Here is a 55,491-nt window from a genome sequence, read left to right as displayed (position 1 = left end):
GGCTGGGGTTGGTGGGTCGGGGGAAGTTCGGCACCTCGCCGCGGCTGATTCGACGGACCGTGGGTGGCTACACCGGGGGCTGCGGGGTCGGAGCAGGCTTCGTCGGGGTGTCTGGAACCTCGACTGGACCGGGTCGTTGCCGCAGCACGCGACTGTGCGTCTATGCAGGTACCCCGTACGGGTAGGCTGGTCGAGTCGGGCTCTGGGGCGGGGGGTGCTGTGGGAGTGGTTGGTGGTAGCCGGCGTGGGGCCTCACTGGGGCGGTTGTTGTTTTTGTTGCTGCTCCTGCTCGGCACCGCCGGAATGCATACCGTTGGCCATCCGCAACAGGCCGCGCCGGCTTCGATGTCGATGGGTGATGCGGGTGGTCATGACCGGCACCTCGGCGGTCCGGAGCGGCCCGCGTCCGGGCACGACGGGCATTCCGGGCCGAGTCCCGCGTCGGTTTGTGTCGCGGTCCTGCTGGGTGGCCTCGCGCTGGGGCTGATCGCCCTTGTCCGGGGTCGCGTGGACGCGCTTCGCGGGGGAAGGCGCGGCGGGGTCGGCGGTGGCCTGTGGGGGCTGTTGCGGGCCGTGCTGCCGGCGCCTCGGCCGCCCGACCCGGCGCAACTCTCGGTGCTGCGCAGATAGGCCGACTCGGTTGCGGGCCGCGGCCCGTGACGCCACGTCAGCCCGACCGGTCCGCGCGAGTACGCGCCGGCCGGACCGCAGTCACGACCGGGAGTCGAAACCCATGCAATCGCATTCCGACGGGCGCCTTCGGCGCGCCCGCAACCTGGCCATGCTCGCGCTCGCGGGCACCCTCCTGCTCGCCGCGTGCGGCGGGGACGGCAAGGACGACCGGGGCGGCAGCGCCCCCACCACGCCCGCCGCAGCGCCGGGTTCGCCGGGCGGCGCGGGAGCCTCGGCGAGCTTCTCCGAGGCCGACGTGATGTTCGCGCAGATGATGATTCCGCACCACGAGCAGGCCGTGGAGATGGCCGGGCAGGCTCCGGGCAAGGCGGCCGATCCCGAGGTGAAGCGGCTCGCCGCGGCGATCGAGGCGGCGCAGGCTCCCGAGATCGCCATGCTCAAGGGCTGGTTGACCGGGTGGGGCAGGCCGCTCGCGGCGCCGACGGGGCATGACATGGGCGGGATGATGTCGGCCGCCGAGATGGCGGCGTTCGGAAAGTCGTCGGGCGTCGAGTTCGATCGGCGATTCCTGGAGTTGATGATCGTGCACCACGAGGGCGCGATCGCGATGGCCCGGGACGAGCTCGCCAAGGGCACCGACCCGCAGGCCCGCAAGCTGGCCGAGGCGATCCGTACGTCGCAGGCGGAGGAGGTCACGCGGATGAAGCGCATGCTCGCGAGCACGAGCGGCGGCACCGGCACCCCGCCGGCCGGGACCGGCGCGCCCGCGCACCACTGACCGACCGGGTCGGGGCGGCCGCGACCGCCCCGACCCGCTCTCGGATCAGTCCCTGGCCGCCATCATCGGCACCAGGGCGTTGTCGACCAGGGATTCGATCTCGGCCCTGGACATCGGCACGCCGGTGAGGGTGAACCGCTGGCACAACACCGAGGGGCCGGTGAGCACGCATTCGGGGGCCAGCGCGCCCGTGCGGGCCTCGCCGCGGGCGATCGCGTCGGTGATCAGCTCCGCCAGGAGGGCCTGCCACGGCCCGATCACCCGGTGCTCCCACATCTCGGCGAACTCGTGGTGTCGGTTCATCTCGGCGCTGAGCACCCGCATGCCCAGACCGAGCGGGCCGAGCATGCCCTGCGCGACGGTTTCCAGGTAGACGATCAGGTCGGCGCGCAAGCCGCCGGGCAGCGTCAGCGATTGCGGATCCGGCAGCGCGGCGGAGAGCGCGTCGGCGACCATGCTCATCTTGTCCGGCCAGCGGCGATACAGCGCCGACTTGCCGGTCCCGGCTCGGGTCGCGACGCCTTCGAAGGTCAGCGCGCCGTAGCCGCGCTCGCCGAGTTCGGCGAGCACCGCCTCGGTGATCGCTCGCTCCAGCGTGATGCCACGCTTTCGGGGGCGCTGTCGGTAGTCGGTGACCAGCAGGGCTGTCTCGACGTGCCCCGCGCGTACTCCTGTGCTCACTCTCGCCTCCGCTCGCCATGGTACAGAAAACGTTTGCGTTCTCTAAGGCAAAACCTCTAGATTCGCGTAGAGAACGCTCACGTCCACTAGTAATGCGAGGCAATCCATGACGACGGCACCTTCCGAGGTCGCCGGCTCGACCGGATCCCCGTCCGTCGACGCGCCCCACGCGCGTCGCGGACTGGCCCTGGCCCTGCTGGCAGGGGCCCAATTGATGATCGTGCTCGACGCGACCATCGTGAACATCGCCCTGCCCGACATGGGCAAGGCGCTCGACATCAGCGAGACATCGCTCTCGTGGGTGATGAACGCCTACATGCTGACCTTCGGCGGCCTGTTGCTGCTCGGTGGTCGGCTCGGTGACCTCTTCGGCCGACGCCGCCTGCTGGCGCTCGGCCTGATCGTGTTCACCGTCGCGAGCCTGCTCGGCGGGTTCGCCACGAGCGAGGCGCTGTTGCTCGCCGCACGGGCCCTGCAGGGCGTCGGCGGCGCGATGGTGGCCCCCGCGGTCCTGTCGTTGGTGACCACCACCTTCGAGGAAGGACCGGAACGCAACAAGGCGTTCGGCGTCTACGCGGCGGTGTCGGGCATGGGTTCGGCGGTCGGGCTCCTCATGGGTGGCCTCCTGGTCGAGTACCTGTCCTGGCGCTGGGTGATGTTCGTCAACGTGCCGATCGGCATAGCACTCGTGGCGGCGCTGCCACTGGCGATTCCCGACGACGCCCAGACCGGCGAGAAGGCGATCTGGCGCGGCCGGTTGGACATCCCCGGTGCGCTGACCTCCACTCTCGGTGTGACCGCCTTGGTCTACGGCGTCATCCGCGCCGCGGACAAGAGTTGGACCGACGGGCTGACGGTGGGTTCGCTGATCGTGTCGGCGGTGCTGCTCGCGGCCTTCATCGCGATCGAGCTTCGGGTCGAGCGGCCGCTGATGCCGATGCGGCTGTTCCGCAACCGCAACCGCTCGGCGAGCTACGTGGTGATGGCGCTCGCCGCGGGCGGCATGATGGGCGCGTTCTTCTTCATCACGCTCTACATGCAGATCGTCGCGGGCTACTCGCCGATCAAGGCCGGCCTGGCCTACCTCCCGCTGTGCGCGGGCGTGATGGTCTCGGCCCAGTTCACCAGCGTGATGCTGCCCAAGATCGGGCCGCGGGTGTTGCTGACGGTGGGTCCGATCCTGGCCGGCCTGGGGCTGTTCTACCTGTCCCTGCTCGAGGTCGACTCGAACTACGTCGTGGGCCTGCTGCCCGCGATGGTCGTGTTCGGTCTGGGCATGGGCCTGATCTTCGTCGCGATCATGGCCACCGCGGTGGCCGGAATCGCCCCGGAGGACGCGGGCATCGGCTCCGCGATGCTCAACGTCACCCAGCAGGTGGGCGGAGCGGTGGCGATCGCGGTGCTGACCACGATCTACACGAATGCCCGGGACGACGAGTTCAAGCACCAGTTCGGCAAGCTCGGCGAGAAGGCGCTCAACAACGAAGCGGTTCGGAACCTTGCCCTCACCGAGGGCTACACGGCCGGTTTCCTGACCGCCTCGATCCTGCTCGGCATCGCCGCCGTGGTCGCCGTGGCGGTGTTGCGGGTCGGCAAGTCCGACCTGCCGACCGAAGCTCCCGCCGGCCTGCACTAGGCCGACTTGCAGACATACTGACAAACCGTCAGTACCGCGATGCCCGGGCCCGGTTCGCATCGAACCGAGTCCGGGTGTTCGTGTCCGTGGGCATGATGCGTCCGATTCGGGCCGATCGGAGCAGGAATTTCCGCTTCCGTGGCCACTCTTCGTGATCGGCGTCCGGGGGAATCCCCTGTGTTTCGGCCGAAGCGGGACGCGGCGTGGGCGGCAGCCCGGGCAGGCGGGTACCCTGCGACAGGCAGCGGGTGCTCCACCCCGGGGCACCTCTATCGCGACGACGGGACGACCGGCGCCGTGGCACTCCTCCCGCCTGTTCCTGTCGAAACGGCCGCTCGGCGGGGATGATGGGCGGTGGGGCGACTTCGGGGGGATTGTGACGGAACACGGATGGCCGGGTGAGCCACCGGCCAAGGGGGATCCGGAACGGATCGGCCCCTATGTGGTGCTCGGCCGACTCGGTGCCGGTGGCATGGGCCGCATCTATTTGGGGCGTTCGCCCTTCGGGCGACTCGTCGCGATCAAGACGATCCGCTCGGAACTGGGCGGCGACCCGGGCTTTCGCGCGCGCTTCGCCCAGGAGGTGGCCGCGGCCCGCCGGGTCAGCGGCGTGTTCACCGCCGCCGTGGTCAACGCCGATCCGGACGCCGCGGTGCCGTGGCTGGCCACCGCGTACGTGCCCGCGCCCTCGCTCGAATCGCTGGTCCGCGCGTGCGGCCCGCTGCCGCCGCGCGCGGTGCGCTGGATGGCCGCGGGCATCGCCGAGGCGCTGGAGTCCGTACACGCCGCCGGGCTGGTGCACCGCGACCTGAAGCCGTCCAACGTGCTGGTGGCCAGTGACGGGCCCAAGGTGATCGACTTCGGCATCTCGCGCGCCGCCGACTTCGGTTCGCTCACCATGACCGGCGTCGCGGTCGGGACACCGGCGTACATGTCGCCGGAACAGGCGCAGGGTGTCCGGGACATCACGCCGGCGAGCGACATGTTCTCGCTCGGCGCGACGCTGGTCTACGCCGCTACCGGGCATTCGCCCTACCCCGACCGCAAGCCCGCCGAGGCGCTGTTGCGCCTGGTCACCGGCTCCCCCGACCTGGACGGGCTGCCGCCGGAGCTGACCGGTCTGGTCAACCTGTGTATGCAGCGCGCCGCGGAACACCGGCCGAGCCCGACCCAGTTGCTCAACCAGCTCGCGCCGCTCCTGGACGACAGCGACGCGGACAGCCAGTTGCCGGACAACGCGTCGGCGATGGTGCAGCGGTTCGAGAGCCAGTACCGCCCGACGATGGGCCCGCGTACGCCGCCGGTGCGCGAAGTGGTCGAGCCGGAGCTTCCCCAGCTGCCGGAGAACGTCCGCCCGGATCCGAACAACATGGGCAAGCTGCCCAACCAGGTGCGCGAGGAGCCGCGTCCGGCGCCGCGCCCCGAGACGCACCGGCCCGCGCCGCCACCGCCGCAGCGCCCGCCGACCAATCCGACTCGCAAGCCGCCGCCCCGACCGCCGGTGCCGCCGACGAACACGCCGGTGACCGGGCAGCCGGGTGGCCCGCGTCCGGTCGCGGGGCGACAGGTGTCCACGTCGTCCCCGTCGCCGGCACTGCCGACCGAACGGGTGGCCAGGCCGCCCGCGGCGATACCCAACTCTCCGGTCACATGGCCGGAGAGCGGGCCCGACGTGCCGCGCCAGCACCCCACTCCGCCGCGCACCCCCACCGGCGGTCTGGAGACGTCGCCGGTGTGGCGGTTCACCGCGACCGGGGAGATCCTCACCCCGCCGGTGCGCGCGGGTTCCGGTCGGACCGCGCGCGTGCACGTGCACAGCAACGACAACGGGCTGCACACCCTGCACCTGGCCACCCGCGAGTGGCGGTTCGACTCGTCGGGCTGGTCGCACCCGCCCGCCGTGGACGGCGAGCTGATGTACCTCAGCAGCCAGGACAACCATGTCTACGCACTGGAGCTGACCTCGCGTCAGTGGCGCTGGAGCTTCCCCACCGGCGGCGAGGTGGTGGCCGCTCCCGTGGTCGCCGACGGCACCGTGTACTTCGGCTCCAGCGACAACGCGCTGTACGCCGTGGACGCGGCCACCGGCCGATGTCGCTGGCGCTTCCCCACCGGCGGCTGGGCCACCTCGCCCACCGTCGTGGACGGCACGGTCTACTTCGGCTCCAGCGACCGCTGCGTGTACGCGCTGGACGCCGCGACCGGCTGGTGCCGGTGGCGCTTCGCCACCGGCGGCTGGGTGTCCTCGCCGACCGTGGCGAACGGCATCGTGCACGTCGGCAGCACCGACCAGTACCTCTACCTGCTCAACGCCACCGACGGCGCGATGCGCGGGTGGTTCGGTGCGGGCGGTCCGGTGGCCCAGCCCGCCACGGCCGGCAACCTGTCCTTCTTCGGCAGCGGTGACGGCGGGCTGTACGCGGTCGACGTCAACACCACGCGCTGCGTGTGGCGGTTCGGCGCCGAAGGGTGGGTCACCTCACCGGTGGTCGGCGACGACATCGTGTACGCGGGCAGCAGCAACGGCTCGGTGATAGCGGTCGGCCTGGGCGGCGAGCCCCGCTGGCGCTTCACCACCGGAGGCCGGGTGACCTCGCCGGTCGTGGCCGACGGGCTGCTCTTCGTGGGCAGTGCCGACCGGCATCTGTACGTACTCGACGCGGCCACCGGAAAGGGCCCCTCGGTGGCGACGCCCGCCGGCTGATCACGACGCGACCTCGATCGACGCTCGTCCCGTGGGACGAGTCCGCTCCATAGGTCACGTCGAGGTCACAAAACTACCGATCAATCGGGAGTTCGCGTACAGTCTCCCGCACCGGGGTCGATCGAGAGCGCTGCACCGCCCACGAGCGACTCCGGCGCGCTTCGGCACGACCACGCCGGGCCGGCCCGCACACTCGGGGCCGGCCCGGCGGCTCGTTCCGCCGCACGGAAGTCGCCCCGGACAAACAAAACGATCTCGGAGTCGAGGGACTCGAACCGTGGTTCGAGGTGTTCGACTCCGAGATCGTTTTCGCGTGTGCTCTGCGGTCAGCGGGCACCGATGGGGGTGTAGTCGCGCAGCGCGACGCCGGTGTACACCTGGCGCGGGCGGCCGATCTTCGCCTTCGGGTCGGCGATCATCTCCTGCCAGTGCGCTATCCAGCCCGGCAGCCGACCGATCGCGAACAACACCGTGAACATCTCGGTGGGGAAGCCCATCGCCCGGTAGATGAGGCCGGTGTAGAAGTCCACGTTCGGGTAGAGCTTGCGCTCGACGAAGTAGTCGTCCGCGAGGGCGCGCTCCTCCAACTGCATCGCGAGGTCCAGCAGTTCGTCCTTCTTGCCCATCCGGGACAGGACGTCGTCGGCGGCCTTCTTGATGATCGTCGCGCGCGGGTCGCGGCTCTTGTACACCCGGTGGCCGAAGCCCATCAGGCGCACGCCGTCTTCCTTGTTCTTCACCTTGTTCACGAACGAGTCGATGTCGCCACCGTCGTTCTTGATCTGCTCCAGCATCTCCAGCACCTGCTGGTTGGCGCCGCCGTGCAGCGGGCCCCACAGCGCGTTGATGCCGGCCGAGATGGACGCGAACATGTTCGCCTGGCTGGAGCCGACCAGTCGCACCGTCGAGGTCGAGCAGTTCTGCTCGTGGTCACCGTGCAGGATGAGCAGCTTGTCGAGCGCGTCCACCACGACCGGGTCGGCCTTGTACGACTCGGCCGGGACCGCGAAGGTCATCCGCAGGAAGTTCTCGACGTAGCCGAGCGAGTTGTCCGGGTAGAGCATCGGCTGCCCGACCGACTTCTTGAACGCGTAGGCCGCGATCGTCGGCAGCTTCGCCAGGAGCCTTATCGCCGACAGCCGAACCTGCTCCTCGTCGAACGGGTTGTGGCTGTCCTGGTAGAACGTGGACAGCGCGGACACCACGGACGACAACATCGCCATCGGGTGCGCATCGCGCGGGAAGCCGTCGTAGAACCGCTTGACGTCCTCGTGCAGCAGGGTGTGCTGGGTGATCTCGTCGCGGAAGTTGTCCAGGGCGCTCGCGGACGGCAGTTCGCCGTAGATCAGCAGATACGCCGTCTCCAGGAACGTGCCCTGCTCGGCGATCTGCTCGATCGGGTAACCGCGGTAGCGGAGGATGCCCTCCTCGCCGTCGATGAAGGTGATCGCCGATTTACACGCGGCGGTGTTGACGAACCCTCCGTCGTAGGTCACCAGCCCCGTCTTGGCGCGAAGTGTCGAGATGTCCACGGCGGTGTCGCCGATGGTGCCCTCGACCAGCGGGAGAGTGTGCTCGTTTCCTTGGTGGCGCAGTACTACCGAGTCCTCGCTCATGGGGGTCCCCTACTTCTCGGCTCAGGCTCCGGCAGCCACCCGGATCGTGTCCGTGCGGTTCCGGTCTTTGTGACATGTGTGCATCAGTACGAATAGCAGGCGCGCGAGGCGACCTCGCAGCCACCTCCCACTCGAGCGACAAACCGTGAGCCGCGTCACCTGACCCAGGGTGGCGGGTCCAGACGCCCGGAGTCATCGTCGCAACAGTGCACGCGTTTGGGCTTCCCGCTACGAGTGTCACCCATGCGGCGCCATGATGAGGGCACACGATCGGGTAGCCGGGGGGACGTTGCGTGACCGATGTCAGGAGACGGGGCCCGGCCCCCCTGGACGCGTACGATCCCCGCCGGATCGGGCCCTACCGGGTGCTCTCCCGACTCGGCCAGGGCGGGATGGCCCGGGTCTTCCTCGGCCTGTCCCCCGCGGGACGCCTGGTCGCGATCAAGACCATCCTGGCCGAGCTGGACCACGACGTGGACTTCCGCCGCCGGTTCGCCCGCGAGGTGCACGCGGCCCGACTGGTCAGCGGGGTGTTCACGGCCGCCGTGGTGGCCGCCGACCCGGAGGCCGCGCGGCCGTGGCTGGCCACCGCGTACGTGCCCGCGCCGTCGCTGCGCGAGGTGGTCGACGAGTGCGGGCCGCTGCCGCCGGACGCGGTGCGCTGGCTGGCCGCCGGCGTGGCCGAGGCGCTCGGCGCGATCCACGGCGCCGGCCTGGTGCACCGTGACCTGGCCCCCGGCAACATCCTGGTCACCCTGGACGGCCCCAAGGTGATCGACTTCGGACTCGCGCTGGCCGAGGACCAGGACACCGTCAATCTGGTCGGCACGATCGCGTACATGGCCCCCGAACAGATCGAGGGCGAGTCCGGCACCGTGCGCTCCGACGTGTACGCGATGGGCGCCACGCTGCTGTTCGCCGGCACCGGCCACGCACCGTACGAGGGCAGCGCGATGCGGGTGATGAGCGCCGTGCGCAACCGCGACCCGGACCTGACCGGGCTGCCGGACGCGCTGCTGCCGCTGGTCGAGTCCTGCCTGCGCCGCCGCGCCGATCGACGCCCGACGCCGGATCGGGTGGTCGCCGACTTCGCCGACCTGCTGACCGGCCGCCGGCGACCGCACGAGGCGGCCACATGGCTGCCGCGCCCGGTGCTCGAACTGCTCCACGAGCACGAGCGGCGGATCGGACGCGGATCGCGGGGGCGCGCCGTCGAGTCGGCCCCGCGCCCCACGCCCGATCCGGAGCCCGCCCGGGCTCCCTCCGCCGAACGCCCGCGCCCGGCCCGACCGGCTGCCCGGCCCACCGAACCCACCGTGGACCGGCCCGCGCCCGCCCCGACCAAGCGCTACACGGAGGATCCGTACGCCCGCACGCCGATGCTCGACCGGATCCGCTACGAGGTGGGCGACACGGGGGCGGCCACCGTACTGGCCTCGTCACTGTCCGAACCGGACCTGCGCCGCTGGCACGCCGTGCTGGCGCCGGTGGTCGGCCCCGCGCTGGGCGCCGGGTACTACGGGCCGCGCCGGTCCGCGGTCCGCTTCGGGACGCTGGGCGGGCGACCGACCCTGATCCGGCGCACCGCCTCGCACGCGCTGGTCCTGATCGCCCCGCCCCGGGCCGAGGTCGGATCGGCCGCGCTCATGGGGCCTCGGCACGCGCTCGCTCTGGGCGCGGCCCCGACCGAGTGGCCCGATCCGGGCCACCCGGGCGGCCGGCCCATGCCCCCGCTCGACCCGGCGGTGCTGCACGCCGAGCAGGCCCGCCGCGGGGTCGGGCTGCGCCTGCGCGCCGGTCGGCATCCCGACGTGCTGACGGACGTCGTCTCGGCGGTGCTCACCCGGCCGGAGGAGACGTTCGCGCTGTCCGAGGCGGACGGGGTGCCCGACCCGGACGCGGTGTTGTGGGGCCTGTGCGACCTGCTCGGCCCGCTGCTCCCGTACCCCCTGTCGCTCTCCACGCTGAGCGCGCCGGAGCCCGCGGACGAGCCCCGGCTGGTGGTCCACCGCCAGTGGCCGGCCGACGAACCGCGGGGCGGCTGGCGGCACCGGATCGTCCCGGGCGAGGAGCTGTATTCGATGGGCGACGTGCACCGTGCCGCCGCCGAGGCCCTGGTGCGCTGCTACACCGGTCCGCACTGGGCCGCCGCAGCGGCCGCCCTGACGCCGCCGGCCCCCTTCCGCTCCGCCGCGCCCGGCGCCCGCTCGCAAGCCGTCCTGCGGGCCCTGGGGAGTCGTTAGCACGGCTCGACGACGCGCCGGCCCGCTCACCCGGCTGTTCCGACTACTCCGGCGGTCGGAGCAGTCCGGCGGTGAGGCCCTCCAGCAGACCCCGGCCCAGGTCCTCGCCGAGCGCCGCCGCGCCGCGCAGGTCGGTCACGAACGCGCGCAGCGCCCGGAAGGTCTCGCCGTACGCGCGCTGCCGAGCGGGCGGCAGCAGCGGGATCTCGATCCGGCGCACGTCGACCCGGACGATGCTGGACCCGTAGCCGGCCCGCTTGGCGTGCGCCGGGTCGGTCAGGAACCCGGCCAGGAACCACGGGTCCAGGGTGGCCGGGTCGGGGCGCAGCAGGTGCAGGTTGGGCCCGAGCACCGCGTCCTGCTCGGCGGCTCCGGCCACCCGGACCGCGCCCGCCCAGCCGCTCTCGCCGCTGCCGAGCAGGGTCGGCACGATCACGTCGCCGGCCCGGATCCGCGGATGTTGCGCCTCGTCCGCCTCGGCCGCGGACAGGCGCGCGCTCGGCGGGACGGCGGCGGCGAGGTCGGTGGTGGTGAGCATCGGCACGGTCGGCCCGGTCGGGCTCTCCTGGCCGGCGCGGCCGGAGCGCGAGGCGCTGCGGTACAGGGTGACCGCGCCGGTGCGGGCCAGGTCGGCGAGTGCGACCGCGCGCCAGGTCGGCGCGCCCGCGTCGGCGGCGGGTACGGCCGGCACCAGTGCGGGGAGCCGGGTGAGCAGGGCGAGCAGACGTTCCCGGGCGTCGTGCACCCGCTCGGCCACGTTCAGGTCGGTGCGTTCGGGCAGGTTGTGCGAGGGGGTCAAGTCGACGTTGTCGTCGAGCAGTTCGATCAGCGGCACGGCGCGGTGTCGACCGGGCACCTCGGTCAGACCGCCCGGGTCGGTGCCGAACTCGCGCCAGGCGTCCACGGTGGCCCGCGCCTCGGCCGGGTCCTCAAGCGCGGCGAACAGCACGTGTGAGGGCATCAGCGCACCCGAGGGCCGTTCCAGGATCCACAGATGCAGGGCGACCCCGAACGGCGGCGCGGCGCCCGCGGGCAGCGCGATCACCGCACGCAGCGCACCCCGGCGCAGCAGTTCGGCCCGGATCCGGCGCCCCGAGCCCCGGGCCGCCACGGCCGGCGGCATCAGCAGCACCACCCGCCCACCGGCGTCGGTGTGGGCGAGCGCGTGCTGGACCCAGGCGAGTTCGGACTCGGTGCGCGCCGGCAGGCCGTATTCCCAACGCGGGTCGTAGGCCAGTTCGTCGTGGCCCCAATTGCGGTCGTTGAACGGTGGGTTGCCCACGACGGTGTCGAACAGTTCGCCGGGCCACGCGTCCGCGCGCAGCGCGTCGCCCTCGGCGATGGCGATGTCGGTGCCCGGTGCCGCGTCCGGGTGCAGCGCGATGCGGGCCCGGACCAGCCGGGCCAGGGCCGGCGCCTCGGTCTGCCCGCGCAGCGTGTGCGCGGACCGCACGAAGCCGAGCAGCAGGTCGCCGTGCGTGGTCGCGGGGTTCAGCACCGAGGTCGCGGATTCGCGCCCCACGCCCGCGAGTTCGGCGATCAGCGCGACGGTGGCCGCGGGGGTGACGCCGCCCGGGCCGGCGGCCGATTCGGCGAATCGGGAATAGAGGTCGGCGAACACCGCGGGCGCTCCGCGGGTGTCGGCCAGGTCGGTCGCGGCGCGCAGCAGCGCGGCGTGCGGACCCTCCGGCGCGGGCGAGCCGGCCAACAGGTGGTCGCCGAGGTCGGCGAGCCGTTCGGGGACGTCGCCCGAGGCGGCGATCATGCGCCACAGGTGCTCCTCGGGGGCGACCTCGGCGATCTTGCCCTGGGCGCGCAACCAGCTCTCCACCTGGGACAGCGCGAAGGTGGGGCTCGCGTCGCTGCCACCCACGGGCCGCGGGAAGTCGTCGAAGCGCCGACGCCAGTTGCTCACGGCGGCGCGTCCGACACCCGCGATGCGGGCGATCTCGGCAGCGGTGACCTGGGGGCTGGTAGGCACCGTCTCCTCCTGATGGCAGGGGTTGTGAACCTTCGCGAGTTAACCACAGGAAGGCGACTTGCCGCGTGAGCGGATTCGCTGTTGACAGCGTTCACAGGCACTGCTTGTATTGACCTCGGCAGCACGGAGCATCGCCGGAAACACCCGCACCGCACTGTCGTCCCACGATCGGCCGTTCGGGCCGACCGACCCGATCGGCGCCGTTCCGGCTCCGACCCCGCAGTGCCACCGAAGGGAATCCCTCATGTCCGCGCTCGCTCCCCGGCCGACCGTCCGTCCGCAGTCCGCTTCGACCGCGACCTCGCGGGGACGGCGCCGCGGCCTGATCACCACCGTGGCCGTCGCCGCGACGATCGCCCTGGCCGGCTCGCTCGCCGCCTGCGGACCGGAGAAGAAGGACGAGGGCAAGGCGGCCAGTGCCACGGTCGAGTCGCCCAAGACCACCGGCGCGGCCGACGTGAGCGCCGCACCCAAGGCCGAATCGCCCAAGGCGAACGACAAGGGGGACGCCAAGGGCGGCGCCGACAAGGCGGCCCAGGACCTGCTGGCCTACCTCAAGACCACCAAGCACGGCGGCCTGGTGTCCGAGGTCCGGATCGCGAAGCAGTACGAGCGCTACGAGGTCACCGTCAACACGACGCTGCCCGCGGAGGTCTCCATCACCGAGGACATCAAGGGTGCGAACGCCCGGATGGACAAGGGACAGAAGCTCGCGGTCGAGGCCATGCAGTGGGTGCAGGACTCCTCGACTCTGACCATCTCCTCGGTATCGGTGCTCGACAAGGAGAAGGGCACCGCCGGCATCGAGAACGGCGCGGAAAAGGACACCGACAAGGCCGGCTCACAGAAGTACGCCGCCGACCTGCTCGCCAAGCTGAAGACCACGACCTACGGCTCGTTGGTCACCAAGGTGCGCATCGCCAAGACCTACACCGGCTACGACATCGCGGTGCTCACCACGCTGCCGGCCGAGGTCTCGCTCTCCGAGAACCCGACCGCCGAGTCCGCCCGGATGGACAAGGGCGGCAAGCTCGCCAACGAGGCGAAGCAGTGGGCCGAGAGCAACACCGCCCGCAAGGTCTCCTCCGTCGAGATCCTCGACGTCGAGAAGGGCACCGCGGGGATCGAGAACCTCGGCTGACCAACGCCGGGCCCCGAAGGGACGACGAAGAACTTTCAGACGAAGAACTTTCATCCGGGGGGATGAGGGGTGGGGACGCGGGGGCGGGGCGCCATTCGGTGCCTCGCCCCCGCGGCGTGCCGGGTGCGGCGTGCGGTGCGCCCTGCCGCGCTACCGCCAGGGCAGGTCGGCGAGCGCCGGCGCCGCGTCGTCGCGCAGGACCGTGCCCTCGATCAGGCCGTACGGCCGGTCCGTCACCTGGTAGACCTCGCCCGCGTTGTGCCCGCCGAACGGACTCGGGTCGACCGGTACGTGGTGCCTGTTCGGCAGTTCCAATCGCACCTCGACCAGACCCTCCCGCTCGGTCAACACCGCCTCCCCCATCGCATACAGGGTCTGTTGCAGGGACAGGCTGTGCGTCTCGGCGAACGTGCGCAGCAACGTGTCGCGGGTCCCGTCGAACGACGCGTCCCAGTCGATCGACGCGCCGTCCTCGTCGCGCCGATGCCGCCAGCACGCGTACACGCTCGTGGCCAGGACGCGGTCCCGGGTCGGCGCCAGCGTGGTGTATCGGTCCGTCAGGAAGCCGTGGAATTCCGACCCGGTGGACTTGAGCACGGAGACGTCCGCCAGGCCCGAGCAGACCTCGGTACCCGCCGGCCCGTGCAGGACACCCGCGTACCGGGAGCCGGCGGCCCGGGTCCACGCGTGCGGATGCGGTCCGCGGGCGCCGGGGATCCGGATCCAGGGATACTCCAGGACGCGCACGCGCGCGGTGTCGATCGGGTCGTACGCGTCGACGAAGTGCCGGGCCAGACGCAGCCCGAACGCCTCGATCGCAGGCAGCGGTTCGTCCTGCGCGAAGGCGTACACCACGCTGCGCATCGTGTCGGTCGGGATCACATGGGCGTTGTCGCCGCGCAGATGGGTGTCGGCGAGGTCGCCGGACAGCGACACGGACACGTTGAGATCGCACAGTTCGTGCTCGGTCGCGGTGATCCGGGTGACCCGGACCAGCCGTACCTCGGCCTTGCCATATCGATTCGGCCCCAGAACGATCGCCATCGGTTGAGCTCCCTCGCCGTGCGGGGTGATGTTGCCGGGTGTCACCGCGTGTTGCGGTGAAGCTAGCCGGGCACGCGGAGCGTGGTCAAAGGCGCGAATCGGGACATGTCCCGGCGATCCGAGGATGCCGCGGCGCCGGCGGCGGAAGATCGACAGAAGGGATACGGGACGTCGACAGGCTCGTCCCGGTCCTCGGTGGGGTCCCGGCTCGAAGGGTAGGCTGCGGCACAGTCCGCGGGGAGGCGAGACAGACAGGGCCGGTGGTATGCCCTGCGGCCGCTCCCTGCCTTGGCACGGCACGTACATGGAGGGGGCGGCAGTCATGGATCCGCTGAAGCCGGGCGATCCCGGGGTTGTCGGGCGGTATCGACTGTCGGCCCGACTGGGGCAGGGTGGCCTGGGGGCGGTGTTCCTCGGGCGCGCGCCGGGCGGTGAGCACGTCACGGTCAAACTCGTGCGGCCGGATCTGGCGTCCGACACGACGTTCGTCGAGCGCTTCCGCAAGGACGTCACGACCGCGCAGGAGGTCGGCGGTACCCACGTCGCGCACGTGCTGGACGCGGACCCGGACGGCACGCCGCCGTGGCTGGTCGTCGAGCACGTTGCCGGCCCGTCCCTGGAGACGGCGGTCGCGGCGCACGGACCGCTTCCGGAACACACGTTGCGGGCGCTCGGCGCGGGGTTGGCCGAGGGGCTCGCGGCGATCCACGAGGCCGGCCTGACGCACCGTGACCTCAAGCCCGCGAACGTGCTGCTCGCGGCGGACGGGCCGCGCGTCGCGGACTACGCGCTGGCCCGGGCGCTCGGTTCGGCCGGGATGACCCGCACGGGCGTCGTGGACGTACCCGGGCTGCCCGCGCCGGAGCAGGTCACCGGCGGCTCCATAGGCCCGGCGATCGACGTGTTCGCACTGGGCGGGGTGCTGTGCCATGCGGCCGGCGTGGCGCCGTTCGGTGCGGGGTCGGTCGCCGAGATCGCGCAGAAGGTCGTGCGCGAGATGCCGGACCTGACGGAACTCCCGGACTGGCTACGCGAGATCGTCGCCGACTGCCTGAAGAAGCGTCCCACGGCGCGGCCTTCGGCGGCCGACCTGGTGGCACGGTTCGCTGCCGCGGATCCGGGCGTGGACTGGCTTCCGGACGACGTGGCCGCACTCTCCGCACGCTCCGCGTCCGCGGGTGTCGACACGGGCTCGGATTCGGGCTCGGATTCGGCTTCCGGTGCCGCCGAGCGGGCGGGCTCGGGCGACGGGGACGAGGCGGAGGACCCGGAGACGGCCGAGGTGCCCGCACCGGCCGCGCCGGCGACCACGGAGCCGGCCGATGCGGACTCGACGCCGGTGGCGACACCGGCGAAGCGAACCGCCGAGGGCCGGGATGCCGAGGCCGAAGACGATGCGACTCCCGTGGCCACGCCCGCCGTGCGCGCGGGCGGGAAGGGCGCCAAGAAGCCGGCGGCGAAGGCCGACGCGGACCGGGACGACAACGTCACGGGCGATGAAGGCGACGCGACCCCGGTGGCCACGCCCGCCGCACGGGCGCCCGGGAAGGGCGCGGGCAAGGCGACCTCGAAAGGCCGCACCGGCAAGGCCGGCGCCGAGGACGACGCGAAGTCGGCCACGCCCGCCGCCGCCGCGAGTGCGGACGAGGCCGACGACGCGACCCCGGTCGCCACACCCGCCGTACGCACGGGCGGGAAGAGCACCAAAAAGCCGGCCGCGACTCCCGGCGCACCGGCCGACGACGACGCGACCCCCGTGGCGACACCGGCCGTACGGACAGGCAAGAAGAGCACCGGGAAACCTGCCGCGACCTCCGACACCCCGGCCGACGACGCAACTCCCGCGGCGAAACCGGCGGTCGGTACGGACGACGATGGCCGCGGTGTGAAGTCGGCTCCCGGGGCGGGCAGGGTCGACCCCGACGCGGACGCGACGACTCCCGTGGCGACGCCCGCCGTTCCGATCGGCAAGGACGACGACGCGCCGGCCGCCGACAAGCCCGCGGCCAAGGAGCCCTACGACGGCGGCGCGCCGGTCCGGGTACCGGCCATCCGGCGCGGCACCGCCGCCGAGACCGTCAAGGTCGCCCGGGACCCGGACTCCCCCGCGCCCGGCGGCACCGACGACGAGACCGTCAAGGTCGCGCACGGGCCGGGCGTGCCCGCGCGCGGACGCACCGACGACGAGACCGTCAAGGTCGCCCACGGGTCCGCGGCGCCGGCGCCGCCGCGCCTGAACGCGTGGGACGAGATGCTTCCCGCCGCCCCGCCGATTCCGGCCGGTGCGCCCGTCGCCGCCGCGCCTCAGGCGTCGCCGCTCCCGACCGGTACGCCGTTCCCGCCGGCTCCCGGGCCGGCAACCGACCCACGGCCGGCCAACCCGGTGATCTGGCACGCGGTGATCGCGCTCCTGGGGGTGACCGCCGTCGGAATAGGGCTGTTCCGACTCACCGACTCCGCGTGGCGCGAGGCGCAGAACGTCGTCCTGGGCGTCATCCTGCCCGGCATCTCGGTGTTGGCGGGCCTGGCCGGCCTGGCCGCCCTGGTGTCGGCCGTACTCGCCGTACGCGGCAAGGCGGCGGCCGGCTCACCACCCTCCCCCGGCACGGCCCCCGCCGCCGAACACACCCCGGCCGGGGCGGACCAGGCGCGATAGCCGCCGACCACACGCACCCGGTCTCACCCAGGGCCCGCCGGCCGTCCGGCGGGCCCGACCGCTTCGCGTCGACTGCCGCAACGCGGGCCGACGCCTCGGTGGATGTGGACGCCCCGTAGCCGAGGCCACCCCGGTCGGTGCGATCGCCGACACCCGCCCGGTACGTGCACGCCCCGCCGAGGCGCCCGCCTCGGCGAACACGCCTCCGGCGTGCCCGGGGCTCCCGCTCGCCCGACGCGGGCGCGGCGTCCGTCGCGGCCGGGCTCCACGACGAGGGAAGCCCCGCGAACTTCCCTGCGCTTTGCATTACTTGACTCGATTCCGGTTGGCCTCGCCGGGCACCGAACGTAGGTTTGGCAGCGTCGTTCGGTCACTACGGGGGTAGTTCGTGCGGCGGCCCGATCGGGCTCTTCCGCGCACGAGCGCACCTCGGCGGGTTGCGTCCGCCTCCTCCCGGAGCGTCGAACGCGCGCGACGGCCTACGGGGAGGCGATCGGCGATGAGCAAGACGCACAAGGGTCCGAAGGGCGGCGATTCGGGCAACGGACACGACGCGCCCGGCGCATCGAAGCCGGGCGACGCGCCGGCGGCCGTGCCCAAGGCGCCCAAGCGGCCCGGTACCACCGACACCTCGGGCAAGCCCGGCGGTACACCGCCCACGGACGGCGGCGCACCCGGTGGCAAGCCCGTCGGCCCGCCACCCACCGGCACCAACGGGTTCAAGCACGTCCCGGAGCACGTCGAGTCCGGCGCCCGAGGCATCGACGCCTCCGCCGCCCGGATCGAGGCCGCGCACACCAAGTTGACCGGCGTGCTCCAGGCCAAGGGCTCGTTCTGGAACAAGGACAGCCTCGGGCAGACCTTCGGCAAGGTCTTCGAGCCGTTGTCCACCGGCCACTCCCGCGCCGGCGGCGCGCTCCAGCAGGCCGTGGCCAAGACCGCCGGCAATGTGCGCACGAGCGCCAAACGCACGACCGCGACCGAGGAGGAGAACCTCAAGCGGTTCGGGAAGCGGATCGGCGGCCCGGACCCGAGGAAACCCGGCGGCGGCGACAGCCCGACCGGCGCGGGTGACGGCAAGAACCCGGGCGGGTCCGGTCAGGGTCGGCCCGGGCAAGGTCGCACACCCGTGTACTTCGTCGACGAGGACGGCCGGGTCCATCAACTGGTCGACGGCAAACTCGTCCCGGTCCGACCCGGCGGCAATTCCGGTATCGACCGGGTACTGAATCCGGACGGCACGATAAAGGTCAACATCAAGACCGACAAGGACGGAAATCCCGAGGTCACTCCGCGCGGCAAACCGAAACGTGTGCCGGTGCCCGGCGGCAAGGGCCGCTACGACAAGTACGCGAAGGAAGAACAGAACAACACCGGAAATCCCACTCCGCGCACCCCCGTGCAATCACAGCCCCTGCAACAGCCCACGGACCTGTCCCAAGCCGTCGAGGACGTGCGCCGGGCACAGAGCGACTACGGCGGCAACAACTACGCCTCGCTGCATTACCAGGATCCCTCCGGACGCAGCGGCGATTTCATCCTGGTGGGCAGCAGCGGCAACAACGGCGGGCACTCCGAGCGGGCGATCGGCCTGCCGATGGTGCACAACGGCATGCAGAACGACGTGACCCGGCTCTATACCGAGCGGGCACCGTGCCAGCCCTTCCCCAAGACCGGTGGCGCCGGGTGTGACATCTGGGTGGACATGCACCTCAACGGCAGCGGCCGAAACGCTCCGTTGGAGGTGAGCCACGTCGCCGACTTCGATTCGCGCCGGCTCGACGGCGCGGACCGCAACGGCCCCTTCAACCTGTACATGCACGACCTGCAGCAGCAGCACGCCGCGGGCAACACCGGCCCGCTGGCCGGTGTATACACGTACCAATATCCGTAGGGATCCGCAGACTCGAAGCCGCCGGAACGGCGGCAGGCGGTTCGAAAGGCCGGGCAGGCGGCCGGTAGGCCCGGGAGAGGGCCGAAGGCGCCGGACACAGCTGGAGTGATTCATGATCTTCGACATCGACCGCCGCGGCCTGCTGGAGGTCTTCCCCGAGGACCGGGTGGTGCGCGCCTCGCGTGCCGAGCTCGCCGAGGTCCCGGGACGGGTCGAGGACCTGGACTTCCTGTGCGACGTGGGGATCCCGCAGGGGCTGTTCCAGATGGCCCCGGCCCTGGCCGGCGAACCGGGCGCGCGGGCGTCGCGCCTGCTGGACCTCGGCGACCCGGACGACGGGGTCGATCTGCCCGAACTCGACGGCGTCGGTCCGGTGCTCGTGCTCGGCGGAATCCAACAGTGGTACATCTTCCTCCAGCTGAAGACCGGCCGGATCCATGCCTTCGCGGACGGCGGATCGGAGTACTGCGAGATCAACGGCGACCTCTCCTCGTTGTGCACGATGCTGTGTCTCCTGTGGACGCGGACCCCGCGCACGCGACCCGGGAGCACGGGCCCGGGCAACGAGGAGTACCGGCGCGTCGCGGACTCGATTCGGGCCCGGATCGAGCCGCTGGATCCGATTCCCTTCCGCGGCGAAAGCCTGTGGATTCCCTATTTCGGTTCGTACATCGACGGCCTGTATCCGCTGCGCTGATCGCGCGGACATCGAGCCGTACCTCGGGCCCGCCGTCGAAAGAGAGATACTCGAATCACCATGGACTCCGACCTCTCCGCCGCCCTCCGTCAACGCTTCGGCCGGGACGGACTGCGCTTTTCGAGTTCGCCGCAACTCGCCGGTGTGCCGATGCCCGTGCAGGTCGGCGCGTACTTCATCGGCGCGGACGACGAACATCCCGTCACGCTCGGGGCGTTCGCCGACGCGGTCGGGGAGTCGCTGCCCGATCCCGCGGTGCGTGAGCGGGTCCGGCTCGGCACCGATCAGGGCGCGGAGATCTACGTCGCCGCCGACGGCTCGGTCCGGGCCCTGTTCCTGGGCGTCGATCTGCCGGAGATGCCCGTCGCGAGCAGCGTGGAGGCGTTCGCCGCCGGGCTGCTGACGCTCGATCAGGCGTTGCCCCGGATCGCCGCGGTGGACGAGCCGGTCGAGGGCTTCCCGCTCTTTCGCGACTTGCGCGAGGAACTGCTCGCGCTCGACCCGGCCGCGTTCGCCGAGCGGGAGGCGTGGTGGCCTCGGGTGCTGGACGATGTGCGGCTCCCACTGAACATCGCCGGCTCGGCCGCGTTCGAGGTCCTGGACGCGGACGGGAACAGGCAGATCGTGACCGAGGTGTCCCGGCCGGGACTGCCGCACCCCGAGGAACTGCTGTGGTACCGCCTGTCGGCCGGGGGTGTGCCGGCCGGGGACGTCCTGCGGGTGTACTGCGAGCTGGAGCCGTGCCTGATGCCCGGCCACTACTGTGCGCTGTGGATGGGCCGACTGTTTCCCGACGCCGAGTTCACCCACAGCTTCGGCTACGGGGAGAGCGCGCAGTCGCGGGAGGACGGCGTCCGGGCCCTGATGACACACGTCGCGGAGCAGGCCGACAATCGCTGACCGGTCAGCGGCACCACGAATCGGGGGACGGAAACCGTGGTCGACAACGACGGGCATCGACTGCCGCACATGGGCGCCGGCCGGCACCTGGCCGCCCGCGCGCTGCTGGGCTGGCTGGACGACGAGCGGTCACCCCGCCTGTGCCTGGTCGGCGGCTCGTCGGGTTCGGGCAAGTCGCACCTGCTGGCCTGGTTGTACGCCGCCACCGCCACGGACGACACCCCGCCCGCCCGCCGACTGCACGCGTTCGTGCCGGCCGCCGGCCTCACCGTGCCCGGCGTCGTCGCGGAACTGGCCGCCCACCTGGGCGTCGCCGCCCGCACGCCCCGACAACTGATCGCCGCGGTGGCGCTCGACCCCCGACGCACGGTGATCGCGGTCGCCGACCCGGACCACGCCGGCCTGCCCGGCCTGCCCGGCGAAGGCGCCCGGATCGTCGCCGAGTTACTCGACCCACTGCTCCGACTTCCGCACGTACGACTCCTGATGGAGTGCGCCGGGCCGGACACCCGGGCAGCGTTCGGCGGCGTCGCCGCGCCCGCCGCACTGAACCTGGACGAACCCCGCTGGACCCATCCCGGCCGATTCGAGCGCTGGTACGCCGAACTCGCGACCGGTTCATCCCTCACGTCGCCGTTCGGCGCCGACGCCGCCTTTCCGCATCCCGGACTGGCCCGACTGGCCGCCCGCGTGGACGGGGCGCTGTCGCCCGCCCCGCCGAACGACAACACTCCCGGCGGCCTGCCGGAGCGGGCGGCAGGGATCCACCAGACCTGGTGGGCGACCCTGCCCGAGGACGTGCGCTCGGCCGTGGCCGCGTTGTTCGGGCTCGACCTGCCGCTCTCGGCCCACCAGTGGGAACGGGCACTGACCGCGCTGTACCCGGCGGCCGACCCCGGGACCGCCGCCGCGACGATCGAACACGCGACACGCGTGTTCCCCGCGGTGTTCGAGGGGGGCGATACGTGGGCGCTGCCGGCCGGGCCGCTCGCCGAGTTCGTGCTCGGGCAACGCCCGGAGAGCGCCGGCCCCGACCGCCCGGGCCGGGTACACACCGCGCTGCGGCACGCGGCGGACGCCGGCATCACCGACCTCGCGGGACTGTACGACGCGGGCGAGGAGCGCATCTCGGCGATCCTGGCGCACAGCGTGCGGATCGGCGACGCCGCGGCGCTGGCCGCCGACCCGGTCGTACAGGCGCTGGCCCGGCCGCAGACGGTGGCCGGTGCCCTGGTGGCCACGGGGCAGTGGGCGCAGCCCGCCCAGGCCGCGTTTCGCGGCGCGTTCGGCACGCTGCTCGGGCAACCCGCGCCGGCGGCCCGCGCGGCGCTGCTCGCGGTGCACCGGCTCGGCCGCGACGACGCGGCCGCGCGCATGCTCACCGAGCGCTCCACGTCGCCGGGCTGGCGGGCCGAGTGGGCCCGCTGGGGCGAGGGCGACACACACCGCCCGGACCGCTGGCCGGGGCCGGCGGCGGCGGCGACCGCGGGCCGCGGCGGCCTGGCCGGTCGGGTGCTGCTGGTCGACGACACCGGCGTGATCCGTACCGTCGCCGGCGCCGACGGCACGATCACCGGCCGCGTAGTCGCCGGCTCCGGGCCGCTCCCGCTGCGCGCCCTCGCGAGCACCTACGGCGGCCGGGTCACCACGCTGAACCGGTGGGGCGGCGTGGACGTCCTCGACGCCGCCTACCACGGCCCGCGCGGCGCCTTGGAGGCCGCCTTCCAGCGGCTGGTCAACACATGCGGGGCCGAGTTGACCGTGCTGTGCGCACACCCGCTGCCGGCGGTCGGCGACGTCGACGGCGGCGTCTGGTGCCACGGTTCGCCGCCGGGCGTGCCGGGCGGTGAGCCACCCCCGCGCGGGGTGTTGTCCGCGCCGCTGCACACCGGCCCGGTCACCGCACTCGCGGCGGTGCGCACCGGCGCGGACGGCGAGCCGCCGCTGCTGCTCAGCGGCGGCCGGGACGGCCGGGTGCGGATGTGGAGCCCGGGCGCGGACCCGGCCACGGACCCGCTCGACGCGCGGGCGACCGCGGTGACCGCGCTCGCCTGCGAACGGACCACCGAGGGCCTGCTGATCGCGGCGGCCTGGGCGGACGGTCTGGTCCGGCTGCGCCGACCGGGCGACGACACGGCCGTCGATCTGAACCTGGGCGCGCCGGTGACCGGGATCGCCGTGGCGGTGCAGGGATACATCGTGCTGGGCATGGCCGACGGGGTGCTCGGGCTGCGCCTGGAACGCCCGCCACGGTGACGGCATTTCGCCCGGCGCTGGATCCGGCGCGCGGATGCCGCGTAGGGATGTACCGGATCCGGAACAGGCGTAACGTCGAGACGGCGCGCCCTCCGGTTCGGGCGTGCGCGACGACGACGGGGGTCGATTGTGGGCATCACCATACCGGGCTATCTGGACACGGCGTTGGACGTCATCGGGGTGGACTGGCCCAACCTCGACGAGGACGAGTTCAAGGAACTGGCCCAGGCTTACCGCGAGTTCGCCGACGAGATCGACGAGGCCAGAGCCGACGGGAAGAACGGCGCGGCCTGGATCCTGTCCGGCACCAGCGGGATGGCCGCCGAGGCGTTCGAGGCACACTTCGGCAAGCTGAACAACGAGCACCTGCACGACCTGGCCGAGGGCGCCCGAATGCTGGCCAAGGCGTTGGACGCGGCGGCGGTGGTGATCGAGGTCGCCAAGGGCAGAGCGATCGCCCAACTGATCATCCTGGCCGAGGCGATCGCCGCGGCGGCGACAGCCGCCACCTTCACCCTCGGCCTGTCCGCGATCGCCGGTCTCGCCGAGGTGGGCATCGTGCGCACCGCGGTCAAACGCATCTTCAAGGAACTGGAAGAGGAGCTCATGGCGCGCGTCGTCGAGATCGCCACCGCGCCCGCCGTGGCCGCGCTCGAGGGCACGGCCAACGAACTGCTGTCCCAACTCGTGGAGAACGAACTCGGCGCCCGCGACGGCTACGACGTCGACGCCGCGATCGACGCCGGCAAGCAGAGCGGACAGGACGCGATGCCGACGGTGTCCGATATCACCACGGCGTTGAACCCGGTGGCCTGACCGGGCGGCGGGGCTTCACACGCCGGTACGCCCGCCTTGACTTCGTGCCGCCGCGTCGGGATCCTGCCGGCGGGCGGCACGGTCACCCGGTGCCGTCCGCCGCCGGACGCGGCGCCAGGACTACCGGGAGGAACCGCGAATGAGCCGCGACACCGGCGGGGCGTACCAGCGGGCCCATCGGCGCAGCCTGGAGGATCCGGACGGCTTCTGGCTGGAGGCGGCCGCCGCGATCGACTGGGTGACAGCGCCCACCCGGGCGCTGGACGCGAGTGCCGCGCCGCTGTACCGCTGGTTCCCCGACGGCACGCTGAACACCTGTTTCAACGCACTGGACCGGCACGTCGCGGGCGGGCGCGGCGCGCAGGCCGCGATCGTGTACGACTCACCGGTGACCGGGACGCGGCGCACCCTGACTTACGCCGAACTGCTGAATCTGACCGCCCGCTTCGCGGGCGTGCTGCGCGGGCTCGGGGTGGGCCGCGGCGATCGGGTGGTGCTCTATCTGCCGATGGTGCCCGAGGCCGTGGTGGCGATGCTGGCCTGCGCCCGGCTCGGCGCGGTGCACTCGGTCGTCTTCGGCGGCTTCGCCGCGCACGAATTGGCGGTGCGGATCGACGACGCCCGCCCCAAGGTCGTGGTGGCCGCGTCCTGCGGAATCGAGCCGACCCGGACGATCGCCTACAAACCGCTCGTGGACGCGGCCCTGGCCCAGGCGAGCCATCGGCCCGAGCGCGTCGTGGTGCTGCAACGGCCGCAACTGGTCGCCGAATTGACCGAGCGGGACCTGGACTGGGACACCGCGATGGCCACGGCCGAGCCCACCGAGTGCGTGACCGTCGCGGCGACCGACCCGCTGTACATCCTCTACACCTCCGGCACCACCGGGCCGCCCAAGGGCATCGTGCGCGACAACGGCGGTCACGCGGTCGCGCTGCGCTGGTCGATGGAGAACGTGTACGGCGTGCGCCCCGGCGAGGTGAGCTGGACCGCTTCCGACGTCGGCTGGGTGGTCGGCCACTCGTACATCGTCTACGCGCCGCTGTTCACCGGCTGCACGTCCGTGCTGTACGAGGGCAAACCGGTGGGCACGCCGGACGCGGGCGCGTTCTGGCGGGTGGCCGCCGAGCACCGGACGACCATGCTGTTCACCGCGCCGACCGCGTTCCGGGCGATCAGGAAGGAGGACCCGGACGGCGAACTGCGCGCCGGACACGATCTCTCCGCGCTGCGCACGCTGTTCCTGGCGGGCGAACGGCTCGATCCGCAGACCTACCGGTGGGCCGGTGACCTGCTCGGCATCCCCGTGGTGGACAACTGGTGGCAGACCGAGACCGGCTGGCCGATCGTGGCCGACCCGATGGGCTTGGAACCGCACCCGACCAAACCCGGTTCGCCGACCCTTCCGGTGCCCGGCTACGACGTGCGGATCCTGGACCCGCAGGGCGCGGAGGTGCCGCCCGGTGTGGACGGCGCGGTGGTGCTCAAACTGCCCATGCCGCCCGGCACGCTGACCACGCTGTGGGGCGACGACGAGCGCTACATCGCGTCCTACCTGAGCGCCTACCCCGGCTACTACCTCAGCGGCGACGGTGGGCGCAAGGACGAGGACGGCTACGTGTACGTGATGGGCCGCACCGACGACGTGATCAACGTCGCCGGCCACCGGCTGTCCACCGGTTCGATGGAGGAGGTCCTGGCCGCCCACCCGGACGTGGCCGAGTGCGCGGTGATCGGGGTGGCCGACGAACTCAAGGGTCAGGTGCCGCGCGGTCTGGTCGTGCTCAAGGCCGGCGTGCACCGGGAACCGGCCGAGGTGTCCGCCGAGTTGGTGCTCCGGGTCCGGGACACCATCGGCGCGGTCGCGGGGTTGCGTCGGGTGGACGTGGTGCCCGCGCTGCCCAAGACCCGGTCGGGCAAGATCCTGCGCCGCACGATGCGCGACATCGCGGACGGCGGGCACCCCGAACCGCCGTCCACCATCGAGGATCCGAGTGTGCTGGACAGCCTGCGGCCGACCCTGACCGGCGAACGGACGAACGACTGAGCGGGCGAACGGCGGCGAACCGGTCGGCCGGCGGCCGGTGATCGCTCAGCCGACGTAGTGCGCGCGCGGCGGCGACTGCGGACCCAGCGGCCCGGCCAACCACGTGTCGTACAGCCGCTGCCACGAGCCGTCCCGCTTCATCCGCTCCAGCAGCCCGTTGGCGAATCGCACGAAGTCCTGGTGCGCCAACGGGAAAGCCATCCCGTGCGGTTCGTCACTGAAGGCCGGTCCGACCACGTCGGTGTCGGAGTCCTGCGCCTGAAGTCCCCGAAGCAGCGCGGAAGTGGTCGAGACCGCGTCCACCTCGCCCTGCTGCAACCCGACCAGGCAGTCCGTCCAGTTCTCCACCGCGTACGGCAACACTCCCGCCGGGTTGTCGCGCAGGAACACGATCGAGGTGGTGGCCCGGACCGTGCACACCCGCTTCCCACGCAGATCCGCGAGACTGCGCACGCCCGAGTCGGTCCGGACCAGGACCCGCTGGCCGTCGGTGTAGTAGTCGCTGCTGAAGGCCACTTGCAGCTTGCGGTCACACGTGATGGTCATCGTGTCGACCACCACGTCCACGGCGCCGGCCCGCAGCACATCGGGCCGCTGGGCCTGGGTGATCACCTTGTACCGGATGCGCGCGGGGTCGTCGGCGCCGCCGAAGACGGCCCGGGCCAGGGCCTTGGCCATCTCGATGTCGAAGCCCTTGATCAGGCCGCTGTGCCGATCCGACTCGGCGAAGAACCGGGTGTTTTGGTCCACGCCGACGATCAGGTAGCCGCGCTTGTGAATGGCGTCCATCGTGGACCCGACGGGCATCTGCCCGGGAGGGGGCAGGGTGGTGGGCGGGGTGAGGCTCTCGCGCGGATCGCAGGGCGCGGCGACGGACGGCTTGGGGTAGTCCTCCGGCGTGGCCGGGTGGGCGCCGGAGATCACCGGGTCGGCGACGGGAGACGCCGCTTCGCCCGGCCGGCGGCTCGACCCGCCGGAGCACGCGACCAGGGTCGCGGCCAGCACGACCGCCGAGGCGGTGGTCGCGATTCGACGGGATCTCCGGTGCATGCCGCCCCCTCGGTGCCGGTGCGCGCATCGACGAAGTGGTCGCCGCGGGGATCGCCGGACCCGTCCGACATTCGCCCGACATCCGCCCGTTTGATGGTCCGCGCTGACGAAGTCCTCCGAGTATCGGCCGACTCCGGCTGAAATCCGGGGGGATTGCACAAAGAATGGGGGCTTCCCTCAACCGTGTCGATCAGGACGGAAGCACGTGACGAGCTATGGCATCACGGGCCACATCAATATCTCGGCCGGCACCGTGCCGCTGGTCGACCGGGCCATCCGAGACCTGCTGGCGGGGGCCGCGCCGGAGGAGCTCGTTGGCTACAGCTGCCTCGCGGCCGGCGCGGACGCGATCTTCGCCCGAGCCGTGCTGGACCTGGGTGGTCGGCTGGTGGCGCTGCTGCCCTCGGCCGACTACGGCGACGCCAAGGTCGGCCCGCACTACCGCGCGAGTTTCGACCAACTGGTCGCGGCTGCCGCCGAGGTCCGGGTGATGCCTTTCCGCCGAGCGTCCGCCGATGCCTACGCGGCGGCGAACGAGGCGCTGTTGGCGGCGGTCGACGTGGTGTTCGCGGTCTGGGACGGGCAGCCCGGCCGCGCGCGTGGCGGTACCGCCGAGGTGGTCGGGAAGGCGCGCTCGGCAGGCAAGCGGGTGCACGTGGTGTGGCCCACGGGAGCCGCCCGCGGTTGAGTCGGAGGTCGAACCGATGGCCGGCGGTGGACTCGGGGACGTCGCCGGAGACCGAGCGGCACCAGGACACCTGGGACGGTTCGGTCTCCGGGCCGACCGGCATGGCCCCGGTCCACGCCTGCTCGGCGGCGGTGCGTCTACCAGGCGCCGCCCGCGATCTGTCGGGTGGCGAGGTTGATCCGGTTCCAGACGTTGACGGTGGCGATGGACAGCAGGAGGGCGCCGAGTTGCTGCTCGTCGTAGTGCTTGGCGGCCTCGTCGTAGATCGCGTCCGGGATCGGGTCGCTGGTGTCGGCGACCCGGGTGACCGCCTCGGTCAGCGCGAGGGCCGCACGCTCGGCATCGTCGAAGTACGGGGCGTCGCGCCAGCCGGCGACGGTGTCGATGCGCTCGTCCGACTCGCCGGCCTTGCGCAGGTCGCGGGCGTGCATGTGGACACACACGCTGCAGCCGTTGATCTGGCTCGCCCGCAGGTTGGCCAGTTCGAGGGTGACCTTCGGGACGCCCGCCTGGGCGGTGGTGGTGCCGAGGGCGATCAGCGCCTTCATCGCGCCCGGAACGACCATCGCGGGGTTGCCCATACGTGCTTCCATGACTGTGCTCCTTGTGAGGTGGTCTCCACCGGCGGGCCGGTCTCCCGGCCTGCGGCTGCGGGCCCTCGTTCCCGGGCCTACACAGCACTGACGGAACGCGCCGCGAATGTGTGACGCCTGCTCGGAAAGTCTTTCTTCGGTGCCGTCGCCGCGGTCGGCGCCGACGCGTGCGCGCCGATGTCGCCGGGTGACTGGACGCCGCCGGTGCACGGGTGAGAGCGTCGGCTGCCGGGAGCGCCCGAGGAGCCGGCGTCCGCCGCGAATCCCGGCTCCCGATCGCGTTCCCGGCAGGCCCGGCGGCGCACGCCGAAACGGAGGCACGCGATGACCGCGCCCGGTTCGTCGGAATGGCCGTCCGAAACCGTTCTGGAGCCGCTACGGCGCCACCTCAGGTATCCGTCGAGCGAGTTCTGGATCGGCCCCGGGTGGTACCAACTCGCCCTGCGCTGCCATGAGGTGCTGGTGGCCGAGTTCCCCGACTACGTACTCTTCGCCGTCAAACAGAAGTGGGCGGCCCTGGTCGTCCAGGCCGATCCCCGGCCGTCGACGCCCAACGGCGCCGACTGGACCAAGGAGGAGGCCGGCCGGCTCCGCGCCGTGACAGCGGAGTTCGATCGCCTTTCCCGTGCCGTTTGCGAGAGTTGCGGCCGCCCCGGCACGCTGCGCGGCACCCGACACCTGCGCCTGACGCTGTGCGACGACTGTGAGACGGCGGTGCCGCCCGGGGGTCTTTGGCGGGCCGCGCCCTGACGCACCGGCGCCGGCGTCCGCGCCCCGTTCACGCCCCTCCCCCCGCTCCCTTCCGTTCGCACCCCGCCCGTTCGCGTCGCTACAGGCGGTCGTACCAGCCGGGATGGCTGTTGTGCAGGGCGGCCAGGGCCAGGAGTACGCGGCCGTCCACGTGGCCCGGTGGAAGTTCGTACGAGTCTGTGGTGCCGACGCTGCCCAGGTATTCGAACACGCGCCTGCCGTCGTGGCGCCAGATCGTGCGCAGAGGCAACCTCGGGGCCTTGCCGCCGAGTACGGCGACGGCCATCATCAGGCCCCACAGCGGCGACAGCGCCCACCACGCGATCCAGCCGAAGGTGGTGCCCTTGGCCGCGTGCAGTGTGGGGCCCTCGGCCGGGCGAATCGTCCAGGACGTGCGGCGCAGCCGGCGGATGCTGCCCTGTTCACGATGCACGGTCGCCAGGTGTTCGCCGGCCGGGCCGGTGATGCTGTAGACCGCGTAGTCGGCGGCGGCGGAGTACGTGCCCACCGCCGCGATCCGCCGGCGGCGGGCCCGGTCGGCCCACAGGATCAGGTGGCGCGAGGGGGAACTGCCCATGCCGTCGGTGGGCGCCGCGTCGATGTACGCGATGTCCTCGTAGTGCCGTTCGCCCTGCGGGCGGGCCCGGACGATCGGGCCGACCCACGTGTGTTCGGGAACGTCCCTGGCTTCATCAGCCTGGAGCGCGCGGCGTACCTCGATTGCGGCACCCGCGCCGGTGTGAAGCGCGACGGTCATGTGCGTCCAGAGTTCGGGAAACGGCCGGTCTGAACAGCAGGGTAGACATCGCGACAACCCCTTGGGGAGCGAGGGACCGAGAACTCCACCAAAGCGTGGACCGGCCGGCCGGATTGTGCCGGTCCGGCCGGTCCGAAGTGGTGGTATCCGAGCGGTTGTCGGGGATTTACCCGCGCTGCCCGTCGCCGTCGGCGAAGTCCTCGCGGTGGTCGTGCGCCCATGCGCGGAAGGTGCGGCCCGGCTTGCCGGTGATCGCCTCGGTGGTGCCGGAAATCGGCTCGGGGTCGACCGCCGACTCCCACAGGTCCAGCAGCGCGTTCGCGTAGCCGGGCTGCATGTGCCGGGTCAGGCCGGCGAGCGCCTCGTCGCGGGTGACCTCGGTGAACGGCAGCTCGCGGCCCAGGACATCGACCAGGATCGCGATCTGCTCGACGAAGGACAGCGACTCGGGGCCGTTGAGGTCGAGCGTCTCACCGAGGTGGTCGCCGGCCAGGAGTATCGCGGTGGCGACGTCGGCGATGTCCTCCTCGTGGATCGGGGCGACCTGGGCGTTGGGGTAGGGCAGTTGGATGCTGCCGCCACCCATCAGCTGGTACTTCCAGCCGATCGCGTTGCCGGCGAACGCGCCGGGGCGGAGCACCGTGTACGGAATTTCGGACTCGGTGACCGCGACCTCGACCGCGTGGTGGCTCGCCGCGAGCGGATTGCTCTGCGGGTCGGGGGCGTTGGTCGAGGCCGAGGACAGCAGCACGATGTGCCGGACGTCGGCGGCCTGGGCGGCCTTGACGAAGTCGGCGATGCCGGCGGCCTCGGCGTAGAGGAAGACGCTGGTGACGTCGCGCAACACCTCGGCGGCGTTGTCGGGTTCGCGCAGCGAGAGGCGGACGGCTTCGACACCGGCGGTCGGTTCGAGTTCGGTCGGGTCGCTGCTCGCGATCCGCACGGACCGGCCGGCGGCGACGAGGCGGGTGATGACACCGCGCGCGACGCTGCCGCGGGCTCCGGTGACGAGGATGGTCATGGTGACTCGTTTCCTTGCTGATCGGGTTTCGTGTGGCTGGGCGTTTCGTGGACCGGGTTCATGAACCGGGTCCTTGGACCCGATTCATGACCGGTTCTTGGACCCGGTTCTTGCGGGCCAAGTCCTCGAACCCGGTTCCTGTGGACCAAGTTCTTGGACCCGGTTCCTGCGGATCGGGTTCCTGCGGATCGGGTTCCCGGGGTCCGGTTGTTGTGGGCCAGGCAGCCGTCGGGCTGCCCGGAGCGGAGCAATGGGCGTCGGCGCGAGGGCTATGCCTCGTGCGGCCTGGCGTGCCGAGGGAGTAGGAATACCAGGCCACCGGCGAGCAGGCCGAGGCCGGCCACCGCAAGGGCGCCGATGGCCATCGCGGCGGAGGCGGTGTGGTGTTCGCCGAGTTGGAAGAACAAGGTGGTGATACCGGCCGCGCCGAGGGCGCCGGCGAGTTGCTGCATGGCGGACAACGAGCCGGACGCGCTGCCGAGTTCGTGCTCGGCGACACCGGCCAGGATAACGTCGAACAGGGGCGCGAACACCGCGCCCATGCCGAGACCGGCGACGAACAGCGGTCCGATCAGGTCGACGCTGGTCGTGTCCGAACCGTAGTGGGTGACCACGGCCGCGAGGGCGATCAGGCCGGCCATGTGCACGCCGACGCCGATCAGGAGCAGGGTGCGGCCGAGCTTGGCCATCACCTGGAAGCCGGCGATGGAGGCGACCACGATGCCGACCGCGATCGGGGCGAGGGTGAGGCCGGCGTCGAGCGGGCCGTAGTGCAGGTGCAGTTGCACGAACAGTGACGTGATCAGCATGAAGCCGGTGGTGCCGGCGAAGAACGCGAGACCGAAGAGCATGCCGGACTTGTAGGCGCGGTTGCGCAGCAGCGTGGCCTCGATCAGCGAGTGGGTGCTGCGGCGCTCGCGCAGGATGAACCCGGCGAAGGCGGCGACGCCGGCGACGAGGCAACCGAACGACCACAGCGGCCAGTCGGCTTCGGGGCCCTGGATGAGCGGCAGAATGATCAGCGTGGAGGCCGCGGTCAGCAGGGCGGCGGCAGGGACGTCGATCCGCACGGCGGGGTTCGGGTCGTCCCGGGGGATGTAGCGGAGGCCGCCGAGCACTGCGGCGAGGCCGAGCGGGACGTTCATCAGGAAGATCGACCGCCAGCCGGTGCCGAACAGGTCGAGGTGGATGAGCGCGCCGGCCAGGATCGGGCCGCCGACGGCGGACAGGCCGAGCACCGGGCCGAAGGCGGCGAACGCCTTGCCGGTCTCGCCGGGCGGGAAGACCGACTTGAGGATGCCGAAGCCCTGCGGGATCAGCAGGGCGCCGAAGGCTCCCTGGGCGATGCGGGCGGCGACGAGCAACTCCGGCGAGGGGGACAGCGCGCAGAGCAGGGACGCGGCGGCGAAGCCGCCGGCGCCCAGCAGGAACAATCGGCGTCTGCCCCAGCGGTCGCCGAGTCTGCCGCCGACCACCAGCAACACGCCGAAGGCGAGCGTGTAGCCGGAGGCGAGCCACTGCAACAGCGAGGCGCCGCCGCCGAGATCGTCGCGGACGGAGGGGCCGGCGACGTTGGTCACGGTGCTGTCGAGCAGGTCCATCACCTCGGCGACGAGGACGATCGCCAGGATTCGCCAACGCCAGGCGTAGGCGGCCGGGCGCGGGGCCTCGGCGGGGGCGGGCGAGTCGGCGGCCGGCGGCTTCGGGGCGGTGTCGTCGAGTGCGCCGGCGGCGGTGGCGGTGGCGGTGGCGGTGGCGGTGGCGGTCATCGGTACTCCTTCGGGTCGGGGCCGCACGGCCCCTTGCGAGGCGATGGACTGCGGCGGGGTGAGCTGCGTTCGCTACGAACGCCGTTCGTTACGAACAATGTACGTAGCGAACGGTGTTCCGTCAAGGCGTATACTCGGGACATGGCGAAATCACCCGGCGAGCCCCGCCCGTCCACCCCTCCCGCACCGGTCAGTCGGCGGACCCGACCGGCCAAGGCCGCACTCAGCGCGGACGCGCTCGTCTCCGCCGCGCTGGCGATCCTGGACGCCGACGGCCTGGACGCGGTGACCATGCGCCGGGTCGCGCAGGCGCTGGACACCGGCGCCGCCTCGCTCTACGTGTACGTGGCCAATCGGGACGAGTTGCTCGCGCTGGTCTACGACCGGGTGCTCGGCGAGATCCCGCTGCCGGCCGTGGCCGCGGTCGGCGAGCCGTTCCCGCGCTGGCGCACGGAGCTGAGCACGCTGGTCCGCACGGCGATCACCGTGCTGGGCAGCCATCGCGGGATCGCCACCGTGGCCCTGGGCGATGTACCGACCGGCCCCAACGCGCTCGCGCTCGCCGAGGCGATCCTGGGGCTGCTGGCCGGCGCGGGCATCGACGACCTGACCCGCTCACTCGCGCTCGACCTGATCAACCTGCACATCACCGCCGCGGCGGCCGAGGAATCGGCGTACGCCGCCAAGGGGGCCGAGGGGCACACCGAGGAGAGTGCGGTCGCGGCGATGGACGAGGCGTTCGGGCGGTTGTCCGCCGCCGACTACCCGCACCTGGTCTCGATGCGCGAGACGCTGACCGCGGGCTCCGGCGACGAACGCGACGCGTGGGGCATCGAGGTCCTGCTCAACGGCATCCTGGGCACCCCGGCGCGCGGCTGAGCCGACTCCGGGCCGCGGCCGGCGCGGGCCGGATCGTACCCGCGTCGACCGCGACACCGTCGATCGGCGATCTCCGGTATAGCTGTCGGGTCGTCAGAGGTCCCCGACCCGAGGAATACCCGTGTCCGATGCCTGGTCCCTCGCCCTGCTCCTCGGCGGGATCGTCCTCCTGGGCGCCTCGGTGCAACGCCTGACCGGCATGGGCTTCGCACTGGTCGCGGCGCCCGGTCTGGTGCTGCTGCTCGGCCCGGCCCAGGGTGTGGTGCTGTGCAACGGCGGCTCGGGCGTGATCGGCGCGATCGGGCTGGCCGCCTCGTGGCGCCGGGTCCGGCTCGGCGCGATGTTGCCGCTGGTGCTCGCGGCGGCGTGCACCGTACCGCTCGGCGCGTGGGTGGCCGCCCGACTGCCCGAGCCCTGGCTGCTGGCGGGCATCGGCGCGGCGGTGTGCGTGGCCGTCGGCCTCGTCATGCGCGGCGTCCGGATACCCGCCCTGCGCGCCCGCAAAGGCGCCGTGGTGGCCGGCGCCGCGAGCGGCTTCATGAACTCCTCGGCCGGCGTCGGCGGCCCGGCGGTGTCCCTGTACGCGCTCAACGCGGGTTGGACCGCCGCCGAGTTCGTGCCCAACGCCCAGTTCTACGCCGTCGTGGTGAACGCCTTCTCCCTCGCCGCCAAGTCGCCCCCGCAACTGAGCACCCCGGCCTGGGCCGCAGTCGTCACAGCCCTGCTCGCCGGCGCCGCAGTCGGCCACTTCCTCGCCGCCCGCACCCCCGAACACCAGGCCAAACGCGCCGTCCAATGGCTGGCCCTCACCGGCGGCGCAACAACCCTGCTCAAGGGCCTGTGGACCCTGTGACGTTGCGCACCCGGCCCGGCGGAGGCGGGATCGCCGCGTCCTCGCCCCCGTGAGGCGGCGTCGCGCGGACATCGTCTCCGGAGACGATGCGGTGTCGTGGGTCCCGGCGGTGCGGGCGGATGATCACAATGGGCGTCATGGTTGATCTCGCCGACTCCCCCTCACCCACTCCGCCCCGTCCGACCCCCGGCGGTGTGGTTCGTACCGCGGCGGAGGTGGAGAAGCTGCGTGGGGTGCGGCGGATGAAGGTGATCGCCACCGGGTTCCTGGTGTTCGCGATCGTGTTGTACGTGCTCGCGCGGTGGGCCGAGTCGCGCGGGGCCGGGGCCTGGGCCGGATACGTGCAGGCCGCGGCGGAGGCCGGGATGGTCGGCGCGATGGCCGACTGGTTCGCGGTGACCGCGTTGTTCCGCCGGCCGCTGGGGCTGCCGATTCCGCACACCGCGATCATTCCGACCCGCAAGGACGCACTGGGCCGCAATCTGGGCGAGTTCGTCGGGGAGAACTTCCTCTCCGACGCCGTGGTGCGGCAGCGGCTGAGCCGGATGGAGGTCTCCCGACGCGCCGGGACCTGGCTGGCCGCTCCGGGGCACGCCGAGCGGGTCACCGACCAACTGGGCGCGCTGGCCCGCGCGGCGCTGACCGTGTTGCGCGACGAGGACGTGCAGAGCGTGTTCGGGCAGGCGATCACCCGTCGGGTCTCCGCCCAGGCGGTGGCCCAGCCGATCGGCGAACTGCTCGACCGGCTGGTGCGCGACGGCGCGCACCGCGGCCTGGTCGACCTGGTGGCGACCAAGGCGCACGACTGGCTGGAGCAACATCGCGAGGCCGTCCTGCGGGTGGTCGACCAGGAGTCCCCCGGCTGGTCGCCGCGCTTCCTGGATCGGCAGATCGCCAACAAGGTGCACCGCGAACTGGTCCGGTTCGCGGGCGCGGTGCGAGACGACCCGGGGCATCCGGCCCGGGTCGCGGTGGACAACTTCCTCGCCGAGGTGGCCGCCGACCTCCAGCACGATCCGGCGATGATCGCCCAGATAGAGCGCCTGCGGGATCGCACCGTCGCGCACCCGGCGGTCCAGGAGTTGATCGCGTCGGTGTGGAGCGCCGCCCGGGCGATGCTGGTCGAGGCCACCGAGGACCCGGACAGCGAACTGCGCAACCGGGTCACCGCCGCCGTGCGCTCGCTGGCCGGCCGGCTGGCCGAGGACTCGCGCGTGCGGGGCAAGGCGGACCGCTGGATCGAGCAGGCCGCCGTGTATGTGGTGACCACCTACCGCGACGAGATCACCGCGCTGATCACCGACACCGTCGGCGCCTGGGATCCGAAGGAGACCAGCCGCAAGATCGAGATCAACGTCGGGCGCGACCTCCAGTTCATCCGGATCAACGGCACCGTCGTCGGCGCCCTGGTCGGCCTGCTGATCCACACCCTGACCCGGGCGCTGAGCTGAGCCCCGGGCGGGCGCCGCGCCCGACCCGCCCGGCTACCCGGAAAGTTCCTCCGCCCGCGCCTTGGCCGCCCGCAGGTCCACCTTGCCCGCCGCCGTGCGCGGGATGGACTCGACGAAGTGAATGCGCTTGGGCGTCTTGTAGCCCGCGATCTGCGTGCGCGCGTGCGCCGTGATCGCCTCAGGCTCCGGCGCGGCGCCCTCGCGCAGCACCACGAGCGCGGTGACCGCCTGCCCGAAGCGCGGGTCCGGGACGCCGACCACGACCGCGTCGAACACGTCCGCGTGCGACTTGAGCACGCTCTCCACCTCGTCCGGATAGACCTTCTCGCCACCGGTGTTGATGGTCGCGCTGCCGCGCCCGAGCAGGATGATGCCGCCGTCCTTCTCCAACTGCGCGAAGTCGCCCGGCAATACCCAGCGGCGCCCGGCCGCGTCCTTGACGAAGGTGGCCAGGGTCTTCTCCTCGTCACCGTGGTATCCCAGCGGGATGTGCCCGCTGACGGCCAGTCGGCCGACGTCGCCGGAGCCGGGCTCGACCGGCACCAGGCGGTCGTCGAGCACGGTCGTGGTCGCCGACGAGGCGAACCGCGTGGCCGTGCCCGGTCCGCCGGTCTGGCGTGCCGCGGCGCCCGTCTCGGACGCGCCGAAGCTGTCGATGACGAAGATGCCGGTCCGTTCCAGGGCGGTGCGCACCGAGGCGCTCATCGGCGCCCCACCGTTGCTGATCGCCTTGAGCGCGGACAGATCGTAGGTGTCCGGATTGGCCGCGAGCCAGTCCGCGAGCGGCCTGCCCATCCCGTCGCCGACCACCGCCATCGACAACACCCGCTCCCGCGCCGCCAGGGCCATCACGGTGTCGGCGTCGAAGGTGCGCCCGGTCCACATCAGGTACGTGTTGCCCATGTAGAAGGTGTTCCACATCGACCACTGCCCGCCGCCGTGCATCATCGGCGCCAGACCCAGCGTGGTCATCCCGGCCGACTCGCGCACCGTGTCCGCGAGTTCTCCCGGCGTCTCCAGCTTGGGCCGAGCGCCGCGACCGGCCTGCAGGGCCGCGAAGAAGATGTCCTCGCCGCGCCACAGCACACACTTGGGCATGCCGGTGGTCCCGCCGGTGTACAGGCCGTACAGGTCGTCCTCGCTGCGCGCGCCGAAGCCGCGTTCGGGCGAGGCCGCGGCGAGCGCGTCCTCGTAGCCCACCGCGCCCTCGGTCGGTTCGGTCGAGCCGTCCTCCAGGATCAGCACGTGCCGCAGCGCCGGGAAGTCGGCCCCGATCGCCCGGGTCGCGCCCGCGAACGAACGCTCGGCGATCACCGCGACCATGCCCGAGTTCTCGTACAGGTAGCGCAACTCCGCCTCGACGTAGCGGTAGTTGATGTTGATCGGCACGGCCCGTGCCTTGTGACAGCCGATCATCGCCTCGACCCACTCGGCGCGGTTCCACGCGTGGATCCCGACGAAGTCGCCGGGCTCGATCCCGGCGCCGATCAGGTGGTGTGCGACCCGGTTGGCCCGCTCGTCGAGTCCGCGGTAGGTCAGTCGTACCTCGCCCGCGATCAGCGCGGTGCGATCGGGAATCGCGTCCACCACGATCTCGAAGAGGTCGGCGAGGTTGAACGACGGGCTGACGGGCGTCATGGTCGGCTCCCACGGCGGATGAAACGGGTGCTTCCGAAGCCGGATCCAAGGAGTGGACCCGATCCGGGTCGAAGCAGGGTCGGGTCAACTTACCCTTGACTCGATCAAAAGAATAGGTTCGCCACGATCCGGCGGAGCACTGCCGGAACGTCCTTGCCGAGCGGTACTTTCCCGCCACGAAGGTCCTGGTCCGGGGGCCGCTCGCGGTGCAGGCCGCGGCCTTGTTCGCGGCCCTGACCGGGTGGTCGAGCTCGTCCATCGGCGACGACACGATGGTGCTCACCCTGGGCTCGTGCTCGGCGTGTCGGCCGCGGCCGAGCTCGTTCGGGAGAACCGGGCCCGGCGGTGCCCGCGTCGGCGTCGAGATTGCCCGGGCGTCCGACGCAACCCGGAGGACCGCCCGTGCGTCGACATGATGAGGACCCGCCGGGGGATTGCCGTCCCTGACCCGGCGGGCCCGTTTCATGCCGAAGTCTTCCGATGGCACATCAGGTGCCCTTGAACTCCGGGGTCTTCTTCTCCGCGAAGGCTCGCGGACCGATCTTGGCGTCGTCGCTCATGAACACCCGCATGCCGATCTGCGACTCCAGCTTGAACGCATCTTCCTCGGTCAACTGGTCGGTTTCACGCAGAACGCGCAGGACTGCCTGAACGGCGATCGGACCGTTGGCCGCGATCTGGTGGGCGATCTCCTTCGCCTTCTCCAGTGCGCCGCCATCCGGCACGACGTGCCCGATCAGACCGAGCTCCTTGGCTTCGGGCGCCTTGATGTGGCGGCCCGTGAGCAGCAGGTCGGCGGCGACAGTGTACGGAATCTGGCGGCGCAGGCGCACCGCCGACCCGCCGAGCGGGAACAGGCCCCAGCGGACCTCGGACACGCCGAAGCGCGCCGACTCGCCGGCCACCCGGATGTCGGTGGCCTGAAGGATCTCGGTGCCACCGGCGATGGCGGGTCCCTCGATCGCGGCGATCAGGGGCTTGGTGAGGGTGAAGCCCTTGAGACACCACTTCATCACGGACATGTCCATGGCCGGCTTGCCGCCGCCGCCCTTGAACGCGTCGCCCGGCGCGCGCCGGCTCATCGCCTTCAGGTCGGCGCCCGCGCAGAACGCGCCGCCGGCGCCGGTGAGGATGGCGACCCGGATCTCCGGGTTGTCGTTGACCTCGTCCCAGGCGGCCTCCAGGATCTCGATCATCTCTCCGGTGACCGCGTTCCGGGCCTCGGGGCGGTTCATCGTGATGATCAGGACGTGGCCGTCCCGCTCGACCAGGGCGTGGGGTTCGCTCATGTTCTGTTCGTCTCCAGGAATCACAGGGGTGCGGCGCCGGCGCGGCCGGGCCGAAGGCGGGGTCGGGCGAACCGGATCAGGCGAACTCGCCCGCGGCCGTGGCGGCGAAGCCGGCGCCGATCCGCAGCGCCTGCTCGGTCGCGCCGCCGAGTGAGAGTTCGAGTTGCTTCGCGTGGTTGAAGTAGCGGTGCACGAAGTGCTCCTCGGCCACGCCCATGCCGCCGTGCACGTGCACCGCCGCGTGCGCGACGCGATGTCCGCCGTCGGCCGCCCAGAACTTCGCGGTCGCGATCGCCTCGGCCGCGTCCAGCCCCTCGGCGACCTGCCAGGCGGCCTGCCACGTGGTCAGCCGGATGCCCTCGACGTCGATGTACGCGTCGGCGAGCCGGTGGCCCACCGCCTGGAAGGAGCCGATCGGGCGCTTGAACTGCACCCGCTCGCTCGCGTATTTCGCGGTCTCGCGCATCGCCTTCTCGGTCACCCCGAGCTGGGTCGCGCACAGCGCCAGGGTGGCCCGGTCACGCAATTCGCGCGCCGCGTCGGGACCGCCGAGCGGGGTGCCCACCGCGTGCTCCAGCGTGACCAGGCCCGCGATCTCCTTGGCCGTGGTCAGCTGGGCCTCGATCCGCACACCCGCGGCCTTCGGGTCGACCAGGAACACCCCGGCGTGGCCGTCCACATCCGCGGACACCAGGATCAGGTCGGCGACGGTCGCGGCCGGCACCCCGGTCTTGACACCGTCCAGGTGCCAGACCCCGTCGGTGTGCACCGCCTTGGTGGCGGGCGCGGCGCCGTCCCGGGCGAACGGCTCGGCGAGCGCGTAGGTCAGGATCCGCGAGCCGTCCACGGCCCCCGGCAGCCAGGCCGCCTTCTGCTCGTCCGTGCCCATTTGGTTCAGGATCGACGCGGCGACCGCGATCGAGGGCCCGAACGGCACCGGCGCCAGTGTTCGGCCGATCTGCTCCAGGATCAGGCACTGCTCGAAGACGCCGTATCCCGAGCCGCCGAACTCCTCCGGCAGGCCGATCCCGAGCAGGTTGGCCTTGGCCAACTCCGCCCACAGATCGCGGTCGAAGCGCGGCGCGCCGTCCCGCTCGACCCGCGCGTCCAACGCGGTGAGCGCCTCGTGGGTGACCCGCTCGCCGAGGATCCGCCCCGCCAGGCCCACCAGGTCCTGCTGTTCTTCCGTGTAACCGAAGTCCATTTCACCTGTCCTTGTCAGCGTGGTGACGGCGGGTCAGCGGGGCGGTCGGGGCAGCCCGAGGCCCAGCATCGCGATCATGTCGCGCTGTACCTCGTTGGTGCCGCCACCGAAGGTGAGGATGAGCGCCGTGCGGTGCATCTTCTCCAGTCGACCGCGCAGCACCGCGCCGGGCGAGTCCTGCTGGAGGTAGGCGTCCTCGCCCATGCACTCCATCAGCAACCGGTATGCCTCGGTGGCGAATTCGGTGCCGAAGATCTTGGTCGCCGAGGCGTCGGCGGGACCGACCTTGGTGCCGTGGTCGACCGACCAGGCGATCTTCCAGTTGACCAGCTTGAGGAACTCGACCTTGGCGTGCACCCGGCCGAGGTTGGCCTGCACGTGCTCGCGGTCGATCACCCGGGAGCCGTCCGGCAGCACGGCCCGCTCGGCCCAGCGCCGGGTCTCGTGCAGCGCGAGCTGGATGCCCGCGGCCGAACACAGCGCCACCCGCTCGCGGTTGAGCTGGCCGGTGATCAGCTTCCAGCCGCCGTTGAGCTCGCCGACCATCGCCGACGCGGGCACCCGCACGTTCTCGTAGAACGTCTGCGACGTGGTCTGGCCGCCCATGGTCTTGATCGGGGTCCAGGAGAAGCCCTCGGCGTTCGTGGGCACCAGGAACATGGTCAGGCCCTTGTGCCGCGGCGCGTCGGGGTCGGTGCGCGCGGCCAGCCAGACGTAGTCCGCGACGTGGATCAGCGAGGTCCACATCTTCTGGCCGTTGATGATCCAGTCGTCGCCGTCCCGAACCGCCTTGGTGGTCAGGGCGGCCAGGTCGGTGCCCGCGCCCGGCTCGGAGTAGCCGATCGAGAAGTGCATGTCGCCGGCGAGGATCTTGGGCAGGAAGAAGTCGCGCTGTTCCTGCGTGCCGTACTCCATCAGCGTCGGGCCGACGGTGTTGATGGTCAGGAACGGCACCGCCGCGCCTGCCAGGGTGGCCTCGTCGGTGAAGATCAGCTGTTCCAGCATCGAGCGGTCCTGGCCGCCGTACTCCTTGGGCCAGCCGATGCCCAGCCAGCCGTCCTCGCCCATCTGCTTGACGACGCGGCAGTACGCGCCGTCCTTGCCCATCAGGCTGGTCTCGCCCGCGGCCTGCTCGGCCCGGATCTCGGGGGTCATGATCCGCGCGAAGTACTCGCGCAGTTCCCGCCGCAGGTCCTCCTGCTCGGGTGTGTAGGCGATGTGCACATGGTCTCCCTGGTAGCCGTGGAAAGCACTGACAGCCGGTGGTCGATCGCCGGTTGCCGGGACGGAAAGCCGTTCGCCGGGGACGAGCGCGGGCAAGGCGCCGTCGGATCAGCCTCTGGGCAGGCCCAGGATGCGTTCGGCGACGACGTTGAGCTGGATCTCCCGGGTGCCGCCGCCGAGCAGGACCGCCGGCAGCGAGAGGTAGGCGGTGAGCAGCTCGCCCCCGAGGTCCTCGTGGTGGGTGCCGGCCGCGCCGATCCGGTCCAGACGCGCGGTGACCACCGCCCGCTGGTGTTCGGTGACCGCGAGCTTGAGCACGCTGGAGGCGGCGCCCGGGTTGAGCCCGGACAACTGCTGGAGCGTCGAGCGCAGGGTCAGCGCACGCAGCGCGAAGTGCTCCGCCGCGAAGGCGCCCAGCCGACTCGCGAGCGCGGCGTCCGCGACGGCGCCGGCCGCGCCGATGTCGTCGAGCAGCTTCCCGAACGCCTGCATGCCCGGACCGCCGGCGATCATCACCCGTTCGTTGGCCAACGTGGTGCGGGCGATCCGCCAGCCCGCGTGCACCTCGCCGACCACCTGGTCGTCGGCCACGAACACGTCGTCGAGGTATACCTCGTTGAACTCGGACTGGCCGTTGGACTGCTTGAGCGGGCGCACGTCGATGCCGGGCGTGGCCATGTCCACGATGAAGTAGGTGATGCCCTTGTGCTTGGCCGCGTCCGGGTCGGTGCGGGCCAGGCAGATGCCGAAGTGGGCCTCGTGAGCCTTGGAGTTCCACACCTTCTGGCCGTTCAGCCGCCAGCCGCCGTCGACCTTGGTCGCCCGGGTGCTCAGCGACGCCAGGTCGGAGCCGGCGCCCGGTTCGCTGAACAGCTGGCACCAGATGATCTCGCCGCGCAGCGTGGCCGGCACGTAGGCGTCGCGCTGGGCGTCGGTACCGTGCGCCATGATCGTGGGCAGCGCGAACTCGCCGATGATCGTGCTCGGTTGGGTCAGCCCGATGCGGGCGAACTCCTGCTGGATGACCACCTGTCGGGCCGGGCTCGCGGCGATGCCGTACGGCTTCGGGTAGTGCGGCGAGACGTAGCCGAGTTCGGCCAGGCGCCGGCGACGGGCGGGCTCGGCAAGGGTGTTCGCCTGGGCCAGGTGCGCGGCCACCTCGGCCCGGAAGGCGGCGATGTCGCCCTCGTCGAGTTCGAGGTCGAAGCGCCGGGTGGGGCCGCCGTCGACGCTCTCCAGCGCGGCGCGGCCCAGGTGTGCGCTCCACCGGCCCGACGGGCCCAGCCACTGGGCCAGGAAGACCGCGCGGCGCCAGTAGAGGTGGATGTCGTGTTCCCAGGTGAAGCCGATGCCGCCGAGCATGGTGATGCAGTCGAGGGCGACCTCGCGGGCGAGCGGCAGGCAGACCACGGCGGCCTCGGCGGCGGCCAGGCGCAGTTGCTCGTCGGCGTCCTCGACGGTGTCGTCGGCGGCCCGGGCCGCGTCCCAGGCCGCGGCCGTGGCCAGTTGCAGGCGGGTGAACAGCGTGGCGGCCTTGTGCTTGATCGCCTGGAACGAGCCGACCGCGACGCCGAACTGCTCGCGGATCTTGACGTAGGCGAGCGCGGTCTCGAAGCACCAGCGGGCCACCCCGACCGCCTCGGCGGCGGCGAGCACGGCGGCCAGGTCGGCCACCTTGGCGGTGTCGATCCCGGTCAGCACCTGGGACGCGGTGATCTCCAGGTCGTGCGTGCGCACCCGGGCGACGCCGCGCGCGAGGTCGACCGCATCCAGCGCCAGGACCTCGACGCTCTCCATGGTGCCGGGCTCGACCACGAACCAGATCTGCTCGTCTCGCTCGGGGCCGGTGTCGATCCGCGCGCCGAGCAGCAGATAGGTCGCGCCGACCGCGCCCAGGACCGGTTCGGCGACGCCGTCGATCTCCCAGCCGACCGGGGTCCGGCGCGCGGTCAGGCTCGGCGCGACGGCGACCGCGCCGGTGGCGCCCTCGGCGAATCGCGGCAGCAGCGCCTTGCCGACCTCGGGGCCGGCGCAGCGGGCCAGGATGGTGCTGGTCAACACGGTGGACAGGTACGGGCCGGGCAGCAGGCCGCGGCCGGCCTCCTCAAGGGCGACGGCGAGTTCGAGTACACCCGCGCCGGCGCCGCCGTGCTCCTCGGGCAGGTGGACGGCGGTCAATCCCTGGCCGACCAGTGCGTCCCAGCAATTCGGGAGCGCGCCGGCGGAGAGTTCGTCGGCGGCCCGGCGGGTGGCCTCGATCGAGGCGTGGCGAGCGACGAAACCGGCGACCGATTCCGCGAACGCCTGGTGCTCGGTGGCGAATCCGATCGGCACTGTGTACTCCCTCACCAATACTTGTCTCGATCAAGTAAGCAGACAGGCTACCTGACTGGATCCGGCGTCGCCAGATCCGCACCCCGGGTGTGCGGTCGACGACCCGCATCCGAACCGGCTCCCGAGGACGGGACGCGGTACGCGGGCGCGGCGGTCAGCTCGGGCGGGTGGACGGCAGGCCGAGCTTGCGGTGGTCCCAGGAGACGACCCGGTCCGGGACGACCTTGATCACCACGCGCTTGTTCAGCATCATCTCCACGGCCGGGCGCATCTCCTCGGTGTACGGCGCCGCATAGCGACTGAACACGCTCACCCCCAGCTCCCAGATCCGCTCCGGCTGCTCGACCACCTCGGCCTTGCCGACGAGGGAGACCCCGCGCAACTCCTCGTAGTACTCGCCGGCCTCGACCAGGCACGTGACCGTCGGATTGCGACGCAGGTTGAGCACCTTCTGCGCACGGGCCTTGCTCTCCAGGCCGACCTCGCCCTCCAGGAAGCCGTACCACATGCCGACCGAGTGGATGCTGCCGTCGGCGTTGAGCGTGGACAACGTCATCGAGTGCCGCTCGGCCAGGAACGCGGCCACTTCCTCGTCCGTCATCCGGACCCGATCGCGCTGCTTGACGCCGTGGCCCATGTGCTCGCCCATGCCGAACTCCTTCGTTCTCGCCCATCGGGATTTTTATTGCCTTGGTCAAACATTGCCACGCCGGGAGGGCGATTGACAGACCGTCAGTTTCGCCTCCGGCCAACTGGCGAACCATGATTGACAGTGCGTCAGGTCCTGCCTAGCGTCGGCGCCATGACCCGAACCGACGACTCCGATGTGCCCGACTACCCGGCCCGGCTCCGGCTCGACGGACGCGGCGTCGTCGTGCTCGGCGCAGGCCAGGGCATCGGCCGACAGACCGCGCACGCACTCGCCCAGGCCGGCGCGCGCGTGTTCGCGGTGGACCGCGAGCCGGACCTGGCCAAGGACATCGCCGCGGAGGTCGACGGCATCGCGTGGGCCGGCGACGCCGGCTCGCGCGCGGACGTGACCCGGTTGTGGGCCGACGTCCACGAGCGGCTGGGCCGGGCGCACGCGATCGTCGACATCATCGGCATGAGCAGGTACGCCGACCTGCTCTCCACCACCGACGAGGACTGGACCTGGCATCAGGACATCGTGCTGCGGCACGCGCTGCTCGCCCTGCAACTGGGCGGCGCGCACCTGGCCGCGCACGGCGGCGGCGCGATCACCTTCGTCGCCTCGGTCTCCGGCCTGACCGGCGCCCCGATGCACGCGGCCTACGGCGCGGCCAAGGCGGGCCTGATCTCGCTGGTCCGCTCGGCCGCGGTGGAACTGGGTCCCGCCGGCGTCCGGGTCAACGCGGTCGCCCCCGGCGTGGTCTGGACCCCGCGCGTATCGGCCTACCTCGGCGAAGCGGGCCGCGCCGCGAACGCCGCCAACGCGCCCCTGCGCGACGTGGCCCTCCCCGCCGACATCGCCGGCCCCCTCCTCTTCCTCACGAGCGACCTGTCCCGCTACGTGAGCGGCCAGACCCTGACGGTCGACGGCGCGGTCGGCGCCAAGTTCCCGTACCCACTGCCGGACATGGACGCGGCACCGCACTGACGCCGACGCACCGTCCGCTCCCTCGGGTGAACCAGGAGGACACCCCTGCGCGCGGACGGCGACTTCGACGTGGTCGCCAAGCCCACCGGGCAACCTGTCCGGCGCATCGACCACCGCTGACGCTCACCTGAGAGGATGCCGAGGAGGCTGACGGCAGCAAGTGGAGCGAGGAGTACGTGGTGTCCGATGTACGGCGTGTAGGGGTGGTAGGGGCCGGGCTGATGGGGTCCGGGATCATCGAGGTCTGTGCCAAGGCCGGGCTGGACGTGTTGGTGGCGGAGACGAGCGCGGCGGCGGCGGAGGCCGGGCAGGCGCGGGTGACCAAATCGATCGACCGCGGAGTGAAGGCGGGCAAGCTCGCCGAGGCCGATCGGGACGCGGCACTGGCCCGGATCACCTACACCACCGACCTGGGCGACTTCGCCGACCGGGACATGGTGATCGAGGCCGTGGCCGAGCTCGAAGAGCTCAAGACGCAGATCTTCGCCACGCTGGACAAGGTCGTGGTGCGCGAGGACGCGATCCTGGCGTCGAACACGTCCTCGATTCCGATCATGAAACTCGGCATGGCCACGGCCCGGCCGCAGCAGGTCGTCGGCATCCACTTCTTCAACCCGGTGCCGGTGCAGAAGCTGGTCGAGCTGGTGCCCTCGTTGCTCACCGACGAGACGACGGCCGCCCGCGCGGAGGCGTTCGCGGGCGAGGTGCTGGGCAAGACGGTGATCCGGTCACAGGACCGGGCCGGCTTCGTGGTCAACTCGCTGCTCGTGCCCTACCTGCTTTCCGCGATCCGGATGTTCGAGTCCGGCTTCGCCTCGGCGGAGGACATCGACAACGGCATGGTGCTCGGCTGCGCGCACCCGATGGGCCCGCTGCGGCTGACCGACCTGATCGGTCTGGACACGATCAAGGCGGTCGCGGACAGCCTCTACGACGAGTTCAAGGAGCAGCTGTACAGCTCGCCGCCGCTGCTGCTGCGCATGGTCGACGCGGGACTGCTCGGCAAGAAGACCGGGCGCGGGTTCTACCAGTACTGAGTCCGGCCGGTACCGGGTCCGGCTCGTACCGCACCGGGCCCCGAACACGCCTCGGGGCGGCCCCGTTCGGGGCCGCCCCGAGGCGTGTGCCGGGAGGCTACGAAGTCCGCGCCCCGACCTTGTCGATCCGTACCGCGGTCGGCTCCGCGGCCGCCGGCTGCCCGGAAGTCTCCGCGCCCGCCGCGGGCGCCTGCGGTTCGGCCTTGGCCACCACCACCGCCTGCCCGGTCTGCAGCGGGACCTCCTTGATCAGCAGCACCGCGATCAGCGCGAGCAGGCCGAACGGGGCCGCGAACAGGAAGATGTCGCCGACCGCGTGGCCGTACGAGGTCTCCACGATGCCGCGCGCCGGCTCCGGCAGGTGGTGCACGTTCGGGATGCCGGCGCCGCCACCCGCGCCGGACTCGAGTCCGGCGTCGGACAGATAGCCGGTGACCTTGGTCGCCATCACCGCACCCAGCGCCGAGACGCCGACCGCGCCGCCCAGGCTGCGGAAGAACGCGACGACCGAACTGGCCGCGCCCAACTGGTGGATGGGCACCGCGTTCTGCACCGCGAGCACCAGGTTCTGCTGGAGCGCGCCGACGCCCATGCCGAGCAGGAACATGTACACGCCGAGCACCCACAGGTTGGTGTCCGCGCGGGCGGTGCTCATCAGGCCCAGGCCGATGGTCAGCGAGATACCGCCCATGACCAGGTAGCGCTTCCAGAAGCCGGTCGCGGTGATCAGCTTGCCGACCACGGTCGAGGCGAGCACCAGGCCGCCGATCATCGGCAGCGTCATCAGGCCGGACACGGTCGGCGACTTGCCGCGGGCGATCTGGAAGTACTGGCTGAGGAAGACCGACGAGCCCATCATCGCCAGACCCACCGCGAGGCTGCCGAGCACGGCGAGCACGATGGTCCGCTCCTTGAACAACCACAGCGGGATGATCGGTTCCTTCGCCCGGCCCTCGACCCGGATCGCCAGCGCGATCAGCAGCAGTGAACCGAGCACCATGGCCGCGGTCTGCCAGGAGATCCAGTCGTAGTTCTTGCCCGCCAGCGAGACCCAGACCAAAAGCACCGAGACACCGGCGCTGATCAGCGTCGCGCCCAGGTAGTCGATGGTGACCTCACGCTTGACCACCGGGAGCTTGAGCGTCTTTTGCAGGATCACGATCGCGGCCACCGCGAACGGCACGCCGACGTAGAAGCACCAGCGCCAACCCAGCCACGGAGTGTCCACGATGACGCCACCGATCAGCGGACCGCCGACGGTGGCGAGCGCGAAGGTGGCACCGAGGTAGCCGCTGTACCGGCCGCGCTCGCGCGGCGAGATCATCGCGGCCATGATCACCTGCGCGAGGGCGGTGAGGCCGCCGACGCCGACGCCCTGGATCACCCGGCAGCCGATCAGCATGCTCGTGTTCTGCGAGAGGCCGGCCAACGCGGAACCCGCGACGTAGATCACCAGTGCGAGCTGGACCAGCAGCTTCTTGCTGGTCAGGTCCGCGAGCTTGCCCCAGATCGGGGTGGTCGCGGTCATCGCCAGCAGGGTCGCGGTGACCACCCAGGTGTAGGAGGTCTGGCTGCCGTGCAGGTCGGAGATGATCCGCGGCAGCGCGTTGGACACGATGGTGGACGACAGGATCGCCACGAACATGCCCAGGAGCAGCCCGGACAGGGCCTCCATGATCTGCCGATGCGACATCGGCTGCGCCGCCACCTCCGCGGCCGGTGCGTCGGTCATGCCTTCCCCTTTGCTTCGCTTACCTCGGATGCTCTGCGCCCGGACGCGGCTTCCCACCCCCGACACTCGTTGCTTGCTACAACCATAGCGTCCTTTGTTGCTGCAAGCAACTTTCAAGAGATGGTCAAGTCGGCGCGCCTCTGCGTGATCACTCGATCACGCAAATAGCATCGAGATATGGCAAAGACCCCTCGATCGGGCGGTGCGGGCGGCAACATCGGCGGCGTGTCCTACCGCACGATCGGTATCGCGGCGGTCATCGTCCTGGCCGTCTGGTTCGTGCTGGCCAACACCGACTCGGCGACGATCCGGTTCTGGATTCCCACCCTCGAAGCGCCGATCTGGATCGTTCTGCTCGGCACGTTCGCGGCGGGCGCGCTGACCGGCTGGTGGGTGAAGGGAAACCGCTACTGAGCGGCCCGATATCCTGGGCCGCATGCTTCGCTCCAGGCTGCGTCCGGCCGTATCCGTGGCGAGCCTGGCGACCGCCGGCCTGCTCGTGGCCGGTTGTTCGGGCACCGGTTCGCCGACCGCCGAGCCCTCCTCGATAACGCCCACCGGCTCGGGAACCACCCCGGTGGCCGCCACCGTCTGCGCGGGGATCCTGCCGACCGCGTCGGTGACCGCCGTGCTGCCCGCGGCGCCCGCGTTCACCGGCACGGACCAGATCCCGCTGGAGCACTACCCGGTGTTGCGCTGCCGGGTCTCCGCCGGCGAGCAAACCTTCATCGGCTCGGCGTATCTGTTCAACATGGCGGGCGCCGAGCGGGTGCAGTTGCCCGGGTTGACCACGACCGGCTCCGCGCCGCTGGGTGACAAGGACCACGATCTGTACGGCATGGCCGGTGCGGACGACGCGTGGCTCGTGCAGAACTGCAAGGTGCAAAACGTCGAGCAACCGGTGCCGATGCTGGTGCGCGCCCGTACGATCGGGCCGGCCGGCGCGCCGGCTCCGCCCGATCAGCGGCAGCGACTGGCCGATCTGGCCGTCGACCTCGCCAACGGTGTGGCCAAGGCGGCCGGCTGCGATTCCAAGACGACCCCGCGACCGGGCGCGATAAAGCCCGCGAGCGAGCCGAAGCCGATCACCGACGCGCCCGTGTGCGGCATGCTCGAACCCGCCGCGCTCGGCCCGCAGGCGGCCGGCGAACAGCGCGCTCGCTGGACCGCCTCCGCGACTCCGGAGGGGCCCGGCGCGATCCAGGGTTGCGACCTGTTCCTGGACGGCAAGCGGGTGTTGTCCTTCGCCATCGTGCACGGCTACCTGGCGCCCGGCGCCGAGATCCCGGGCGAACGCGCCGCGCTGTCCGAGCGGCTGCCCACCGGCGGAGTGCCCAACGACGCCCAACTCGCGGGCACCGTCGAGGGCAAGGTGCTCGGCATGTGCGACGGCCACACCGTCGCCTACCAGCTCAGCCGGCACAACGGCGAGGATCCCCCCGGCCTGACGCTGGGCCAACCCACCGAGACCTTCTTCAAGGCATTCGCGAACGGCGCCTCGCGCTGGGGCTACAAGTGCCAACCCATCGCCCCCGACGCCGACTGGCAGATCCGCCGCTGACCGACGACGACGGGGCCGCCGCACGACATGCGTGCGGCGGCCCCGTCACCGGTTCACCGGCTCTGGTCGACGACCCGAACCGTCAGCGCGCCCCCGCCGGCTCCCGGGTCGGCGCCGGCAACGACTGCGGCTGTGCCGTCTTGCCCTGTCCGCCACCCTGGTCCGGCTTCGGCTGCTCCCCGCCCGCGGGCGGCAGGTCGGCCAGGAACTTCTTCTCGACGTCCGGGTTCTCCTTCAGGTACGCCTTGACCCCCTCGGCGGCGGCGTTCGGCTTGCCCTCGAAGTCGACGAAGACCTTCTTCTCGAGCGGCCCGAGCACCGAGTCGTCCAGCTTGAGGTTCTTCACCCAGGTGTTCACCTCGGGGAAGTCCTTCGCGAAGCCCTTGCGACCGATCGAACTGATCCAACCCGGCGCACCGTAGGACTGCTTCGGGTCGGCCAGCGGCTTGATGTCGTACTTCGTGTACGCCCAGTGCGGACGCCACATCGTCACCACGATCGGCTTGCCCGCCGTCATCTGCCGGTCCAACTCGGCGATCATCGCGGGCGTACTGCTCTTGACCAGGTCGAAGTCGAGCCCGTACTCGGGGATCAGCTTCTTCTCGGTCAGGTCCATGATGTTCGCGCCCGGCTCGATGCCGACGATCCGACCGCCGAACTCCTTCTCGTGACCCTTGAGGTCCTCCACCGAGTTGTAGGGGAGGTTCTTCGGGACCGCGAGTTGCACGTCGACGTTGTTGTACCACTGCCCGATCTCTTCGAGCTTGGACCCGTACTCGTCCATGTACTTCTTGTGCAGCGTGGGCAACCACGCGTCCAGGAAGAGGTCGATGTCGCCGCGCGCGAGGCCCTGGAACAGCGGACCCACGTCCAGTTGCTTCAAGGTGACGTCATAGCCGCGCTTCTCCAACAACTGCTTGTACATGTTGGTGACCACGACGTCCTCCTCCCACGGGATCCAGCCGACCGTGATCTTCTTGCGACCGTTGTCCGCCGCGCCGAGGCCGAAGCCGCCCAGCAGGCCCGCGACGAGCGCGACCGCGACCACGCCGCCGACCGCGACGACCGGGCGCGGACGCCAGTCCAGCAGCCACTTGGGCGTGAAGCCGTCGGCCGAACGCGCGGTCGCCGAGCGCTTGGCGCGTGCCTCGACCCGCTGCCCGGCCGCGCTGACCGTACGGTCCAGGTAGATCGCGAGCACGACCACCGCGACACCGGCCTCGACACCCAGTCCCACGTTGTTGTTCGACAACGCGCCGAACACCTCGCTGCCCAGGCCGCCCGCGCCGACGATGCCGGCGGTGACCACCATCGACAACGACAACATGATGACCTGGTTGACGCCGGCCATGATGGTCGGCAACGCGAGCGGGAACTGGATGTCCTTGAGGATCCTCCACTCGCTGGTGCCGAACGCCTCGCCGGCCTCGACCATCTCCGCGTCGACGCTGCGGATGCCGAGCTCGGTCATCCGCACACCCGGCGGCAGCGCGAAGACCACGGTGGCCACGGCGCCCGGTACCTCACCGATACCGAAGAACGTGATCGCCGGGATCAGGTACACGAAGGCCGGCATCGTCTGCATGAAGTCCAGCACCGGCTTGACCACGGTGCCCACCGCGCGGCTGCGCGCGGTCAGGATGCCCAGCGGGATCGCCACCAGCAGCGCGACCGCCGCCGAGACCAGCACCAGGGCCAGCGTGGACATCGCCGGTTGCCACATGTCCAGGCCGTCGATGAGCAGGAAGCCCACCGCCGCGAGCAGCCCGAACAGCAGGCCGCGCACCGCCCAGCCGATCGCCGCGAACAGCACGACCACGGCCGGCAGCGGCGAGTCGGTCAGCCAGTCGGCGAGATGGGTGATCGCACCGCCCACCACACTCTGAATGAAGTCGAACAACCACGCGAAGTGGTCGCGCATGAAGTCGACCAGGCTCTCCGCCCAGTCGCCCACGTGGATCCTAGGCATCCTCGCGCACCTCGCCCTCGGGCACGACCCGCTCGCCGGCCGGGGCCGGAACGTGCGGACCGGTCGGGGCGGACCGCTCCCCCACGCCGGTGGGCAGCAGCTTCTCCGCCGGCCCCGCGGGCACCAGCATCTTGACGCTGCCGGTGTCGGTCACGCCGAGCGTGCCGCCCTCGGTGTCGCCCGATCCGCTCTGCGCCGCGTTGCCGAGCGCGGCCAACAGGCTCACCCGGGGAATCACCCCGACCAGCCGCATCGCCTCGTCCACCACCGCGAGCGGCAACCTGCTCTCCGCGCACGGGGTGAACAACTCGGCGACCGGGGTCTGCGGGGTCACCGTGACCACGTCCAGGGCCGGATCGGGCCGGATGCTCCGGTCGCCGATCCGCGCGGCCTCGGTGACCGCGACGTCGGTGACCGCGCCGAGCAGTCGGCGACCGTTCTCGCGCGAGTCCACCACGAAGGCCGCCGTCGTCTGCGCCTCGCGCATCGTGCGCATCGCGACCCGGGGACCCTCGCCGCACGTCACCGTGGCGCGCGAGTCCTCCATGATCGAGCCGGCGGTCAGCACCCGGGTGCGGTCCACGTCCGCGACGAAGGACGCCACGTAGTCGTTGGCCGGGTCGGTCAGGATGTCCTCGGCGGTGCCGATCTGGACCACCCGGCCGTCGCGCATCACCGCGATCCGGTCGCCGAGCCGCATCGCCTCGTTGAGGTCGTGTGTGATGAACACGATGGTCTTGTGCAACTTCTCCTGGAGTTCCAGGAGTTGGTCCTGCATCTCACGCCGGATCAGCGGGTCGAGCGCGCTGAACGACTCGTCCATCAGCAGGATGTCGGCGTCCGTGGCAAGCGCACGGGCCAAGCCGACCCGCTGCTGCATGCCGCCGGACAACTCGCCCGGCGCGGACTCCTCCCAGCCGGCCAGACCGACCAGGGCCAGTGCCTCGCGAGCTCGTCGATCCCGCTCGGCCGCCGGCACCCCCTGTACGGACAGCCCATAGCCGGCGTTCTCCAGCACCGTGCGATGCGGGAACAGCGCGAAGTGCTGGAAGACCATGCTGATGCGCCGGGCGCGCACGTCGCGCAGTTCCTTGGCGGGCAGCGAGGTCAGATCCCGGTCGTCGATGTAGACGGCGCCGGCGGTGGCGTCCAGCAGACCGTTGAGCATCCGCAGCAGGGTCGACTTGCCCGAACCGGACAGCCCCATCACCACGAAGATCTCGCCCTCGGCGACGTCGAACGAGACGTCGATGACGGCCGGGGTGGCATTGCTCCTGCGTAGGTCGTCACGGCTTTCGCCGGCGCGAAGTCGCCGGACCGCTTCGTCGGCGCGCCGACCGAAAATCTTGTACAGGCCTTCGGCCCTGAGTCTGGACACACATACCTCGTCATTAGGGCCGCGGGGAACGGAACCGTTGACTTCGGTTCCGGGCCGGAGCACCGCCGTGATGAGGGCACCGGCGCCGCGGGCTGTGGATGCGGGAGTACGGCCGCCGCAAAAACGTCACGGCAGCGGCGCACGTCCGGGGTCGAACGCCTTTTCCGGATCCACCCGGAAAAGTTGTATCCCGCATTTGTTACCGGGCGTGACTTGCCCGAGCTATTCCGATGAGAAACCTATGGAGATTCTCATCTCATTACCACGTTCACATATGTCCGAATTGATGAGCTGATCGCCCGATTTCGAGCGGCCTTTCGGCCGTGATCGCACGGTGATCATGGCGTGATCACATCGACATACTCATACCTCTCGGTCATCGAACGTGTATCCGCCCCGGACTTCTCCGGGTCGACCGTCGTGCACGGGCGTGCACTCCGGCGCCGTCGCCCGAATGGCCGTGGCGCGGCCGGGGCGCATATGCCCCATAGGGGTGACGTTCCCGCGTTCTCCAGGTGACACAACGTCACCAGGCGGTAACGTCCCGCCGCGAGAACGCAGACGGCGATCCCCCACTGTCGCACGCACCCCTACCGATGGAGCCATCCGTGTCACGCTTGCTCGACGTCAGCCCCGAGGTCCGCGCCGAGATCGGCGACGACGAGGCCGCCCGACTGGTGGCCGGGGAGACCGGTCCCCAGACCTACGCGTGCGCCTCGTGCCGCGGCGAGGGCGACACCACTTCCGTGCAGACCAGCGCGCTGTTGTACCTGGCCGAGGAGACCGCGGTACTCGCGTTCGCGCACACGCGCTGCATCCCCTCGCAGGTGATCCCGGTGTCCGAGGCCGCGGTCGAGCCGCTGCTCGCCGCGCAGGCCAACCCCGGGCTCGCCGTGCAGACGGTGGTGCCGGGCGGTCCGGTGCCGATCTCGATCACCGGCAGCATGGTGGTGTGCGCGGGCGTGACCTACGCGGCGCTGGTGGTCGAGCCCGGTGCGGCCGTGGCCCGCCCGGGCACCGCGGGCTCGCAGGACGAGTTCCTGTCCCTGCTCGGCGAGCGCGGGTTCGCGCCGATCGCCACGCCGGACGAGACCCTCCCGCCGCTGCTGGGCGGCTGGTCGGTACAGATGACCGACGGCTACCTGACCGCAGTGCTCTTCCCCGGGGCGGGCGGGCGGACCGAGGCGTGGTGGCAGGCGCAGACCCCGGCCGAGGTGCCCGAGGCGTGGCTGAACGCGGCCAAGACGCACGGCGTGGTGCTCCTGTTCGCCGCCCCGGTGGGCACGATCGGCATCCACACCGGCAACGACGAGTTGGCCGCCGCGCTGAGCGAGGCGGGTCGGCGCAACCTGCTGGCCGCCGGGTCGGTGCCGGTCAGCGGCATCTGAACACGCGTCGCCCCGGCGGGGCGGTCGGGGGCACTGGCGGGGGCGGCCCATTCCGAGCCGCCTCCCGCACTCCGATAGCGTGCCTGGCCTATGGAGCACTACGACGCGGCCTACGGCGACGAACTGGTTTCCCACGACCGGCGACACATCTGGCACCCGTACGCGAGCACCGAGGGCGACGCGCCGCTGTTCCCGGTGGTCGGTGCCGACGGGGTTCGGCTTCGGCTCGCCGACGGTCGCGAATTGGTCGACGGGATGTCCTCGTGGTGGGCGGCGATCCACGGCTACAACCACCCCGTGCTCAACGCCGCCGCGCACGCGCAGGTGGACACCATGGCGCACGTGATGTTCGGCGGCCTGACCCACCCGCCGGCCGTGCGACTCGCGCGGCGGCTGGTGGAGATCACGCCCGAGCCGCTGAACAAGGTCTTCTTCGCCGACTCCGGCTCGGTCGCGGTCGAGGTGGCGCTCAAGATGGCGCTGCAATACCAGCGAGGGCGCGGGCGACCCGAGCGCACCCGGCTGCTCACCGTGCGCGGCGGGTATCACGGCGACACGTTCGGCGCGATGTCGGTGTGCGATCCGGTCGGCGGAATGCACCACCTGTTCTCCGGGGTGCTGCCGACCCATCTGTTCGCGCCGATTCCACCGGCCGGGTTCGACACCGCGCTGCGCGCCGAGGACACCGCGGCGATCGAGGACCTGCTGGAGCGACACGACTCGACCATCGCGGCGGTGGTCCTGGAGCCGATCGTGCAGGGCGCGGGCGGAATGCGCTTCCACTCCCCCGCGTACCTGCGCCGGATCCGGGAACTGTGCACGCGCCACGGGGTGTTGCTGATCGCCGACGAGATCGCCACCGGCTTCGGCCGAACCGGCGAGCTGTTCGCGTGCGAACACGCGGGAATCGCACCGGACATCATGTGCCTGGGCAAGGCACTGACCGGCGGCTACCTGACCATGGCCGCGACGCTGTGCACCGACGAGGTGGCCGAGACCATCTCACGCGGCGAGGGCGGCGCCTTCATGCACGGCCCGACCTTCATGGCCAACCCGCTCGCGGCGGCGATCGCGGCGGCAAGCGTGGACCTCCTGCTCTCCACCCCCTGGCGCGAACGCGTCACAGCCCTGTCCGAGGGCCTGCGCACCGGCCTGGCCCCCGCCCGCGACCTCCCCGGCGTAGTCGACGTCCGCGTCCTCGGCGCCATCGGCGTGATCGAACTCGCCACCCCCGTCGACATGACCGTCGTCCAACCCGCCTTCGTCGAACAAGGCGTCTGGATCCGCCCCTTCGGCAAACTCGTCTACACGATGCCGCCCTACGTCATCACCCCGGAAGACCTGACCACGGTAACCACAGCCATGGTCGAGGTGGTCCGTCGCCACACATAGCCGGCCGGCACACACACCGGGGACACGCGACGGCGGGCACGCTGTCCCGCATTGGTCGCGGGTGGGCTGAGGCAATGGGCCAAAGTCGCGAGCACAGCGCGCCCAACTCGCCCGGGTCGCGGGGGTGGTGAGGTGGCGGGCCGGAGTCGCGAGCGCAGCGGTGCTTCTTGTTGGGCGCCTTCGGCGCCGGCTCGCG

41 protein-coding genes are annotated in these 55,491 nt (G+C 71.5%); 23 read left to right on the top strand and 18 right to left on the bottom strand.

Annotation, left to right across the window (positions count from 1 at the left end; all coding sequences use genetic code 11):
• The first annotated feature begins 733 nt into the window (after positions 1-733).
• Positions 734-1,411, top strand: coding sequence for a DUF305 domain-containing protein (locus A3IC_RS0139350; protein ID WP_020555566.1), 678 nt, complete (start codon positions 734-736; stop codon positions 1,409-1,411).
• A 45-nt stretch (positions 1,412-1,456) separates the two neighbouring features.
• Here the strand turns inward: A3IC_RS0139350 and A3IC_RS59180 are convergent, their stop codons facing one another.
• Positions 1,457-2,092 (bottom strand): TetR/AcrR family transcriptional regulator, encoded by a 636-nt coding sequence (locus A3IC_RS59180; protein WP_020555565.1) that lies wholly within the window; start codon positions 2,090-2,092, stop codon positions 1,457-1,459.
• Positions 2,093-2,198: 106 nt separating this feature from the next.
• Here A3IC_RS59180 and A3IC_RS0139340 point away from each other — a divergent pair, with 106 nt between their 5' ends.
• Complete coding sequence (locus A3IC_RS0139340) at positions 2,199-3,728, top strand: MFS transporter (protein ID WP_020555564.1); 1,530 nt, start codon at positions 2,199-2,201, stop codon at positions 3,726-3,728.
• 376 nt (positions 3,729-4,104) lie between these two features.
• Positions 4,105-6,432: an outer membrane protein assembly factor BamB family protein gene (locus A3IC_RS59175; protein WP_020555563.1), complete on the top strand. Its 2,328-nt coding sequence runs from the start codon at positions 4,105-4,107 to the stop codon at positions 6,430-6,432.
• A 326-nt stretch (positions 6,433-6,758) separates the two neighbouring features.
• On the opposite strand, the gene A3IC_RS0139330 is transcribed toward A3IC_RS59175, so the two are convergent.
• Positions 6,759-8,048 carry a citrate synthase gene (locus tag A3IC_RS0139330; protein ID WP_020555562.1) on the bottom strand — a complete coding sequence of 430 codons (1,290 nt, stop codon included), beginning with the start codon at positions 8,046-8,048 and terminating at the stop codon, positions 6,759-6,761.
• Positions 8,049-8,341: 293 nt separating this feature from the next.
• Here A3IC_RS0139330 and A3IC_RS71750 point away from each other — a divergent pair, with 293 nt between their 5' ends.
• The gene (locus A3IC_RS71750; RefSeq protein ID WP_052174016.1) at positions 8,342-10,291 is read left to right on the top strand and encodes a protein kinase domain-containing protein; all 1,950 of its coding nucleotides are present in this window, start codon (positions 8,342-8,344) and stop codon (positions 10,289-10,291) included.
• A 43-nt stretch (positions 10,292-10,334) separates the two neighbouring features.
• Here the strand turns inward: A3IC_RS71750 and A3IC_RS0139320 are convergent, their stop codons facing one another.
• Complete coding sequence (locus A3IC_RS0139320) at positions 10,335-12,272, bottom strand: N-6 DNA methylase (protein WP_026219263.1); 1,938 nt, start codon at positions 12,270-12,272, stop codon at positions 10,335-10,337.
• 244 nt (positions 12,273-12,516) lie between these two features.
• Between A3IC_RS0139320 and A3IC_RS0139315 the strand changes: the two genes are divergently transcribed.
• A complete protein-coding gene (locus A3IC_RS0139315; RefSeq protein ID WP_158696285.1) occupies positions 12,517-13,413 on the top strand; it encodes a hypothetical protein in 897 nt (298 codons plus the stop codon).
• Between the two features lie 150 nt (positions 13,414-13,563).
• Here A3IC_RS0139315 and pucL read toward each other — a convergent pair whose 3' ends face one another.
• Positions 13,564-14,457, bottom strand: a complete 894-nt coding sequence (gene pucL, locus A3IC_RS0139310) for a factor-independent urate hydroxylase (protein ID WP_026219264.1) — start codon at positions 14,455-14,457, stop codon at positions 13,564-13,566.
• Between the two features lie 322 nt (positions 14,458-14,779).
• On the opposite strand from pucL, the gene A3IC_RS63265 reads away from it, so the two are divergent.
• From A3IC_RS63265 to A3IC_RS0139270, 7 genes are all read left to right on the top strand, one after another.
• Positions 14,780-17,113 carry a serine/threonine-protein kinase gene (locus A3IC_RS63265; RefSeq protein WP_020555558.1) on the top strand — a complete coding sequence of 778 codons (2,334 nt, stop codon included), beginning with the start codon at positions 14,780-14,782 and terminating at the stop codon, positions 17,111-17,113.
• Positions 17,114-17,612: 499 nt separating this feature from the next.
• Entirely contained in the window at positions 17,613-19,007 is a 1,395-nt protein-coding gene (locus A3IC_RS0139295; protein ID WP_026219262.1) for a hypothetical protein, read from the top strand.
• Between the two features lie 112 nt (positions 19,008-19,119).
• Entirely contained in the window at positions 19,120-19,704 is a 585-nt protein-coding gene (locus A3IC_RS0139290) for an SUKH-4 family immunity protein (protein WP_020555557.1), read from the top strand.
• Positions 19,705-19,764: 60 nt separating this feature from the next.
• On the top strand, positions 19,765-20,604 hold the full coding sequence (locus A3IC_RS0139285; protein WP_026219261.1) for a nucleic acid/nucleotide deaminase domain-containing protein: 840 nt from the start codon (positions 19,765-19,767) through the stop codon (positions 20,602-20,604).
• Between the two features lie 36 nt (positions 20,605-20,640).
• Positions 20,641-22,860: a WD40 repeat domain-containing protein gene (locus tag A3IC_RS0139280; protein ID WP_020555556.1), complete on the top strand. Its 2,220-nt coding sequence runs from the start codon at positions 20,641-20,643 to the stop codon at positions 22,858-22,860.
• A gap of 129 nt (positions 22,861-22,989) precedes the next feature.
• The gene (locus A3IC_RS59155; RefSeq protein WP_020555555.1) at positions 22,990-23,676 is read left to right on the top strand and encodes a WXG100-like domain-containing protein; all 687 of its coding nucleotides are present in this window, start codon (positions 22,990-22,992) and stop codon (positions 23,674-23,676) included.
• 139 nt (positions 23,677-23,815) lie between these two features.
• The gene (locus A3IC_RS0139270; RefSeq protein ID WP_020555554.1) at positions 23,816-25,720 is read left to right on the top strand and encodes a propionyl-CoA synthetase; all 1,905 of its coding nucleotides are present in this window, start codon (positions 23,816-23,818) and stop codon (positions 25,718-25,720) included.
• A gap of 45 nt (positions 25,721-25,765) precedes the next feature.
• Here the strand turns inward: A3IC_RS0139270 and A3IC_RS0139265 are convergent, their stop codons facing one another.
• Complete coding sequence (locus A3IC_RS0139265) at positions 25,766-26,770, bottom strand: glutamate ABC transporter substrate-binding protein (protein ID WP_020555553.1); 1,005 nt, start codon at positions 26,768-26,770, stop codon at positions 25,766-25,768.
• A gap of 205 nt (positions 26,771-26,975) precedes the next feature.
• Here A3IC_RS0139265 and A3IC_RS0139260 point away from each other — a divergent pair, with 205 nt between their 5' ends.
• Positions 26,976-27,458, top strand: a complete 483-nt coding sequence (locus tag A3IC_RS0139260; RefSeq protein WP_020555552.1) for a hypothetical protein — start codon at positions 26,976-26,978, stop codon at positions 27,456-27,458.
• Between the two features lie 137 nt (positions 27,459-27,595).
• On the opposite strand, the gene A3IC_RS0139255 is transcribed toward A3IC_RS0139260, so the two are convergent.
• Positions 27,596-28,051: a carboxymuconolactone decarboxylase family protein gene (locus tag A3IC_RS0139255; RefSeq protein WP_026219259.1), complete on the bottom strand. Its 456-nt coding sequence runs from the start codon at positions 28,049-28,051 to the stop codon at positions 27,596-27,598.
• A gap of 324 nt (positions 28,052-28,375) precedes the next feature.
• On the opposite strand from A3IC_RS0139255, the gene A3IC_RS59150 reads away from it, so the two are divergent.
• Entirely contained in the window at positions 28,376-28,801 is a 426-nt protein-coding gene (locus A3IC_RS59150) for a hypothetical protein (protein ID WP_020555550.1), read from the top strand.
• 79 nt (positions 28,802-28,880) lie between these two features.
• Here the strand turns inward: A3IC_RS59150 and A3IC_RS63260 are convergent, their stop codons facing one another.
• From A3IC_RS63260 to A3IC_RS0139235, 3 genes are all read right to left on the bottom strand, one after another.
• On the bottom strand, positions 28,881-29,558 hold the full coding sequence (locus tag A3IC_RS63260) for a hypothetical protein (protein WP_020555549.1): 678 nt from the start codon (positions 29,556-29,558) through the stop codon (positions 28,881-28,883).
• Positions 29,559-29,724: 166 nt separating this feature from the next.
• Positions 29,725-30,579, bottom strand: coding sequence for an SDR family oxidoreductase (locus A3IC_RS0139240; RefSeq protein WP_020555548.1), 855 nt, complete (start codon positions 30,577-30,579; stop codon positions 29,725-29,727).
• Positions 30,580-30,848: 269 nt separating this feature from the next.
• Positions 30,849-32,348, bottom strand: a complete 1,500-nt coding sequence (locus A3IC_RS0139235) for an MFS transporter (protein WP_020555547.1) — start codon at positions 32,346-32,348, stop codon at positions 30,849-30,851.
• A 141-nt stretch (positions 32,349-32,489) separates the two neighbouring features.
• Here A3IC_RS0139235 and A3IC_RS0139230 point away from each other — a divergent pair, with 141 nt between their 5' ends.
• The 3 genes from A3IC_RS0139230 (at position 32,490) to A3IC_RS0139220 (ending at position 35,531) form a co-directional block, all read left to right on the top strand.
• Positions 32,490-33,227 (top strand): TetR/AcrR family transcriptional regulator, encoded by a 738-nt coding sequence (locus A3IC_RS0139230; RefSeq protein WP_020555546.1) that lies wholly within the window; start codon positions 32,490-32,492, stop codon positions 33,225-33,227.
• Between the two features lie 121 nt (positions 33,228-33,348).
• A complete protein-coding gene (locus tag A3IC_RS0139225) occupies positions 33,349-34,080 on the top strand; it encodes a sulfite exporter TauE/SafE family protein (protein ID WP_020555545.1) in 732 nt (243 codons plus the stop codon).
• A 137-nt stretch (positions 34,081-34,217) separates the two neighbouring features.
• Positions 34,218-35,531, top strand: a complete 1,314-nt coding sequence (locus A3IC_RS0139220) for a DUF445 domain-containing protein (protein ID WP_052174017.1) — start codon at positions 34,218-34,220, stop codon at positions 35,529-35,531.
• Positions 35,532-35,564: 33 nt separating this feature from the next.
• On the opposite strand, the gene A3IC_RS0139215 is transcribed toward A3IC_RS0139220, so the two are convergent.
• The 6 genes from A3IC_RS0139215 to A3IC_RS0139185 all read right to left on the bottom strand — a co-directional run bounded on the left by A3IC_RS0139215 (position 35,565) and on the right by A3IC_RS0139185 (position 43,869).
• Entirely contained in the window at positions 35,565-37,169 is a 1,605-nt protein-coding gene (locus A3IC_RS0139215; protein ID WP_020555543.1) for an acyl-CoA synthetase, read from the bottom strand.
• 488 nt (positions 37,170-37,657) lie between these two features.
• Positions 37,658-38,458, bottom strand: coding sequence for a crotonase/enoyl-CoA hydratase family protein (locus A3IC_RS0139205; RefSeq protein ID WP_020555541.1), 801 nt, complete (start codon positions 38,456-38,458; stop codon positions 37,658-37,660).
• Between the two features lie 76 nt (positions 38,459-38,534).
• Complete coding sequence (locus A3IC_RS0139200; RefSeq protein ID WP_020555540.1) at positions 38,535-39,662, bottom strand: acyl-CoA dehydrogenase family protein; 1,128 nt, start codon at positions 39,660-39,662, stop codon at positions 38,535-38,537.
• Between the two features lie 33 nt (positions 39,663-39,695).
• Positions 39,696-40,886, bottom strand: coding sequence for an acyl-CoA dehydrogenase family protein (locus tag A3IC_RS0139195; RefSeq protein WP_020555539.1), 1,191 nt, complete (start codon positions 40,884-40,886; stop codon positions 39,696-39,698).
• 108 nt (positions 40,887-40,994) lie between these two features.
• Positions 40,995-43,220, bottom strand: a complete 2,226-nt coding sequence (locus tag A3IC_RS0139190) for an acyl-CoA dehydrogenase family protein (RefSeq protein WP_020555538.1) — start codon at positions 43,218-43,220, stop codon at positions 40,995-40,997.
• A gap of 154 nt (positions 43,221-43,374) precedes the next feature.
• Positions 43,375-43,869, bottom strand: a complete 495-nt coding sequence (locus tag A3IC_RS0139185; protein ID WP_020555537.1) for a pyridoxamine 5'-phosphate oxidase family protein — start codon at positions 43,867-43,869, stop codon at positions 43,375-43,377.
• A gap of 153 nt (positions 43,870-44,022) precedes the next feature.
• On the opposite strand from A3IC_RS0139185, the gene A3IC_RS0139180 reads away from it, so the two are divergent.
• Positions 44,023-44,838, top strand: a complete 816-nt coding sequence (locus A3IC_RS0139180; protein ID WP_020555536.1) for an SDR family NAD(P)-dependent oxidoreductase — start codon at positions 44,023-44,025, stop codon at positions 44,836-44,838.
• Positions 44,839-45,017: 179 nt separating this feature from the next.
• On the top strand, positions 45,018-45,875 hold the full coding sequence (locus A3IC_RS0139175; RefSeq protein ID WP_026219256.1) for a 3-hydroxybutyryl-CoA dehydrogenase: 858 nt from the start codon (positions 45,018-45,020) through the stop codon (positions 45,873-45,875).
• A gap of 97 nt (positions 45,876-45,972) precedes the next feature.
• Here A3IC_RS0139175 and A3IC_RS59140 read toward each other — a convergent pair whose 3' ends face one another.
• Positions 45,973-47,568, bottom strand: coding sequence for an MDR family MFS transporter (locus A3IC_RS59140; RefSeq protein WP_106669138.1), 1,596 nt, complete (start codon positions 47,566-47,568; stop codon positions 45,973-45,975).
• A gap of 216 nt (positions 47,569-47,784) precedes the next feature.
• On the opposite strand from A3IC_RS59140, the gene A3IC_RS0139165 reads away from it, so the two are divergent.
• Together A3IC_RS0139165 and A3IC_RS0139160 are read left to right on the top strand one after the other, a co-directional pair.
• On the top strand, positions 47,785-48,021 hold the full coding sequence (locus A3IC_RS0139165; RefSeq protein ID WP_020555533.1) for a lipopolysaccharide assembly protein LapA domain-containing protein: 237 nt from the start codon (positions 47,785-47,787) through the stop codon (positions 48,019-48,021).
• A 22-nt stretch (positions 48,022-48,043) separates the two neighbouring features.
• Positions 48,044-49,168 (top strand): hypothetical protein, encoded by a 1,125-nt coding sequence (locus A3IC_RS0139160; protein ID WP_026219255.1) that lies wholly within the window; start codon positions 48,044-48,046, stop codon positions 49,166-49,168.
• 82 nt (positions 49,169-49,250) lie between these two features.
• Here the strand turns inward: A3IC_RS0139160 and A3IC_RS59135 are convergent, their stop codons facing one another.
• On the bottom strand, positions 49,251-51,137 hold the full coding sequence (locus tag A3IC_RS59135; protein ID WP_079026976.1) for an ABC transporter permease/substrate binding protein: 1,887 nt from the start codon (positions 51,135-51,137) through the stop codon (positions 49,251-49,253).
• Entirely contained in the window at positions 51,130-52,515 is a 1,386-nt protein-coding gene (locus A3IC_RS59130; RefSeq protein ID WP_020555530.1) for a quaternary amine ABC transporter ATP-binding protein, read from the bottom strand. The genes A3IC_RS59135 and A3IC_RS59130 overlap by 8 nt, the downstream gene beginning before the upstream one ends.
• A gap of 608 nt (positions 52,516-53,123) precedes the next feature.
• Here A3IC_RS59130 and A3IC_RS0139145 point away from each other — a divergent pair.
• Positions 53,124-53,903 carry a hypothetical protein gene (locus A3IC_RS0139145; RefSeq protein ID WP_026219254.1) on the top strand — a complete coding sequence of 260 codons (780 nt, stop codon included), beginning with the start codon at positions 53,124-53,126 and terminating at the stop codon, positions 53,901-53,903.
• Between the two features lie 90 nt (positions 53,904-53,993).
• Positions 53,994-55,295, top strand: a complete 1,302-nt coding sequence (gene bioA, locus A3IC_RS0139140) for an adenosylmethionine--8-amino-7-oxononanoate transaminase (RefSeq protein WP_020555528.1) — start codon at positions 53,994-53,996, stop codon at positions 55,293-55,295.
• Positions 55,296-55,491 lie beyond the last annotated feature (196 nt).

The sequence above is a fragment of the Embleya scabrispora DSM 41855 genome (assembly GCF_000372745.1).
GTDB lineage: Bacteria > Actinomycetota > Actinomycetes > Streptomycetales > Streptomycetaceae > Embleya > Embleya scabrispora.
Note: the sequence above shows the minus strand (reverse complement) of the source record. Positions and strands in the feature narration are given on the sequence as shown.

Excerpts from the sequence above, each read along its gene's own strand:
- A3IC_RS0139230 (WP_020555546.1), top strand. The coding sequence starts at position 32,490 with ATGGCGAAATCACCCGGCGAGCCCCGCCCGTCCACCCCTCCCGCACCG.
- A3IC_RS63260 (WP_020555549.1), bottom strand. The coding sequence starts at position 29,558 with ATGACCGTCGCGCTTCACACCGGCGCGGGTGCCGCAATCGAGGTACGC.
- A3IC_RS59140 (WP_106669138.1), bottom strand. The coding sequence starts at position 47,568 with ATGTCGCATCGGCAGATCATGGAGGCCCTGTCCGGGCTGCTCCTGGGC.
- A3IC_RS0139165 (WP_020555533.1), top strand. The coding sequence starts at position 47,785 with ATGGCAAAGACCCCTCGATCGGGCGGTGCGGGCGGCAACATCGGCGGC.
- bioA (WP_020555528.1), top strand. The coding sequence starts at position 53,994 with ATGGAGCACTACGACGCGGCCTACGGCGACGAACTGGTTTCCCACGAC.
- A3IC_RS0139330 (WP_020555562.1), bottom strand. The coding sequence starts at position 8,048 with ATGAGCGAGGACTCGGTAGTACTGCGCCACCAAGGAAACGAGCACACT.
- A3IC_RS59150 (WP_020555550.1), top strand. The coding sequence starts at position 28,376 with ATGACCGCGCCCGGTTCGTCGGAATGGCCGTCCGAAACCGTTCTGGAG.
- A3IC_RS0139295 (WP_026219262.1), top strand. The coding sequence starts at position 17,613 with ATGAGCAAGACGCACAAGGGTCCGAAGGGCGGCGATTCGGGCAACGGA.
- A3IC_RS0139285 (WP_026219261.1), top strand. The coding sequence starts at position 19,765 with ATGGACTCCGACCTCTCCGCCGCCCTCCGTCAACGCTTCGGCCGGGAC.
- A3IC_RS63265 (WP_020555558.1), top strand. The coding sequence starts at position 14,780 with ATGGATCCGCTGAAGCCGGGCGATCCCGGGGTTGTCGGGCGGTATCGA.
- A3IC_RS0139205 (WP_020555541.1), bottom strand. The coding sequence starts at position 38,458 with ATGAGCGAACCCCACGCCCTGGTCGAGCGGGACGGCCACGTCCTGATC.
- A3IC_RS0139180 (WP_020555536.1), top strand. The coding sequence starts at position 44,023 with ATGACCCGAACCGACGACTCCGATGTGCCCGACTACCCGGCCCGGCTC.
- A3IC_RS0139240 (WP_020555548.1), bottom strand. The coding sequence starts at position 30,579 with ATGACCATCCTCGTCACCGGAGCCCGCGGCAGCGTCGCGCGCGGTGTC.
- A3IC_RS0139340 (WP_020555564.1), top strand. The coding sequence starts at position 2,199 with ATGACGACGGCACCTTCCGAGGTCGCCGGCTCGACCGGATCCCCGTCC.
- A3IC_RS0139235 (WP_020555547.1), bottom strand. The coding sequence starts at position 32,348 with ATGACCGCCACCGCCACCGCCACCGCCACCGCCACCGCCGCCGGCGCA.
- A3IC_RS0139290 (WP_020555557.1), top strand. The coding sequence starts at position 19,120 with ATGATCTTCGACATCGACCGCCGCGGCCTGCTGGAGGTCTTCCCCGAG.
- A3IC_RS0139200 (WP_020555540.1), bottom strand. The coding sequence starts at position 39,662 with ATGGACTTCGGTTACACGGAAGAACAGCAGGACCTGGTGGGCCTGGCG.
- A3IC_RS0139265 (WP_020555553.1), bottom strand. The coding sequence starts at position 26,770 with ATGCACCGGAGATCCCGTCGAATCGCGACCACCGCCTCGGCGGTCGTG.
- A3IC_RS0139215 (WP_020555543.1), bottom strand. The coding sequence starts at position 37,169 with ATGACGCCCGTCAGCCCGTCGTTCAACCTCGCCGACCTCTTCGAGATC.
- A3IC_RS0139185 (WP_020555537.1), bottom strand. The coding sequence starts at position 43,869 with ATGGGCGAGCACATGGGCCACGGCGTCAAGCAGCGCGATCGGGTCCGG.
- A3IC_RS0139160 (WP_026219255.1), top strand. The coding sequence starts at position 48,044 with ATGCTTCGCTCCAGGCTGCGTCCGGCCGTATCCGTGGCGAGCCTGGCG.
- A3IC_RS0139315 (WP_158696285.1), top strand. The coding sequence starts at position 12,517 with ATGTCCGCGCTCGCTCCCCGGCCGACCGTCCGTCCGCAGTCCGCTTCG.
- A3IC_RS0139270 (WP_020555554.1), top strand. The coding sequence starts at position 23,816 with ATGAGCCGCGACACCGGCGGGGCGTACCAGCGGGCCCATCGGCGCAGC.
- A3IC_RS0139220 (WP_052174017.1), top strand. The coding sequence starts at position 34,218 with ATGGTTGATCTCGCCGACTCCCCCTCACCCACTCCGCCCCGTCCGACC.
- A3IC_RS0139255 (WP_026219259.1), bottom strand. The coding sequence starts at position 28,051 with ATGGAAGCACGTATGGGCAACCCCGCGATGGTCGTTCCGGGCGCGATG.
- A3IC_RS59135 (WP_079026976.1), bottom strand. The coding sequence starts at position 51,137 with ATGCCTAGGATCCACGTGGGCGACTGGGCGGAGAGCCTGGTCGACTTC.
- pucL (WP_026219264.1), bottom strand. The coding sequence starts at position 14,457 with ATGGCGATCGTTCTGGGGCCGAATCGATATGGCAAGGCCGAGGTACGG.
- A3IC_RS0139350 (WP_020555566.1), top strand. The coding sequence starts at position 734 with ATGCAATCGCATTCCGACGGGCGCCTTCGGCGCGCCCGCAACCTGGCC.